The organism is Parafrankia soli, from assembly GCF_001854695.1.
GTDB classification, from domain to species: domain Bacteria; phylum Actinomycetota; class Actinomycetes; order Frankiales; family Frankiaceae; genus Parafrankia; species Parafrankia soli.
The window spans coordinates 1-52,595 of sequence record NZ_MAXA01000002.1 but is presented as its reverse complement, the minus strand read 5'-3'; the positions used below and the strand labels follow the sequence as shown (position 1 = coordinate 52,595).

Annotated in this window: 73 protein-coding genes and 2 pseudogenes (1 of these 75 running past the window's edge); 59 read left to right on the top strand and 16 right to left on the bottom strand. The window is 70.8% G+C overall.

The window, feature by feature from the left end; translation table 11 throughout:
* From BBK14_RS02015 to BBK14_RS37990, 27 genes are all read left to right on the top strand, one after another.
* Positions 1–21, top strand: partial view of a hypothetical protein gene (locus BBK14_RS02015; protein WP_131802141.1) — the 3' end only. 201 nt of this gene lie to the left of the window's left edge; 21 of the gene's 222 nt are visible here — the last part of the coding sequence; the start codon falls outside the window, past its left edge; it ends in the stop codon at positions 19–21.
* Positions 18–347, top strand: coding sequence for a hypothetical protein (locus BBK14_RS02010; RefSeq protein ID WP_071059527.1), 330 nt, complete (start codon positions 18–20; stop codon positions 345–347). The genes BBK14_RS02015 and BBK14_RS02010 overlap by 4 nt, the downstream gene beginning before the upstream one ends.
* A gap of 84 nt (positions 348–431) precedes the next feature.
* The gene (locus tag BBK14_RS02005) at positions 432–785 is read left to right on the top strand and encodes a hypothetical protein (RefSeq protein ID WP_241831044.1); all 354 of its coding nucleotides are present in this window, start codon (positions 432–434) and stop codon (positions 783–785) included.
* Between the two features lie 122 nt (positions 786–907).
* Complete coding sequence (locus BBK14_RS02000) at positions 908–1,216, top strand: hypothetical protein (protein ID WP_071059525.1); 309 nt, start codon at positions 908–910, stop codon at positions 1,214–1,216.
* 5 nt (positions 1,217–1,221) lie between these two features.
* Positions 1,222–1,431 (top strand): hypothetical protein, encoded by a 210-nt coding sequence (locus tag BBK14_RS01995; RefSeq protein WP_131802140.1) that lies wholly within the window; start codon positions 1,222–1,224, stop codon positions 1,429–1,431.
* Positions 1,428–1,850 (top strand): HNH endonuclease, encoded by a 423-nt coding sequence (locus BBK14_RS01990; protein ID WP_083390641.1) that lies wholly within the window; start codon positions 1,428–1,430, stop codon positions 1,848–1,850. The genes BBK14_RS01995 and BBK14_RS01990 overlap by 4 nt, the downstream gene beginning before the upstream one ends.
* Entirely contained in the window at positions 1,847–2,149 is a 303-nt protein-coding gene (locus BBK14_RS01985; protein ID WP_071059523.1) for a hypothetical protein, read from the top strand. Before BBK14_RS01990 ends, BBK14_RS01985 begins: the two co-directional genes overlap by 4 nt.
* Positions 2,149–3,240, top strand: a complete 1,092-nt coding sequence (locus BBK14_RS36485) for an HNH endonuclease (RefSeq protein ID WP_071059522.1) — start codon at positions 2,149–2,151, stop codon at positions 3,238–3,240. The genes BBK14_RS01985 and BBK14_RS36485 overlap by 1 nt, the downstream gene beginning before the upstream one ends.
* Positions 3,241–3,439: 199 nt before the next feature.
* Positions 3,440–3,976: a hypothetical protein gene (locus BBK14_RS01975; protein ID WP_071059521.1), complete on the top strand. Its 537-nt coding sequence runs from the start codon at positions 3,440–3,442 to the stop codon at positions 3,974–3,976.
* A 77-nt stretch (positions 3,977–4,053) separates the two neighbouring features.
* Complete coding sequence (locus BBK14_RS01970) at positions 4,054–4,962, top strand: DUF2637 domain-containing protein (protein ID WP_198541140.1); 909 nt, start codon at positions 4,054–4,056, stop codon at positions 4,960–4,962.
* A gap of 31 nt (positions 4,963–4,993) precedes the next feature.
* Entirely contained in the window at positions 4,994–5,152 is a 159-nt protein-coding gene (locus tag BBK14_RS38670) for a hypothetical protein (protein WP_198541139.1), read from the top strand.
* Entirely contained in the window at positions 5,149–5,355 is a 207-nt protein-coding gene (locus BBK14_RS01965) for a hypothetical protein (RefSeq protein WP_071059519.1), read from the top strand. Before BBK14_RS38670 ends, BBK14_RS01965 begins: the two co-directional genes overlap by 4 nt.
* Positions 5,348–5,668 carry a hypothetical protein gene (locus tag BBK14_RS01960; protein WP_071059518.1) on the top strand — a complete coding sequence of 107 codons (321 nt, stop codon included), beginning with the start codon at positions 5,348–5,350 and terminating at the stop codon, positions 5,666–5,668. The genes BBK14_RS01965 and BBK14_RS01960 overlap by 8 nt, the downstream gene beginning before the upstream one ends.
* Positions 5,669–5,673: 5 nt before the next feature.
* Complete coding sequence (locus tag BBK14_RS01955) at positions 5,674–5,925, top strand: hypothetical protein (RefSeq protein WP_241831043.1); 252 nt, start codon at positions 5,674–5,676, stop codon at positions 5,923–5,925.
* Positions 5,925–6,257 carry an acetyltransferase gene (locus BBK14_RS01950; protein ID WP_071059516.1) on the top strand — a complete coding sequence of 111 codons (333 nt, stop codon included), beginning with the start codon at positions 5,925–5,927 and terminating at the stop codon, positions 6,255–6,257. The genes BBK14_RS01955 and BBK14_RS01950 overlap by 1 nt, the downstream gene beginning before the upstream one ends.
* Complete coding sequence (locus BBK14_RS01945) at positions 6,257–6,589, top strand: hypothetical protein (RefSeq protein WP_071059515.1); 333 nt, start codon at positions 6,257–6,259, stop codon at positions 6,587–6,589. Before BBK14_RS01950 ends, BBK14_RS01945 begins: the two co-directional genes overlap by 1 nt.
* Positions 6,586–6,780, top strand: a complete 195-nt coding sequence (locus BBK14_RS01940; RefSeq protein WP_071059514.1) for a hypothetical protein — start codon at positions 6,586–6,588, stop codon at positions 6,778–6,780. The genes BBK14_RS01945 and BBK14_RS01940 overlap by 4 nt, the downstream gene beginning before the upstream one ends.
* Positions 6,773–7,600 (top strand): hypothetical protein, encoded by an 828-nt coding sequence (locus BBK14_RS01935; RefSeq protein WP_071059513.1) that lies wholly within the window; start codon positions 6,773–6,775, stop codon positions 7,598–7,600. The genes BBK14_RS01940 and BBK14_RS01935 overlap by 8 nt, the downstream gene beginning before the upstream one ends.
* Positions 7,597–7,923 (top strand): hypothetical protein, encoded by a 327-nt coding sequence (locus BBK14_RS01930; protein WP_071059512.1) that lies wholly within the window; start codon positions 7,597–7,599, stop codon positions 7,921–7,923. The genes BBK14_RS01935 and BBK14_RS01930 overlap by 4 nt, the downstream gene beginning before the upstream one ends.
* Positions 7,907–8,311, top strand: a complete 405-nt coding sequence (locus tag BBK14_RS01925; RefSeq protein ID WP_071059511.1) for a hypothetical protein — start codon at positions 7,907–7,909, stop codon at positions 8,309–8,311. The genes BBK14_RS01930 and BBK14_RS01925 overlap by 17 nt, the downstream gene beginning before the upstream one ends.
* Positions 8,308–8,628: a hypothetical protein gene (locus BBK14_RS01920; RefSeq protein WP_071059510.1), complete on the top strand. Its 321-nt coding sequence runs from the start codon at positions 8,308–8,310 to the stop codon at positions 8,626–8,628. Before BBK14_RS01925 ends, BBK14_RS01920 begins: the two co-directional genes overlap by 4 nt.
* A gap of 243 nt (positions 8,629–8,871) precedes the next feature.
* Positions 8,872–9,750 (top strand): hypothetical protein, encoded by an 879-nt coding sequence (locus BBK14_RS01915; RefSeq protein WP_071059509.1) that lies wholly within the window; start codon positions 8,872–8,874, stop codon positions 9,748–9,750.
* Complete coding sequence (locus BBK14_RS01910) at positions 9,747–10,172, top strand: hypothetical protein (RefSeq protein ID WP_071059508.1); 426 nt, start codon at positions 9,747–9,749, stop codon at positions 10,170–10,172. Before BBK14_RS01915 ends, BBK14_RS01910 begins: the two co-directional genes overlap by 4 nt.
* Before the next feature lie 80 nt (positions 10,173–10,252).
* Positions 10,253–10,600 (top strand): DUF6221 family protein, encoded by a 348-nt coding sequence (locus BBK14_RS01905; protein ID WP_071059507.1) that lies wholly within the window; start codon positions 10,253–10,255, stop codon positions 10,598–10,600.
* Positions 10,597–11,064: a DUF6221 family protein gene (locus BBK14_RS01900; protein ID WP_131802139.1), complete on the top strand. Its 468-nt coding sequence runs from the start codon at positions 10,597–10,599 to the stop codon at positions 11,062–11,064. Before BBK14_RS01905 ends, BBK14_RS01900 begins: the two co-directional genes overlap by 4 nt.
* Positions 11,061–11,435, top strand: coding sequence for a DUF6221 family protein (locus BBK14_RS01895; protein WP_131802138.1), 375 nt, complete (start codon positions 11,061–11,063; stop codon positions 11,433–11,435). The genes BBK14_RS01900 and BBK14_RS01895 overlap by 4 nt, the downstream gene beginning before the upstream one ends.
* Positions 11,432–11,599 carry a hypothetical protein gene (locus BBK14_RS37990; RefSeq protein ID WP_157904193.1) on the top strand — a complete coding sequence of 56 codons (168 nt, stop codon included), beginning with the start codon at positions 11,432–11,434 and terminating at the stop codon, positions 11,597–11,599. The genes BBK14_RS01895 and BBK14_RS37990 overlap by 4 nt, the downstream gene beginning before the upstream one ends.
* Before the next feature lie 131 nt (positions 11,600–11,730).
* Here BBK14_RS37990 and BBK14_RS01890 read toward each other — a convergent pair whose 3' ends face one another.
* The 3 genes from BBK14_RS01890 to BBK14_RS01880 form a co-directional block, all read right to left on the bottom strand.
* A complete protein-coding gene (locus BBK14_RS01890; protein ID WP_071059504.1) occupies positions 11,731–12,132 on the bottom strand; it encodes a hypothetical protein in 402 nt (133 codons plus the stop codon).
* Positions 12,125–12,352, bottom strand: coding sequence for a hypothetical protein (locus tag BBK14_RS01885; RefSeq protein WP_071059503.1), 228 nt, complete (start codon positions 12,350–12,352; stop codon positions 12,125–12,127). Before BBK14_RS01885 ends, BBK14_RS01890 begins: the two co-directional genes overlap by 8 nt.
* Positions 12,353–12,429: 77 nt before the next feature.
* Entirely contained in the window at positions 12,430–12,711 is a 282-nt protein-coding gene (locus BBK14_RS01880; protein WP_071059502.1) for a hypothetical protein, read from the bottom strand.
* Positions 12,712–12,955: 244 nt separating this feature from the next.
* On the opposite strand from BBK14_RS01880, the gene BBK14_RS01875 reads away from it, so the two are divergent.
* The 27 genes from BBK14_RS01875 (at position 12,956) to BBK14_RS01740 (ending at position 39,636) form a co-directional block, all read left to right on the top strand.
* Positions 12,956–13,237 carry a hypothetical protein gene (locus BBK14_RS01875; RefSeq protein ID WP_071059501.1) on the top strand — a complete coding sequence of 94 codons (282 nt, stop codon included), beginning with the start codon at positions 12,956–12,958 and terminating at the stop codon, positions 13,235–13,237.
* 978 nt (positions 13,238–14,215) lie between these two features.
* Complete coding sequence (locus BBK14_RS37985) at positions 14,216–14,728, top strand: hypothetical protein (protein ID WP_071059499.1); 513 nt, start codon at positions 14,216–14,218, stop codon at positions 14,726–14,728.
* 2 nt (positions 14,729–14,730) lie between these two features.
* Positions 14,731–15,099, top strand: a complete 369-nt coding sequence (locus BBK14_RS01860; RefSeq protein ID WP_083390639.1) for an HNH endonuclease — start codon at positions 14,731–14,733, stop codon at positions 15,097–15,099.
* A gap of 22 nt (positions 15,100–15,121) precedes the next feature.
* Positions 15,122–15,514, top strand: a complete 393-nt coding sequence (locus BBK14_RS01855; RefSeq protein WP_071059498.1) for a hypothetical protein — start codon at positions 15,122–15,124, stop codon at positions 15,512–15,514.
* Positions 15,514–17,187 carry a hypothetical protein gene (locus BBK14_RS01850; protein ID WP_071059497.1) on the top strand — a complete coding sequence of 558 codons (1,674 nt, stop codon included), beginning with the start codon at positions 15,514–15,516 and terminating at the stop codon, positions 17,185–17,187. Before BBK14_RS01855 ends, BBK14_RS01850 begins: the two co-directional genes overlap by 1 nt.
* Positions 17,188–17,197: 10 nt before the next feature.
* Positions 17,198–17,422: a hypothetical protein gene (locus BBK14_RS01845; protein WP_071059496.1), complete on the top strand. Its 225-nt coding sequence runs from the start codon at positions 17,198–17,200 to the stop codon at positions 17,420–17,422.
* Positions 17,419–17,649 carry a hypothetical protein gene (locus BBK14_RS01840; RefSeq protein ID WP_071059495.1) on the top strand — a complete coding sequence of 77 codons (231 nt, stop codon included), beginning with the start codon at positions 17,419–17,421 and terminating at the stop codon, positions 17,647–17,649. Before BBK14_RS01845 ends, BBK14_RS01840 begins: the two co-directional genes overlap by 4 nt.
* Positions 17,646–17,939, top strand: coding sequence for a hypothetical protein (locus BBK14_RS01835; RefSeq protein ID WP_071059494.1), 294 nt, complete (start codon positions 17,646–17,648; stop codon positions 17,937–17,939). Before BBK14_RS01840 ends, BBK14_RS01835 begins: the two co-directional genes overlap by 4 nt.
* On the top strand, positions 17,936–19,414 hold the full coding sequence (locus BBK14_RS01830) for a hypothetical protein (protein ID WP_198541138.1): 1,479 nt from the start codon (positions 17,936–17,938) through the stop codon (positions 19,412–19,414). The genes BBK14_RS01835 and BBK14_RS01830 overlap by 4 nt, the downstream gene beginning before the upstream one ends.
* Positions 19,411–19,653 (top strand): hypothetical protein, encoded by a 243-nt coding sequence (locus BBK14_RS01825; protein WP_071059492.1) that lies wholly within the window; start codon positions 19,411–19,413, stop codon positions 19,651–19,653. Before BBK14_RS01830 ends, BBK14_RS01825 begins: the two co-directional genes overlap by 4 nt.
* Positions 19,653–19,814 carry a hypothetical protein gene (locus BBK14_RS37980; protein ID WP_157904192.1) on the top strand — a complete coding sequence of 54 codons (162 nt, stop codon included), beginning with the start codon at positions 19,653–19,655 and terminating at the stop codon, positions 19,812–19,814. Before BBK14_RS01825 ends, BBK14_RS37980 begins: the two co-directional genes overlap by 1 nt.
* 2 nt (positions 19,815–19,816) lie before the next feature.
* On the top strand, positions 19,817–22,573 hold the full coding sequence (locus BBK14_RS01820) for a phage major capsid protein (RefSeq protein WP_131802137.1): 2,757 nt from the start codon (positions 19,817–19,819) through the stop codon (positions 22,571–22,573).
* A 39-nt stretch (positions 22,574–22,612) separates the two neighbouring features.
* Positions 22,613–23,014 (top strand): hypothetical protein, encoded by a 402-nt coding sequence (locus BBK14_RS01815; RefSeq protein WP_071059490.1) that lies wholly within the window; start codon positions 22,613–22,615, stop codon positions 23,012–23,014.
* A 1-nt stretch (position 23,015) separates the two neighbouring features.
* Positions 23,016–23,294, top strand: a complete 279-nt coding sequence (locus BBK14_RS01810; RefSeq protein WP_071059489.1) for a hypothetical protein — start codon at positions 23,016–23,018, stop codon at positions 23,292–23,294.
* On the top strand, positions 23,294–24,277 hold the full coding sequence (locus tag BBK14_RS01805; protein WP_071059488.1) for a hypothetical protein: 984 nt from the start codon (positions 23,294–23,296) through the stop codon (positions 24,275–24,277). Before BBK14_RS01810 ends, BBK14_RS01805 begins: the two co-directional genes overlap by 1 nt.
* Positions 24,277–24,735 carry a hypothetical protein gene (locus BBK14_RS01800; RefSeq protein WP_071059487.1) on the top strand — a complete coding sequence of 153 codons (459 nt, stop codon included), beginning with the start codon at positions 24,277–24,279 and terminating at the stop codon, positions 24,733–24,735. The genes BBK14_RS01805 and BBK14_RS01800 overlap by 1 nt, the downstream gene beginning before the upstream one ends.
* 66 nt (positions 24,736–24,801) lie before the next feature.
* Positions 24,802–25,821, top strand: a complete 1,020-nt coding sequence (locus tag BBK14_RS01795) for a phage tail tube protein (RefSeq protein ID WP_131802136.1) — start codon at positions 24,802–24,804, stop codon at positions 25,819–25,821.
* Positions 25,822–25,831: 10 nt separating this feature from the next.
* Complete coding sequence (locus BBK14_RS01790) at positions 25,832–26,212, top strand: hypothetical protein (protein WP_071059485.1); 381 nt, start codon at positions 25,832–25,834, stop codon at positions 26,210–26,212.
* Between the two features lie 217 nt (positions 26,213–26,429).
* Entirely contained in the window at positions 26,430–29,078 is a 2,649-nt protein-coding gene (locus BBK14_RS38665) for a phage tail family protein (RefSeq protein ID WP_071059484.1), read from the top strand.
* Positions 29,078–32,065, top strand: a complete 2,988-nt coding sequence (locus tag BBK14_RS01780; RefSeq protein ID WP_071059483.1) for an SGNH/GDSL hydrolase family protein — start codon at positions 29,078–29,080, stop codon at positions 32,063–32,065. The genes BBK14_RS38665 and BBK14_RS01780 overlap by 1 nt, the downstream gene beginning before the upstream one ends.
* Complete coding sequence (locus tag BBK14_RS01775) at positions 32,065–34,551, top strand: LamG domain-containing protein (protein WP_071059482.1); 2,487 nt, start codon at positions 32,065–32,067, stop codon at positions 34,549–34,551. The genes BBK14_RS01780 and BBK14_RS01775 overlap by 1 nt, the downstream gene beginning before the upstream one ends.
* Before the next feature lie 51 nt (positions 34,552–34,602).
* Positions 34,603–36,744: a malectin domain-containing carbohydrate-binding protein gene (locus BBK14_RS01770; protein WP_071059481.1), complete on the top strand. Its 2,142-nt coding sequence runs from the start codon at positions 34,603–34,605 to the stop codon at positions 36,742–36,744.
* A 333-nt stretch (positions 36,745–37,077) separates the two neighbouring features.
* Positions 37,078–37,431 (top strand): hypothetical protein, encoded by a 354-nt coding sequence (locus BBK14_RS01760; RefSeq protein WP_071059479.1) that lies wholly within the window; start codon positions 37,078–37,080, stop codon positions 37,429–37,431.
* A 2-nt stretch (positions 37,432–37,433) separates the two neighbouring features.
* A complete protein-coding gene (locus BBK14_RS01755) occupies positions 37,434–37,697 on the top strand; it encodes a hypothetical protein (RefSeq protein WP_071059478.1) in 264 nt (87 codons plus the stop codon).
* Positions 37,694–38,590, top strand: coding sequence for a peptidoglycan recognition protein family protein (locus tag BBK14_RS34355; protein ID WP_241831042.1), 897 nt, complete (start codon positions 37,694–37,696; stop codon positions 38,588–38,590). Before BBK14_RS01755 ends, BBK14_RS34355 begins: the two co-directional genes overlap by 4 nt.
* Positions 38,590–39,345, top strand: a complete 756-nt coding sequence (locus tag BBK14_RS01745) for a DNA-methyltransferase (protein WP_083390638.1) — start codon at positions 38,590–38,592, stop codon at positions 39,343–39,345. The genes BBK14_RS34355 and BBK14_RS01745 overlap by 1 nt, the downstream gene beginning before the upstream one ends.
* An 18-nt stretch (positions 39,346–39,363) precedes the next feature.
* Positions 39,364–39,636 (top strand): flagellar protein, encoded by a 273-nt coding sequence (locus BBK14_RS01740; RefSeq protein WP_071059477.1) that lies wholly within the window; start codon positions 39,364–39,366, stop codon positions 39,634–39,636.
* 171 nt (positions 39,637–39,807) lie between these two features.
* On the opposite strand, the gene BBK14_RS01735 is transcribed toward BBK14_RS01740, so the two are convergent.
* The 9 genes from BBK14_RS01735 to BBK14_RS36465 form a co-directional block, all read right to left on the bottom strand.
* The gene (locus BBK14_RS01735) at positions 39,808–40,755 is read right to left on the bottom strand and encodes a hypothetical protein (RefSeq protein WP_071059476.1); all 948 of its coding nucleotides are present in this window, start codon (positions 40,753–40,755) and stop codon (positions 39,808–39,810) included.
* A 189-nt stretch (positions 40,756–40,944) separates the two neighbouring features.
* The gene (locus tag BBK14_RS01730; protein ID WP_071059475.1) at positions 40,945–41,367 is read right to left on the bottom strand and encodes a hypothetical protein; all 423 of its coding nucleotides are present in this window, start codon (positions 41,365–41,367) and stop codon (positions 40,945–40,947) included.
* Positions 41,364–41,516 (bottom strand): hypothetical protein, encoded by a 153-nt coding sequence (locus tag BBK14_RS37975; protein ID WP_157904191.1) that lies wholly within the window; start codon positions 41,514–41,516, stop codon positions 41,364–41,366. The genes BBK14_RS01730 and BBK14_RS37975 overlap by 4 nt, the downstream gene beginning before the upstream one ends.
* 53 nt (positions 41,517–41,569) lie before the next feature.
* Positions 41,570–41,839: a hypothetical protein gene (locus BBK14_RS01720; RefSeq protein WP_071059473.1), complete on the bottom strand. Its 270-nt coding sequence runs from the start codon at positions 41,837–41,839 to the stop codon at positions 41,570–41,572.
* On the bottom strand, positions 41,836–42,882 hold the full coding sequence (locus tag BBK14_RS01715) for a hypothetical protein (protein ID WP_071059472.1): 1,047 nt from the start codon (positions 42,880–42,882) through the stop codon (positions 41,836–41,838). Before BBK14_RS01715 ends, BBK14_RS01720 begins: the two co-directional genes overlap by 4 nt.
* A gap of 309 nt (positions 42,883–43,191) precedes the next feature.
* Positions 43,192–43,842: a PIN domain-containing protein gene (locus tag BBK14_RS01710; RefSeq protein ID WP_071059471.1), complete on the bottom strand. Its 651-nt coding sequence runs from the start codon at positions 43,840–43,842 to the stop codon at positions 43,192–43,194.
* Entirely contained in the window at positions 43,839–44,687 is an 849-nt protein-coding gene (locus BBK14_RS01705; protein WP_071059470.1) for an ImmA/IrrE family metallo-endopeptidase, read from the bottom strand. The genes BBK14_RS01710 and BBK14_RS01705 overlap by 4 nt, the downstream gene beginning before the upstream one ends.
* A complete protein-coding gene (locus BBK14_RS01700; RefSeq protein ID WP_241831041.1) occupies positions 44,684–45,061 on the bottom strand; it encodes a helix-turn-helix domain-containing protein in 378 nt (125 codons plus the stop codon). The genes BBK14_RS01705 and BBK14_RS01700 overlap by 4 nt, the downstream gene beginning before the upstream one ends.
* A gap of 514 nt (positions 45,062–45,575) precedes the next feature.
* Positions 45,576–45,713: a hypothetical protein gene (locus BBK14_RS36465; RefSeq protein WP_198541137.1), complete on the bottom strand. Its 138-nt coding sequence runs from the start codon at positions 45,711–45,713 to the stop codon at positions 45,576–45,578.
* 352 nt (positions 45,714–46,065) lie between these two features.
* Here BBK14_RS36465 and BBK14_RS01695 point away from each other — a divergent pair.
* From BBK14_RS01695 to BBK14_RS01680, 4 genes and pseudogenes are all read left to right on the top strand, one after another.
* A pseudogene (locus BBK14_RS01695) lies at positions 46,066–46,374 on the top strand (transposase domain-containing protein); the annotation flags it as partial.
* 207 nt (positions 46,375–46,581) lie between these two features.
* The gene (locus tag BBK14_RS01690) at positions 46,582–48,600 is read left to right on the top strand and encodes an MMPL family transporter (RefSeq protein WP_241831040.1); all 2,019 of its coding nucleotides are present in this window, start codon (positions 46,582–46,584) and stop codon (positions 48,598–48,600) included.
* Between the two features lie 27 nt (positions 48,601–48,627).
* The gene (locus tag BBK14_RS01685; protein WP_241831039.1) at positions 48,628–49,797 is read left to right on the top strand and encodes a sensor histidine kinase; all 1,170 of its coding nucleotides are present in this window, start codon (positions 48,628–48,630) and stop codon (positions 49,795–49,797) included.
* Positions 49,797–50,441 (top strand): response regulator, encoded by a 645-nt coding sequence (locus BBK14_RS01680; protein ID WP_083390645.1) that lies wholly within the window; start codon positions 49,797–49,799, stop codon positions 50,439–50,441. Before BBK14_RS01685 ends, BBK14_RS01680 begins: the two co-directional genes overlap by 1 nt.
* 182 nt (positions 50,442–50,623) lie before the next feature.
* Here the strand turns inward: BBK14_RS01680 and BBK14_RS42615 are convergent, their stop codons facing one another.
* The 4 genes from BBK14_RS42615 to BBK14_RS34340 all read right to left on the bottom strand — a co-directional run bounded on the left by BBK14_RS42615 (position 50,624) and on the right by BBK14_RS34340 (position 52,274).
* A complete protein-coding gene (locus BBK14_RS42615) occupies positions 50,624–50,860 on the bottom strand; it encodes a type II toxin-antitoxin system death-on-curing family toxin (protein ID WP_083390636.1) in 237 nt (78 codons plus the stop codon).
* Positions 50,857–51,054: a ribbon-helix-helix protein, CopG family gene (locus BBK14_RS01670; protein WP_071059542.1), complete on the bottom strand. Its 198-nt coding sequence runs from the start codon at positions 51,052–51,054 to the stop codon at positions 50,857–50,859. Before BBK14_RS01670 ends, BBK14_RS42615 begins: the two co-directional genes overlap by 4 nt.
* Before the next feature lie 350 nt (positions 51,055–51,404).
* Entirely contained in the window at positions 51,405–51,773 is a 369-nt protein-coding gene (locus tag BBK14_RS01665; RefSeq protein WP_071059541.1) for a HEAT repeat domain-containing protein, read from the bottom strand.
* A 246-nt stretch (positions 51,774–52,019) separates the two neighbouring features.
* A complete protein-coding gene (locus tag BBK14_RS34340) occupies positions 52,020–52,274 on the bottom strand; it encodes a tyrosine-type recombinase/integrase (protein ID WP_275078430.1) in 255 nt (84 codons plus the stop codon).
* A 133-nt stretch (positions 52,275–52,407) separates the two neighbouring features.
* On the opposite strand from BBK14_RS34340, the pseudogene BBK14_RS01660 reads away from it, so the two are divergent.
* Positions 52,408–52,595 (top strand): annotated as a pseudogene (locus BBK14_RS01660) (hypothetical protein); the annotation flags it as partial.

The window sequence follows — 52,595 nt, the reverse complement described above, 5'->3', positions numbered from 1 at the left end:
ACCGCAGGGCGTGTCCGGTGACGGCGGCGGGGCGGGAGCTGGTCGCGGACACGATGGACTGGCTCGCGCTCGCCGGCGTCGAGGGTGCCGACATGGTCACTGTGGCGTCCGACGACGTGGTGATGGTCCACCTCGAGGAGCGGGCCGGCCTGCCGTCGCCGGCGGCCCGGCTGCGTCGGATCGCCGCGGCGGCCGGCGGCGCCCGGCCTGTCGAGCCTGGGCCGGTGTGCGCGCTCGGCCCGGGGGCGTGGGGGCGGCTGCTGCGGCTGTATATGCCGGTGCCCGGGGTGATCGCCATCGCGTGGGGGTTCGAGCGGGTCGCGGCCCCGGTGGGACTGGCGGCATGAGCAGCCCCGGGCCCGCCATGGACGGGCGGCTGGCCGCCGGGTGCGGCCGTGGCGGGCCTGGGGTCCCCGTGGGAGCGGCCGCCGATGCCTCCTGATGACGTGCTGCCGCTGCGCGAGCTCGTCCTGATGGATGAGGACGTCCGCCGGCGGCTACGCGACCTGCGCGCGTACCGCTGGCGGACCGGGATCGCCAGCCATCCCCCACGCTGCGACGCCGACGGCGTCGAGCTGCTGTGGGCGCTGACCGAGGACCCGAAGGACCCGAAGTGGATCCCGCTGATCGCCACGCCCCGCCCGGGTGGGGCGGTCGGGATCTACCGCGACGGCGGCGCCCGGATCGCGCGGGTCAACCCGCCGCGAGACCACCCGGGCGGCCGCTGGGAAACCCATTTCGCCGACTGCAGCGACCCCGAGCGATATCGGCGGCCGCGGCCCTAAAGACCTGCCGGCCACTGCGGTCGGCCCACCACACCCGAGAGGACGTACGTGATCGCAGTGGAGGGGGCCGGCCCGCCCGGCCGGATGGTGCTCGTGGGCCTGGCGGCGACCGGTGGCATCCGATGACGGCGCCGTTGCGTGTCTCGTCGAAGCTGCCGGAGGCCCACGACACCAACGGGCTTTTGGAGATCGCCCGCCGGTTCATGCGGGCGAACGAGCCGGTCCTGGCTGTCGTGCGTCTGGACACGGTGCGTCTGACGACCCGCGTCGAGGACGGCCTGGTCGTCGCGACGATCGAGATCCGGGAGGTTGAGCCGGAGGGCCGCGTGCTGCCCGCTGACATGCTGCGCGATCTGCTCGACCGGGCCCGCCACGACCGCAACCGCGTGACCACCCTGYCCTACCCCGACATCGCCGAGGCCGGCCGGTGAGTGCGGTGCCCTCGCAATGGTGGCCCCTCGCCGCCGCGGCCGCCGGCACGGCCGCGCTGCTGTGGTGCCTGGTCTGCCTACTGGCCCGCACCTGGCCAGCCGCGACCCGTACCGTCCGCGCGCCGCGGCCGGTGCCGACCCCGCCGACGCCCGACGGCGCCCCGCGGGTCGACCCCCCGACCGTGCCCCTGCGACCGCCCGCGGTCGAGCTGTGAGGGCCCGCCCGCGGCCGCCGTGGCTCCCCGTCACAGCCACGGCCGCGCCCAGCACCCGCCCGGCCGACGAGATCCCCTCCGACACTCGCCGCCTGGTCCTCACTCGAGCTGGTGGCCGGTGCGAGTCGTGCGCCGGCGACCTCGATATCTCCCGCTACTCGCTGCACCACCGCCGTCCCAAGGGCATGGGTGGCTCCCGCGCCGCTGATCTGCACTCGCCCGCGAACCTCCTCGTCCTGTGCGGCCGCGGGAACGCCGACGGTTGCCACGGTCATGTGCACGGCCACCCGATCGCGGCCCGCGATGCCGGGATGCTCGTTCGCCGCGCCGCCGACCCTGCCCGGGTGCCGGTCCTGATCCACGGCGCGCGCCTGGTCCTGCTCGCCATCGATGGCACCTACGCCGAGGAGGCGCGATGAGGCTGCTCCTGGTACCGGTCCGTCCGGACGCGATCCACGCGCACCGGGTGACGGCCGAGGTCCTCGGCCTACATACCCTCGCGTTCGCCGGCGCGGTCGCGCGATCCACGCGGGACTACCCCGGGCCGCGCGGCTTCGTGCCCGCCGGCACGGGGACGACGCCGCAGGAGGTAGCCGCCGAGGCGACCCTGTGCCGGGCTGGCCTGTGGCGCCCGGCGCACATTGAGGAGATCGGGCAGGGCTACTACCTGGACTCGTGGGACATCGCCGTCGCTGCGATGCGGCTGGTGCGCGCCTGATGCCCTGGTTTCGTATCTCCGACGACGCCACCGATCACCCGAAGGTCGAAGCGGCCGGTAACGAGGCGTTCGGCCTGTGGGTGCGGCTCGGCGCGTACGCCGCCCGCCAGCTGACCGACGGCGTCATCCCCGGGCCCGTGGCGGTGCGCTACGGCGACCAGGCCCTCATCGACCGGCTTGTCGCCGTCCGCCTGCTCGACGTCGTCGAGGGTGGTGGCTGGGCGATCCACGACTACCTCGACCACAACCCGTCCCGCGCCGAGATCCTCGCCGACAGAGCCGTCAAGAAGGCCGCGGCGATCGACCCGGAGCTGCGCGGCATCGTGAAGGCGCGCGACGGCAACCGGTGCCGCTACCAGGGCTGCGGCCGGCTGGTGAACTGGGCGGACCGGCGCACTGTCCGCGGCGGCGTCCTGGACCTCGTCGACCCCACCCGACCGGTGAACCTCAACAACCTGGTCGTCGCCTGCAGGGGCTGCCAGAAGCGACACGTCGGCCGCGCGGCCGAGCACGCCGGCATGGCACTCGGCCCGATCCCCCAGGCCCCGCCGCCCCCCGGCCCCGGCCGGCCGGGCCGCTCCAGATCCCACCTGGAATCGGTCCAGAACCAACCCGGATCCGATCCAGGTCCTATCCAGATCCCACCTGGATCGCGTCCAGATCCGATCCAGACCCCATACCCAGTCCCATCACCACCCCTTCGGGGTGGTGGTGATGGGACTGAGGGAACTCAGGACGCGCGGCACGCCGCGCCAGATCCGGGCCGCCCTGCGCTCGCCGCCGTACCCGAGGCTCCAGCGCCCACCCCCGACCCGGCGGCCCCTGCCGGCCGGCGCGGCTTCACGCCCGTCCAGGTAGAGCACGTCACCGACGCCCGGCAGACCCTCACCGCGAAAGTCAGGGCCGCCGGCCTGCGCCTGGTCTCTCGCTCCGGCAAACCGATCCACGTCCATCCCGAACCGGCCTACCGGCAGAGCCCGCTGCCGCTGTACCTCGAGCTCGCCCCGGACCTCCCTGCGGCCCCACCCCTCGAGGGCCGCCTGCCGACCCTCGACGAGCTCACCGCGGCCATCGCCGCCGCGACCGCCTGACCCCGTACGAGAGGCAAAAACTATGGATCATGTCGGATCGATAGGCGACACTTCCCGATGGGAGGTGATCAGCCGTGTACTCAGCCCCGTACGTCGCGTCCGAGGACCGCGAGGACGTGCCCGCCACACCCCCGGCACGGCCGCACCCCCCGTCCTGCCGGGGATGGGCGGGCCAGGACGAGGAGGGCCGGCCCCGTCCGTGCCTGACCTGCCGGCCGTGGCTGCGCCGCCGACTTCGGTGGGGAGCGCGGACCCCGGTCCGGAGCACGAGCTCCAGCTGACCCGGGGCCGGTACCGCTGGTCCTGGGCCTGCAGCACCTGCCGCTGGGCCGGCCTGGACCTCCCCACGGCCGCGGCCGCCGAAGCCGACCACGACGCGGCCGCCGCGCTCGCCGCGACGCTGGCCACCACCGGGCCGATCCCCGTCCCGATGCCGCCCCTGCCGTCCGTCCGGCCGCCGGCAGAGGGTCCGCTCCGGGCAGGGCAGCAGCTCCCGAACGAGTGGACGTTCTGCGTGCAGCGCGCCGGCGACATCTGGAGCGCCTGGGCCGTCGGCGCCGCACCCAGCATCTCGGCCGAGGGCTCCACGCCGCCGCAGGCGTTGATAGCCCTCGGGGGCGCGTTCATGGTCTGGCTCGACGGCGGCGGCCCCGAGACGGCCCCGCCCACCCACGCGGTGCTCCTCGGCGCCCAGATCGCCGGCGCGGTCCTCCCCGACGCCGTCCCGATCCTCTGAAACGACACCGGCCCCGGGGTGCGCCTACACCCCAGGGCCGGCCGAGCCACCACCCGCCCATGGAAGGCCGTGACCCGTTGCCCACCATCCTGCCCGACCTCGCCGGCCCGCTCGGCCTCGCGATCCTCGCGACCGCCGCCGCCGGCGCACTACTCGCCCGACTCCGCCTCCTCGTCGCAGGCCTGGCCGCCCGCGCCCGGACCCGCGCCGCCCAGCACGCCGACGAGCCGACGACCAACGCCGGCCGAGACCCGATCTTCGAAGCGCTCGGCGCCGCCGTCCTACTCGTCTGCTTCGCACTGAGCTGGGACGTCCTCGTCCAACTCGCCCGCGCCGCCGGCCTCGACCACACGCTCTCAGTGACCTACCCGCTCGCGATCGACCTCCTCGCCGCCGCGGCGTACCGCGCCGCACTCCGACTCCACGACGCCCCCTGGCACGTCCGCCGCGTACCGATGATCGTCACCATCGTGTTCGTCGCGCTCAGCGTCGTCGGGAACGCGCTGCACGCCTGGGCCCCACCCGGCGGCCAGCTCGAAGTCCCCCGCGGCGTCGCCGCCGCCGTCACCGCCGTCCCCCCACTGTCCGGCGCCGTGATCGTCCACCTCTACGCGCTCGTCCGACGCTGGGGACGCCCCGCCAGCAACACCACACCGGCACCGGCCGCGCACGACCAGAACGAAGAACGCATTGAGGAGGAAGCGGCCCCCGTCGAGCCGCAGTCGGCCGCCGGCGCCGAGCAGCTCGCCGAGACGCCGGCCATACCGCGGCCGCGCGAGACCACCGAGCAGACCGCCGAACGACTTCTCCCGCACGCCCTGGCGGCCGCCGAGCACATCGCCGCCACCGGCGCCCGGATCAACCGCACCGCCGTCGCCAGCGCCGTCCGCGCCCAGGGCCACACGGTCAACTCCGACGTCGCCCAGGCCCTCATCGTCCGCGTCCGCGCCCACCGCGACGCGAACCGCCAGCTCGTCAACGCCTGAGAGGACCCATGGCCACCGTCCCGAGTCACCGATGATCCGCCGCCTGGTCGCGGCCCTCACCCGCCGGCCCTGCCATCGCGCCGCCTGCGGTCATGCCCGCGCCGACCACCGCCACAACCACTACCGCAGCTACTGCGCCCGGTGCGAATGCGTCGGCTACCACCGCCGGATCGGCGGGCGGCGCCGATGAGGATCCGCATCGAGGGCACCCGCGACGAGATCACAGCCGCCCTCGCCGAGCTCCGCGCCGCCCTCTCTGTCCGCAACGTCTCCCAGCTGCGCCGGAACCGCGACGACTACCGATACCGGGTCTACCTCGACGCCCACCTGGCCACCCCGAACCGATCAGCAGACCAGTCACCTCCGACAGAAAGGACCACAGGCCGTGCCTGACACCCCCGACGACGACTACGACCAGTACGCCGAGGCGTTCGGCTACAGCCCCGACCCCGCCGACGACAAAGCCGACCTGATCGCGCACGAGATCCGAGACGACGAGGAGAGCGTCCGGGCCGCCGACACCGCGGCGGCCGCGGACCCCGACGAGTGCGTCGCCGAGGTCATCGACGGTGTGCTCGCCGTCGAGATGTGTGGCTGCGAGGACTGCCAGCAGGCGGAGGGAGACGAGATCGAACGTCAGGTCGAAAGCGGCACCATCACCGAGGACGAGGCCCTCGCGCAGCACGCCCGGGCAGGCACCCTGTGACCGGCATGACCGGACTGAGCATCGTCCCGGACCTCGACCGCGCCCCCTGGACCGACCTCACCAACCCCACGCCCGCGCAGCTGACCCGCATCGGCCTGCTCCGCAACGGCGCCACCACCGGCCGGGCCTCCGTCGGCCTCGTCCTCGAGCTCGAGGACGGCACCCAGGTCATCGCACAGACCACCTGGCGGCTACTCCACACCGCCGTCCGCGCCCTGGCCGCCGGCCCCGTCGGCTCCGAGGAGACCCAGGACTGATGACTGACCCGACCAGCACCAACGCCGAGGCCTTCGACGAGTGGGCGATCGTCGAACTCATGGGACATGTCCGCCGCGCGGGCCGTGTCCGTGAGCAGGACATCGCCGGCGTCGGATTCCTCCGCCTGGACATCCCCACCGGCCCCGACAGCACGATCACCCAGCTGATCAGCCCGAAAGCGATCTACGCGATCACCCCGACCACCGAGGACCTCGCGCGCAAGGCCGCGGGCCGGTGGATCCCCGAACCGGTCCAACGCTGGGAACTCCAGCCGCGCCCCGCCGCCCCGGCGCCGTCCCGGTCGGTCTTCGACGACGAGGGGCCGTTCTGATGGGCGGCGAAGGGGGCACCGGCGGGCCCGCGCGGCCCGCGCGGCCCGCGCTGATCCGACCCTCATGGGTACGACCCTCGGCCGTCCCCGACGACCACCCACTCGACAGCACCGACGACGTCGCCCTGGCGCTCGGCGGCTCACCGACGAGCTGGACCGCGGACGTGCTCCGGATCCTCGCGAAATCCGACCCCATACGCCTCGCCGCCCTGACCGTCGCCCTCCCCTGGTACGCCTATGCCTACCTGTGGTGGCGCCAGGCCCGGACCGTCACCCCCACCGCCGGCGAACTACTCGCCGAGATGCGTCGCGTCGAGGGTGCGGGGCCGTGAACCGGCCGGCGATCGGCCGGGCGACCTGCCCTGTCTGCGAACGCAAGCACTCCGTCCGGCTCAACGGGCAGCTGCACGCCCACTTCACCCTCGACAACTACGGCCGCGCCACCCGAACCGTCTGCGCAGGCACGGCCCACGAAGTGACGACCCGCGAACTCATCCGTACCGAGGACTCCCGCCATGACTGACCCGCTCCCGCGCGTCCCCGGGATGAAATGCCACTGCCTGTGCGGCATCCTCCATCCCGACGAGACCACCCTGTGTACCGACCAGTACGAGACTGTCCGGCCGCTCGTCGCCCGCGGCCCCGAGCGGCCCCTCCAGATGTGCCTGCCCTGCGCCCAGGCCCACGACATCCGCACGGCCGCGAAGGCGATCCGCAGCGCGGCCGAGACCTTCGCCGCGCAGGGCAAGCGGATCGCCTACCTCGAGGACGAGCTCGTCGACGCCTGGCACGCCGGCTACCGGGACGGCAGCAGCCTCCGCGCCGTCCTGGGCATGACCGCAGACGAGTACGCCACGTGGACCACGGGCAGGCCGGACCAGGCCGCCACTCGCAGCCCGCAGGCTTCAAGTAGCCAGCAAGTAGGCGACCTGCCCCCGGACCAGTGCCGCCCCGTCGTCGTCCAAGACCAGGACGGCCGGGACGTCACCGTCTCCGTCCTCGGCGCCCAGGAGATGACCGAGCAGGGCCGCCAGGCCCTCGGAGACCTCGTCCGAGCCGCCGAGCAGCAGTTCCGCGCGGACCACCCGAACATCGGGCCCGTACTGCGGACCGTGATCGAGGCTGTCGCGGACAAGGCGCAGGCAGCCGGACTCATCCTGCGGGAGGCATCTCAGGCCGCGCAGGTGACGCCGGCCGCGACCTCCCGCGTCCTGCAGGGCGCCGCCGCGACGACCCACCTCGACGACCTCGTCCGCCTGGCCAGCTGGGCCGGCCTGGACATCGTCGCCGTGCCCGCGTCCAGCTGGACAGCGCTGGACACCACCGGACAGGAGCGCGGATGAGCGTCACCGCCGAGGAGACCTACCACCGAATCCGACAGGTCCGCGTCACCGTCGATCGGATGACCATCAGCGCCCTCGCACTGTTCGTGAAGCGCGCCCAGGAGCTCGGCATCGACCCCCGAACCCAGGTGGAGGCCGACCGCTCCCAGGTCGGCCACTGGACCACCGTCAAGGCCGTCGAGCGCGCCCAGATCGACCCGCCAGACGCTGCCGACTCCGGACCGCCGGACCCGCCCTGCGAGGGGCCGTGCGCCGCGGACTGCCTCTGCATCGGCAAGACCCCCATGAACGAGGAGACACCCGACGATGACCAGCAGCTATAAGCCGACCGGCGGAGACGGCCGGTACGCCCGCCTCTACCTGAACGACCTGGAGCCGCCGCCCGAGGACGAGCCGGCTATGACGGAGTCGTTTGAGGCCCTGGCCCTAGCGCTCGACGAGGCGCTGACTGCCGGCCGCCGCCAGGACGCCGCCCGGCTGATCCAGCTCATCCGCATCCGGGCACGCCGCCTCGCCCCGTACTGGGCGCCAGCAGGGAGCGACAGTGCACCCCCTGCGTGCAAGAACCACCCGACGATGCCAGCAACGCACACCGCCCTCATGCCCGCGCAGGCGAAGCAGCCGGACGGCACCTACGACGAGAGCGTGCCCTTTTGCGCGACCTGCGCCGTCAGGATCGGCGCGATCGGCTTCCCGGTAACCGCCCGATGAGCACCCGCCGCAAGCTCCCCTCCGGCAACCCGGCCCGCCGCGTCCGTCTCGGTGTCCTGACGACCGACGGCACCCAGTTCCCGGGCTCCCGGGCCCGTCCGACCCTGCTCGACGACATCACCCCCGGCCGGCACCGGTGGGTCGCAACCGTCGCCCACGTCCTGTCCGACGACACCGCGGCCGCCGCGCACCGCGGCGAGCAGGTCCACCTGGACATGGAGAACATCGCGTTCGTGGGCACCGGGTGCTACGTCTGCGAGCAGCCCTACAGCCCGGACACGGCCRCTCGCCGGTGTCCGGGTGATCCAGGCGGATGACCCGGATCCACTTCGGGCAGGTCATCCACTGCGCGACCTGCCGCAGCCACCTGGAGTCCTTCGCCCGCCGGGCCCGCTGCGTCTTCGACTGTGGAGCGTGGTACTGCCGCCGCGGGATGGCGTGCCGGAACAAGCACGCCGAGACGTGCCCCGTGCTCGCCGAGCTACGAGCGCATGAGGAGCCTCACAGCCCCGCACTTGCTACCCGTCCATGCCCAGGCGAGCCGGGCGGATGATGTCCCCGTGACCGATGACCTGTCCGGCCTCGTCGCCGAGCTGGAGTCCCTCTATCGCGCTCTGGGCGCTGCTCTGGGTGCCGAGCCGGTGGACGGGCCGGACAGGTCCACGGTCACCCGCACCGCGGACATCTGGTGTGCCCACCACCACCGTGGACACCGCCCGGACCAGTGGAGCGAGACGTGCACAGGCGGACCCGATCCGCGCATCGCCGGCGGCGCCGGCTGGGCGCGGCCCACCCTGACCGCGACCGCGAAACCTGGCCAGGGCGGCCGGTCCGTGCCCGGGTCACGGCCACCGCTGGACCTGGGCATCCTGCGTGCCCAGGAAGACATCTGGACCGCGGCGACGGACCTCGTGTCCGACCTGCGCTACCGGCTCGGACACGCCCGGCGCGAACGAGGCATGTCCGCGCTGGGCCGCGTCCCGATGCTCGTGGACCAGCTGGTCCAGGACGGCCCGCGGCCGCGCTGGATGGACGTGGGCATCCAGCGCCTGGACGAAGCGCGCGTTGGTGCCCGGCGGGCCCTGGACATCGACCTACGCCCGATGACGCTGGACCCGTGCCCGTCGGACCGACAGCCGTACACGGCCGCGTGGGCCGGCCCGGACTGGGAGCCCCTCGCCGAGTTCGTGGACGGTGTCTGCCGCGAGTACGACTGGACCGCGTCCGCCGCCTGGACCACGACCCGCCGCCGAGCCAATCCGGACGCCGGCCCGGTCGATGCCTGGCGGCCGGCCCGGCTCTATGTCCGCGACCCGGCCGCCTTCGTCGAGTMCGCGGACGCGGCGATCCGCTGTCCGGGATGCCGGCGAGTCTGGACTGGCGCCGCGGGCCGCGCCGAGCTGTTCGACCTGATCCACTCCGAACGGAAGAGCGCATGACCGACGACATCATCGGCCTCATCGATGGCGCGATCGAAGACTGGACCACCTCGGCGGACGCGATGCGGTGGCGGCCGCCGGGCGCCGAGGAGCCGGCCCCGCCGACACCGCCCCGCGTGCTGTTTGTGATCAACGGCGTCAACGAGCCGCGGCCCGCCATCACCGCGGCCGACCTCGAGGCCATGGGCGAACGTCTGCGCGAGATCGGCCGCGCCTACACCGAGATGCTCACGCGCGCGTGGGAGGCGGCCGCGCCCGCTCTCGCCCGGATCGCCCAGGCCGCCGGCGAGCTCACAGAGAACCTCGAGCGCGCCCGCGGCCGCGGACCCGCGACCCGAAAGGCAGCATCCCCGCGCGTGCCCGCGTACCGCGACGAGCGGCCGCGCTGGCAGACGCCATACGGGCCGCGCGGCCGCCGATGATGACGGATACCGCGCCTGTACCACCCCTGGCCCGTGCTGCAGCCCTGGGCGGGCGCTGCCACGACGGCAAGGATCGCGCCATGGACATCGTGGACGTCGAGCTCCTCCAATTCGTCTCGCTGCGGCTGGCCGAGGAGGAGGTGGCCGCCCGGGGAGTACGCCAGTGGCCACCCCTCGGGTTCGACCTAGCGGTGCTTCTGGGCGGCGAGCTGGGCCGCCAGTTTGAAGATCTGTACCCGCTGACGCGGGACCAGGTGCTCTATGTCATCCGTGAGGACCCCGCGGCCACCCTCGCTCGCGTGGAGGCGCTGCAGGCGCTGATGAGCTGCGTCGGGGCGCTCACAAAGTTGCAGCGCCGGAAGATTGTCCGCCAGATCGCTGCGATCTGGCGGAAGCACCCCGACTGGCAGGAACGGTGGGCGCCGTGACCGCGGACATAGCCGCGTTCATCCTCGCGCGCCTGGCCGAGGAGGAGCGGGATGCGCGGGCGGCATGCCAGGAGCCCTGGTCCATGCCGTGGCCTGGTGAGCCGTTCCTGGCCATCGGCGAATTCGCCGGCGCGATCCTGACCCCGGAGGGCCTTGGGGTCGTCGATCCGCCCGAGGTCCAGCACATGGTCCGTCAGCAACCCGCAGCCACCCTCGCCCGGGTGGTGGCGCTGCGGGGGCTGATGGGGCTGCACCGCACGACATCCGGACCGGGGGTGCCCGAGTCCGGCTACAACGCGACCGTGTGCGACGCCTGCGGGCCGCACGAACCCGGCGACGACGGGTGGAAGCTTGAGGGCATCGACGTGTGGGACCCGGTGATGTACCCCTGCCCGACGATCCGTCACGTCGCCGCGATCTGGCGGGACCATGAGGACTACGACGAGGAGAGGTGGAAGCCGTGACCACGGACATCGCCGCGTTCATCCTCGAGCGCCTGGACGACGAGGAGCGGGACGCGCGGGCAGCCACTCCGGGGCCGTGGCGCGTCGGCAACTTCCCGCGCGAGCGGGTGGTCTACTCGGGGCCTGACGAGGCCGATGTCCTGATCTACGACGAGGGCGGTCACAGCGAAGCCGACGCGCATCACGTCGCCCGCCAGGATCCGGCGGCCACCGTTGCCCGGGTGGAGGCACTGCGGGCCCTGGTGGAGGTGATGGAGCTTTCCGCGAACGACGGCGACTGCAACGTCGACGCTGTTGGAGAGGAAGCTCTCCGCCACGTCGCCGCGATCTGGCGGCACCACGAGGGCTACGACGAGAGGTGGACACGATGAGTGACGAGACTGAGCAGCAGGACACCACCGAGGAGCCCGAGGAGACCACCGAGGCGCCGACCGCGGCCGAGGGGAAGCCGAAGCCCGCGATCAAGAAGTGGCACCCGGGGCCGCAGGCGAACCGTCCGGGTGGGGGGTTCATCAGCACGGGTGGATCGCGGTGATGCGGCCGCGGACATAGGAAAGGCCGGCGGGTTTGGTGGTTCAGCGTCCCGCCGGCCTGTGCACCTACACGAACCCGAGAGGTCGGGACGTGCTGCCGCTCATCATACGGTCCGCCGTCACGGCGGGCCGGTCATGCTCCTTGTCCCGGCCGGGCCTGGTCCCACTCGACGAGGTCCCCGAGCCGGTACAGCCAGTCGTCACCCGGGCGTGGGAACCATCCCGGCTGGCCGCGCTCTGGCCAGCCGGCCCGTTCCGCCTTCCGCGAGTACTGGTACAGCCCGCTCTGCGCCCGGCCCGTCTCCACCGCGTAGCGAGACAGACTCAGCCGCCGGTCCGGGCCGCCGTCAGGCACCGGCCGCGCCGGCGGCCCGGCCACGCCCGGATGCGCCTTCAGCCACGCGCGGATCGCCTTCTCCGTGCGCGCGCCCAGGGCGGGGAAATCGGCGTACCGCTGTGGCCAGCCGCGCGTGGTCCGCTCCGAGCGGCCCGCGATCGTGGCGATCTCCCCGAACGTCAGCGACCGGTCAGGCATCGCTGCTGTCGGCCAGGACTTCGGTCAGGATGAGCGCCGCGCCGAGGGTGCCGTCCACCCAGCGGCGGGCCTTGTCCCGGTCGATCGTGAACGACGCGACCACCTCGCCGGCGGCGTCGCGAGCGGCGATCAGAACCCGGTCGTCGGGCATCGGGTAGGCAGCGACGGTGTCCGCGGCCGCCGCGCCCGCGACCAGGTCGCGGATCTCTTCGTCATCCATGGGTGCTCCTCGGTTGGTAGGTGCTGTGCGAGAGGGGACGGTCAGGCCGCCCGCGTGGACGGCCTGACCTGGGATGGTTACTCCCGCCGGTCCAGAACCCGCAGGTTCTCGACTCGGTCCGCCGACTCCGTGAAGTCCCGGGCGAGCTTCCTCGCGCGGGTCTTGTTGGTGCGGCGCTGGCTGAACATCCCGATGAGCATCCGCGCAAGGTCGCGGGCCTCGTCGGGGTTCATCCAGGTGGTTCGGGTCGGCAGTCCTTCCTGATCGAAGAACATGACCCGGACCATCCACTTGCCGTCGTCGAGGGGGTCGGCCGATCGTGCCGGCTCGATCTCGACGCGGTTGTCGGGGTTGAACATCCCGTGTCCTCTCTTGATTTGTGTAGGTGCGGTGCCGGTGGGGCGCTACCCCCGGTCCGACATGACTTACTTTAGCATACGGCCGAGATGAGTGAACACGCGACTTCCACAACGGAGTCGAGTCGGAATGTTGTGGCCAGATCGGTCACGCGACCTGTAGCTATGCTAAAGTAAGTCATGTCGGGATGAAGGGCCTAGCGAACCCGCCCGGCACGCACCTACACAACAGCAGAGAGGAAACGGGATGGTACTCGTACAGTTCCCCGACCGGCTTCACATCTACCCGGATGAGTTCCTGGCCGAGGACAACTGGGCGGTCCGCGTCGACCACGTCGACCGCTCCGGCGAGCTGAAGTACAAGGCGTGGCTGACCCCCGCCGACGCTCGCGACCACGCCGCGTGGATCCGCCGCACTATGGAGGATCAGCCGGACAAGGTCCGACAGGACTGGATGCGGCAGGCAGACCAGCTCGACCACATCGCGACCGTGGTCGAGAAGATCCGCCGGGCACTCGGCATCGAGTAGCGCCCCGCCGCCGCCCCCACCCTCCGGGGGCGGCGGCCCTCTCCGCAGTAGGCACCGACCGTAGGCGGCATCCCAGCAACCCAGGGGTGCCGCCTACGCCTGCGCGCCCAGGCCGCAGCAGGAAGCCCTGGGCGACGGCACCTGTGGCCGTGCGACGATCCAGGCGTGTCGTCGGTGGGTACCGTGCGTCAGCTACACCACGTGACCGGTGTGCCGGAGCGAACGATCCAGCGCTGGGCGCAGGTGGGCCAGCTCGCGCGGGTGGGGTCGGCCTGGCCGCCCCGGTACGACGGGCGCGAGGTCATGCGCCTGGCGACACGCGGGCGCGTGCGTGCATCCTTGACAGGCGAGCCGATCATGGCGTAGTTACATGGTGTGATCCCACTCGTGTCGGTGGTGATCACCCACCCTCGTTGCCCCCGCGTACCCCCCGAACGCGGGGGCTTCGTCGTACCCGGACCCCACGCGGCAGGGACCTCGCTACCCACTGTGCGTGGGTGTGGTGGTGGGCGAGGTGTAGGGCATGGCCACCCCACCGGGCCCACCCCGTGCCCGCCACCTGCATGCCTCACTCAGTGTGATACTGACTCAGTGTGACGATCGTTGATCATGTTTGTGTCACAGTGCGTGAGTGACGATCATGACCGATCGTGGTCAGTGAGCACGCTCGGTTGACGCTGCGGAGCGTGACGGCCGCGCAGGCGCCCGCCCCCTCCCCGGGGGGCATGATCCGTTGGGCCCGGGCGGCCGGACCCATCCTTATGCTTCTTCCCCCCTGTACGGGACTGAGAGTAACGACCGTGACCCACCGTGACGACCGAGGTGATCACCCCGGCCGTCACCCACAGTGGTCGTCACTCCGAGTGACCCTGGGGCGGTCGCGCTCCGTGACACCGACCCAGGCCGGCCAGTCGTCACCGCGAGTGACACCCGCCCGGCCCCGGCGGCCGTCACGCACTGCGACGGAGGTGGCTGACCATGCCGAGAGGGTGGGCGAAGGCCGCGCCGCCCGCCGGGCCCGTCGGCCCGGTGAGCATCCGCGTCGACGACGGCGACCTGCAGCAGCTCCTGGTGGCCTCCAGGCGCTTCCCGCAGTACCTGCAGGACGAGCTGCGCGACCGCCTGGGCGAGGTCGCGGACGACATGGTCGCCGTGGCCCGTCGCAACGCGTTGGCGCTGCGTCTGCCCGGCAAGCCCCCGTCACGGCGCCCTGAGCGGCGCTCCACGGGGCTGCGCCGCGAGCTGGCGGCCGGTGTGCGGGCCATCTACCGGCCGGCTGGCGCCGGCGTGGAGTACCGGATCACGTCGAGTCACCACATGACGCACGCCACGGACGCCAGGTACTTCCGTCACCCCGTGTTCGGCAACCGTGAGGCGTGGGTCGGGCAGGCGTCCCAGCCCTGGTTCGCCGATCCGCTGGCCGCCCGGCTACCGAGGGCACGCACCGCCGCCGGGCAGGCGCTCGGGGACGCCCTCGACAAGGCGTTCTGAGCGTGCGCCTGCGGCCGTGCCTGGACTGCGACCGGATCGRCCCGTGGACCCGCTGCCCGGCGCACGAGGCGGCGCAGCAGCGCGCGAAGCGTGGCCGGCGGCCGTACACAGCGGGTGAACAGGCCCGGCGAGCACAGGCCGTGACCGATCACGTGGCGCGCAACGGCGAGTGGTGCCCCGGCTGGGGCCCCCGGCCCGCCCACGCAGCGCCACGGGCGACCCTGACCGCCGATCACGTGACCCCTGTCGCCGCCGGCGGCCTCGAGGCGGGCCCGCTGGCGGTGCTCTGCCGGTCCTGTAACAGCGCCAAGGGCGCCCGGATGGACGGAGGTGGCCATGGGCGGGATGGGGCCTCCTCCGAAGCCCGCTGACCAGCGTCGCCGGCGTAACGCGGTGCCCGGCACGACATACCTGCCCGCCGAGGGCCGCCAGGGTGACGCTCCGGAGTGGCCGCTGGCGAGCATGACGTCCGCCGAGGAGGTCGCCTGGCGCGATCTGTGGGCCACGCCGCAGGCCGAGGCCTGGGCTCAGCTCGGGATCGGCGCCGTGCGGGTCGTGGCGCGGTACTGCCGGCTGGTCTGCACGGCTGAGGCGTCGATGGCGGGCAAGCCGACGGTGGCCGGTGTGCAGGCCATCGGGGAGGCCCGGCAGCTGGAGGACCGGCTCGGCCTCACGCCGATGGCGATGCTCCGGCTGCGCTGGGAGGTCGTCGCCGACGAGCTCGCCGCGGCCCGATCTGACGCTCCGCAGCCGGTGACGCAGCGTCGTATCCGCGCTGTCGAGTAGTGCCGTGGCGCGGCCCGGACGAGCCGGGCGAGTTCCCTACGCTCGGTTACCTCGTCGGGGACTGGATCGAGGCGCACTGCGTCATCCCGGACGGCGTCGACCAGGGCATGCCGTTCGTGCTCACCGACGAGATGTGGTCGTACCTGCTGCGGTACTACCGGCTGCACCCGCACGCCGAGTACGACCGGCGCCGGCCGTCGGCGGCGTTCCGGTACACCGGCGGACAGCTGATGCGGCCGCAGAAGTGGGGCAAAGGCCCGTTCGCCTCGGGGATCTGCCTGTGTGAGGCGCTGGGCCCGGTGCGGTTCGACGGGTGGGACGCCTATGGCGAGCCGGTCGGGGCGCCGCACCCGACGCCGTGGGTACAGATCGTCGCCACCAGCGAAGAGCAGACCGACAACACCTGGCTCGCACTGCACGAGATGGCCACCCGCGGGCCGATCGCGGACATGGGGCTGGACCTGGGCATCCAGGACATCAACCTCCCCTCCGGCGGGAAGGTCGAGCCGCGGACGAGCAGCGGGAAGGCCCGCCTCGGCGCCCGGTTGACGTTCGCGCTGTTCGACGAGACCGGGCTCATGATCGAGTCCAACGGCGGAGTGCTRCTCGCGACCACCATGCGCCGCAACATCGCCGGCATGAGCGGCCGGTGGATGGAGACCACCAACGCCCCTGACCCCTCGGAGAACAGCGTCGCCCAGCGCACCCAGGAGGCGCGCGCGCCCGGCACGCTGATCGACTACCGGCGGCCGCGGCGCATCCCCGACCTGGACGACGACGAGGGCATGCTCGCCGAGCTGCGCTACGTATACGGAGATTCGTGGTGGGTGGACGTCGAACGGATCCTGTCCGACGCCCGCGACGAGTCAATCTGCCCCAGCCCTGGCGACGCCTACCGGTTTTTTTTGAACCACCCGACCGTGGGCACCAGCGACGCGGTCGACGCGACCCGTTGGGACGCCTGCGCCCGCGACGATGACCCGCTCAAGCGCCGCGACCGGGTCGGGCTCGGTTTCGACGGGTCCCGCTCGTCGGACTGCACGAGCCTGGTGGCCTCGAGGCTGCGCGACGGCAGATGGTTTCACCTGCGCACGTGGGACCCGGCGGACTATCCCGACGGCAAGGTGCCTCGCGACGAGGTCGACCAGGCCGTCAAGGACGCGTTCAAGGCCTACCGGGTGGCGTTTTTGTTCGGCGACCCCTACCTGTGGTTCGACAGTTTCGAGACCTGGGCGGCCCGCTGGCCCGACCGCATCGTCCAGGTGCCGACGAACACCCCGATCCGCATGGACAAGATCGTCTCACGGTTCCTGGCGCACTTCCGGCGCGATTTCACCCACGACGGGGACCCGATCCTGACCCGGCACGCCAAGGCCGCGGCGCTGGCCAAGGGGCAGAAGCGGGCCGCGCGGCCCGAGGAGAACGCCGCGGTGCCGCATTACTACCTGCGGATCACGAAGAAGAAGCAGGGCCAGCACATCGACAGCTTGATCGCCGGGATGCTCGCCGAAGCGGCCCGCGGACAGGCCATCGAGGACGGCGTCCTGGCCCGCCCAGGCCCCGCGACGGGCGGTCCAGACCCAGCCCACGCCGGCGCCGAACGGCCGCCGACCGGCAGCCCATGGCGCGCGGGCAGCTCCGCCTGGCGCTCGAGCGGCCGACTCAACCTGTGAGGAGCACCTCGTGGCCGGCACCCCCATGTACGTCGTCGTCGGCAATGGCGACGACGGCCCCGACCTCTCCGAGCAGGTGTACGGCCCGTACTCGCAGGAGCGAGCCGAGGCGGTCGCCGCCGAGCTGAAGGGCGGGAACTTCCAGGACAGGGACTGGACGGCACGGCCACTGATGCTCTCGCCGTGGGAGGTCGCCTACGGACGCGCGGGCCAGCTGGGTGGACTGCCGCTGTGAGGGGCCTCGCGGCGGCCGTGACACCCGGCCTGGTGTCCACGCTGGCCATGCTCCTCGGCCTGGTGCTCGTCGTGGTCGCCGTGGCCGGCTCGCCGGCGCCCTGGTGGGCCGCGGTGGGCGTCGCGGCCGCCGAGCTCCTCGGCGGCGGCTATGTCGTCGGTGTCGTCGCCCGGAACACCGCCGCGGCGGCACCACCCCAGCCGGTCGCGGCGAAGGCGGCGGCATGACGGACCCCTATCTCGCTGCGGGCCGGGCCTACTGCCTGGCCACGTACAACTACGACTACCCGTGCCCGGAAGGGACTCCAAGCCGCGAGGAACGCATCGCACGTGACGCGGCATGGGCGGCCAAGCGGCCATGGCTGCGGGCGGCCGTCGACGCCGCGCTGGAGGCCGCGCGGCCGCGGGAGGCCTCCGTCGTGACCGTGAATGTCGCCGGCGTGGTCGATCGCGCGGCCGTCGCGCGGGCCGTGCGCGACGCCGAGGCGTACCGGCGAAACGGGCGGCGGCTGTCGTGAGGGCCTGGTTGGTGCCGCCGCGGCGGACGGTGGAGGCCTCACCCGAGCAGCTCATCGCCACCGGCGCGATGCCCGGCGGCCGTGATCCGATCGACGGTGACAGCGGGTGGCGGCCGGCGGGTTCGGCGGGGCGGCCGGTGCCGCCCTGGACGTTGGAACAGTCGCGTGCCGGGTCGGTGGCCTCGTACCGGATGAACCCCATGGCCAAGGCGATCATCGACACGTACACGTCGTTCTGCGTCGGGGACTCCGGGGTGCGCCCCGAGGTCAGTAACGACAAGGTCGCGAAGGTCGTCGACCAGTGGTGGAAGGACCCCCGCAACCAGCTCGCGCAGCAGACGCTGTTCCTGCGCGACGCGATGCTCAACGGCGAGCAGATCGCCGAGATGCTCCCCGGGCCGAAGGGCGGCCGGACCCGGTGGCGCCCGATCGACCCGACCGTGCTCGACGAGGTCCTGCTGGAAGAGAACAACCCGCTGTGGCCGCGGACGCTGGTGTTCCGGGCGAACGAGGTCGGCGGTAAAGCGGTTGAGATGCCGGTCGTGCAGGTCAACGACGACACCGGGCTGCGCGAGGGGCAGGCGTTCCTGTTCGCGCCGTGGAAGGCGCTGGTCACCGACCGGCGGGGGATGCCGTTCCTGACCGGTGTCCTGGACTGGCTCGACGCCTATGACCAGGTGCTGTCGAACTTGATCGACCGGACGGCCTTGGCTCGCCACGTGGTCTTCGACGTGAAGGTCACCGGCGACAACGACGACGTGAAGGACTTCATCAAGGCGCGCGGCGGGAAGCACGTGCCGCCGTCCGGATCCGTTGAGGTGCACAACGAGGACGTCGAGTGGAACGTCATCAACGCCCAGACTGGAGCGTTTGAGGACACGGCCACGTCATCCTCCGTGCTGACTCTCGTCGCCGGCGGCGCCGGCCTGGCCAAAACCTGGCTCGCCGAGCCGGACGGGGCGAACCGGGCGACGTCGGAGACGATGGCCGAACCGATCCGGCGCCGGGTCGCCGGCGTGCAGGCGGACTGGCTGGCGTATCAGACCGAGCTGGCCCGGTACGCCGTCGACCGGGCGGTCGCGGCCGGGCGGCTGCCGCGGATGGTGCCCTCGACCGACTCACGGACCGGGCACGAGAACCGCGTCCCAGCGTCGGAGACGGCGCAGATCATCGGCCCGAAAGTCGCCGCGGCCGACGCCCAGATCACCGCCCAGACCCTGCTCAACCTCTCCACAGGGCTGCAGCAGCTCGTCGAGGTCGGGGCGATGTCCACCGAGGCCGCGCAGGTCGCCGCGCGGGTCGCGTGGGAGGCGTTCACCGGGATCACCTACACCCGCGACCTCGACGCCCCGGACGCCAACCCTGACGACCTGGCGACACACGTCGACGCCGAGCAGAGCAAGACGAAACGGGCACAGCGCGGCGCGCAACGGCTCGCCGCGGTGCCGGTCCGACCGAGCAAGGAGACAGGATGACGCCCGACGAGGCTGCCCAGCGCACAGGACTCGCGCCCCGCGACATCACCGGGGTAGCCGAACATCCCCTCGGCCACGTGGTCACCACCCGCGACAGCGGCCCGCTCCTCGTCACCGACACCGTCGTACGCAGGTACGTGCCCGAGGTCGACGACGAGCCGGTACGGGCGACCGAGCCGGACGACTCCGCGGCCGCGGCTGCGCCGGCGCCACGCGGCCGGCCCCGGAAGGCGGACTGATGGTCCAGCCCCCGACGCCCCAGGAGGCCGAGGCCGCGATGCTCGAGGGTTTCCGCGGCGAGGTGCTCGAGCGGCCGGACGACGCCGAACCGGGCGAGCAGTGGGCCACCTGCCCGCAGTGCTGGCACGCCTTCCCGGTGCCGCCGCCGCCCGCGGGGTAGCCGTGGATGTCACCTCGCTGCTCTACGACGACGAGCGCGAGGCACTGTTCGAGGCCCTCGACCGGGACGACCATGACCACGCGGGCGCCCTGCTCGACCTCGCCGAGGAKCGTGCGAGCCGCACGGTGGAAGCGGGTGGCGGCGGGAACGAGGGCGAGCTCCGCCGGTACTGGCTGACCGGGCCCGGTGGGCGCCGGATCCGCTGGCGGACGAACGGGGCCTGGCGCCGCTGTGTCGAGGAGGTCTCCGCGACGCAGGCCAAGACGGGGCTGACCGACATCAAGGCGTACTGCTCCGAGCTGTACCACGAAGCCCGCGGTGAGTGGCCCGGTAAAGCGGGGCGGACCGGAAAGAAGCCGGCGACAGACCCCCGGAAGATCGACTATGTGCGGCGTCAGTCCAAAGGGTCCGGCGGGAAGAAGGGCGGCACGGTGACCAAGGAGGCCCACATTGATGGGCGGCGCAGCTACGACGACACCCGGATGCTGGTCGGGAGCGCGCTCCGCGCACGGCTGGCCGAGCAGTCGGGCGAGTCGTACGCGTACGCGTCGGTGGCGGATCTGACGGACAGCCAGGTCGTCTACTCGGTGTACTCGCGGGCCGATCCCGACGCGCTGTGGCAGTGCTCCTACGCGGTCGACAGCGCGGGCACGGTGACCCTCGGCGAACCCACCCGGGTCGTGCGCACCTACGCCCAGTCGATGACAGAGTCCGCGGCCGCCGCCGAGGCACACACCGAGCTCGGCCGGGTGCTCGAGGCGCGGGGCGAGGGCGACGACGGCGGCCGCCGGTACGCCGTACAGGTCATCCGCGCCGGCGACTCGAAGAACCGCCGCCGCTACCCGGCGGCCGTGCTCGAGGCCGCCGCGCCGCTGTACGAGGGGGCGCAGGTCTACGACGGGCACCGCTCGGACGACCAGATGCGCTCCTCGGCGATCGGTGGCCTGGTCGGTTACCTCACCGGCGTCGTCGCGACGAGCAGCGGCCTCGAGGCCGAGCTGTCGCTCCTGCCCTCAGCGGGCCGCGTCGCCGAGGCCTTCGACGCAGCCCTCGAGCTCGACGGCCAGCGCACCGACCCGTTCGTGGGCTTGTCCCATGACGTGATGGCCCGGTTCCGGGGTCTGACCGAAGGCGGGCAGACCGTCCACGAAGCCACCGAGATCACGGCCGTGAACTCGGTCGACGTCGTCGCCGTGCCGGCCGCGGGCGGCAGGGCCACCCGCGTGCTCGCCGGCGGCGACCCGATCACCACCACCATCGACCCCGCCCACGGCGGGGAAAGCACCCAGGAGGACAACGTGCCCGTCACCAAGGCTGACGTGCTCGGCGTGCTGAAGGAGGCGACCGACGACGAGCTGTCGGCCGTGGGCCTCGCGCGGGCGGGCACCAAGACCACCGAGACTCCCGCCCCCGAGCCGACGGCCGCGGCGGCCACGACCGCGCGGGAGTCGTTCGTGACCCGCCTCATCGTGGAGGCGAAGGTCAAGGCGGCCGACCTGCCCGAGAAGATGACCGAGAGTGTGATCGGCCGGCTGCCGGCGCAGGTCACCGAGGCCGACGTCGACCGTGAGGTCCAGGCGCTCGCCGACCTGCGCGCCGATCTCGAGCCGATGCCGACCGGGACCGTGCTCACCGGCGCGGTGACCAAGGAGGCGCTCGACAAGAAGGTCGCCGCGCTCGACGCCATGCTCGCCGGGGACTTCCGGGAGGGCTACACCTCACTGCGTCAGGCGTGGGCCGATTTCACCGGCGCCCGGGTGCTGGCGTGGGGCGAGGACGTGAACCGGCGGATCCTGCGGGAGTCGGCCGGGACCGGGTTCGACTCGGCGACCCGTGCGCGGGAGGCGCTGGACTCGACCTCGTGGAACACGGTGCTCGGCGACAGCATCACCCGGCGGATGGTCGCGGAGTACTCGCTGCCGCAGCTGGACAACTGGCGCCGCGTCGTCTCCTCGATCGTGCCCCTGAGCGACTTCCGGACCAACCGTCGTGAGCGGGTCGGCGGGTACGGCCTGCTGCCCACGGTCAACGAGGGTGCGCCGTACCAGGCCCTCACCTCACCCGGCGACGAGGAAGTCACGTACACGATCGCGAAGAAGGGAGGCACCGAGAACCTCACGATCGAGATGATCGCGAACGACGACCTCGGTGCCTTCCGGCGGATTCCGTCGAAGTTGGGCCGCGCGGCGGCGCACACGATCCACCGGTTCGTCTGGGACCTGATCATCACGAACCCGACGCTGTGGGACTCGGTGGCGCTGTTCGACGCCGGTCACGGCAACACCGGCACCACCGCGCTGTCGCAGTCGGCGCTGTCCGCCGCGCGGCAGGCGATGCGGTCGCAGGCGGCCTACGGCTCGTCGCTGGACATCCTCTCGATCGTGCCCCGCCTGCTCGTGGTCCCCAACGAGCTGGAAGAGATCGCGTTCCAGCTCTCCCGCTCGCCGGTCGCGATGCCCGCCGGTGCCCCGGCAGGTGCGGCCAGCGACATCCCGAACATCCACCAGGGGCTCGACTACCTGGTGCTCGACCACCTCACCGACGCCACGAACTGGTACCTGGTCGCCGACCCGGCGCTGTGCCCGACGATCGAGGTCGGGTTCCTCAATGGCCGGGACACCCCGGAACTGTTCACCCAGATGGACCCCTCGGTGGGGTCGATGTTCAACAACGACTCGATCACCTACAAGATCCGCTATGTGTTCGGTGGCGCGCCCATCGAGTACCGCGGCCTGTACGGCGCGATCGTCGCCGGCTGACATCTCCTCGCACACACCTACGCACAGAAAGGCGGGATCATGGATCTGCGGGAGATGTCGGGCGTGCATGTCCGAACCTTCTTCGTCCCGGGTCAGGCAACTGCGGGGACCGAAGATGACTGGACGCTGTGGGTGCCCGAATTCGACATTCAGGTCACCGCGGTGAAGTGGGTGCCGAATGCGGCGGTGACCGCCGACGGGACCAACTACTTCATCCTTCAGCTGCTGAACGCCGCGGCCGTCGTCGCGTCGCGGTCGTACGTGGCGACGAACTCGGTCGCGTTGACGCCAGAGACGATGACGCTGTCGGGTACCGCCGCCAACCTGCTCGTCGACGCAGGCGACGTCCTGGCCGCGCACAAGGAGACGACGGGTCTGGGCACCGGCCTGGCGATGCCCGACGGTCTCGTTCAGGTGCACTACGTCCCGACCGGGGTCTGATGTGGGGCCGTACGCCCGCTCGGTGGCGCTGACCGGCTCGGATCAGGCGGTGCTCGCCGCCGTCGGGGTGTACCGGGGCATCTGCCTTCGGGAGACCGCCGGGGCGGCGGCGGCCGTCCGGGTGTACGACAACCCCTCGGCCGCCTCGGGCACGGTCATCGGCGCGTTCACGCTCGCGGCCAACGCGAGCGTGGACGTGGTCCATGACGGCATCTGGGTCACTGGCGTCTACGTCGACGTGATCTCCGGTGCGGTCGAGGGCTCCGTGCGGGTCGGCTGATGCGGATCGTGCGCGGAGCCCCCGCGCAGCTGACGCACACCTTCGTCGTGGGCGAGACACCGACAGACTCGACGGAGGACGTCACGGTCGCGGCCACCGACGCGCGCGGCGACTCCGCCGGCTCCGGTATCGCCACGTCCGCCGGCGCGGACACCGGCCAGTATCTGTTCACCCTGCCCGCGGCCGCGGCTGTCGCCCGGCTCGCGGTCGCGTGGACGGGCACCATCGCCGGCGCCGAAGTCGTCGAGACCGACTACGTCGACGTCGTCGGCGCCCGGATGTTCTCCTTGCCCGAGGCCCGGGACAGCGACAGCTCCCTGGACCTGGTCAAGGTCCCCACGGGCAAGCTCGCAGCGGCGCGCGACGCCGTCGAGGAGGCCGTGGAGCGCATCACCGACCGGGCGTGGACCCGCTCGTACGCCCGGGTGGTGCTCGACGGCTCGGGCACGAGCGAGCTCATCCTGACGCACCCGCTGCCGGACCGGTCCGCCCGCGACGTCCGGGTGATCCGCTCGGCCACCATCGCCCCCCGGGTCGACGGGACGCCGGTCGCGCTCACCGGGGCCCAGCTCGGCGCCCTGGCCGTGGCCGACGACGGGACCGTGCGGCGCACCGACGGTGCGGCCTGGACCGAAGGCCGCAGCAACATCACGGTCGAGTACGAGTACGGCCTCGACGCCGCGCCGGCCGAGCTCGTTGCCGCGGCGCTGATCCACCTACGGGCGCTGATCCACCGGCCGAAAAGTGCGATCCCGGACCGGGCCGAGAGCTACACGGCGTCCGACGGCAGCACCTATCGGCTCACCTTGCCCGGCCCGTACGCGACCGGCATCCCGTCCGTGGACGCCGTGTACCACGGGTACTCCGAGCGGCCGCAGGCCGCGCCCCCGGGGGCGGCCGAGTCGGCGCGCATCGGGCGGCCGGCGTCCGCGACGCTGGACTACACCCCGCAGCGCTACAGCCTGTTCCACGGGTTCCGGTAGTGGCAGGCACCTCCGCGGTCGCGGTCAAGATCCGCGTGTTCGAGCTGCTCGCCGCCGCGGCCGCGGACGAGTCCTCGTCCGCGTACGGCGTCCAGGTGCTCTACGCCGACGACCTGCGCGACCTCGAGCGCCTGGCCATCATCGGCGGGCCGGTCCGGTTCACCGACGTCACCCGGGTGACGACCGGCGCGACGACGCGGCCGCGGGATGAGGAGATCCGTTTCGCGATCTCTATCCGTGCGTACGAGCCCGGCGGGTCGGTGGAGAAGCAGGACGAGCTGGTGGTTGCCATCGGCGCTGTCCTGGAGACCATCTGCGCGGACCGGAGCAACCTGGGCCTCGACCGGGTGACCCTCGTCCGCCTGACCGGCGGGAACCTCAGCTACTGGCGCGAGGACGTCGGCGTCTGCAGCGTGGGCGACTACGAGGTCATCGTGAACGCCCCCTACAAGCGGTAACTACCCCCTGTAACCAAGCCCCGAGGCGTCGCCTACGGGGCTCTTTCTCATGCCCTGGAGGGGCCGATGCCACCCGGATCCGGTCTGTCTGGCCAGCTCATGATGGGCAACGAGACGACCCACGGCACCTACGCGACACCCACCCGCGGGTACGAGATCCGGGCAGGATCCGGTGAGTTCGGCCTGCAGAAGGGGATCACGGAGTCCGCCGGCCTGCGGGCGACCGGGCTGGTGCAGCGGGGGAACCGTCGCCGGGTGGCCACTCGGCGGGCGGAGGGCAGCTTCACCGTCGATGTCATGCCGAGGGGCCTGGGGATCCTGCTGCGGCAGATCTTCGGGGGGACCGTCACCCCCGTGCAGGTCGGCAGCACCGACGCCTACACGCAGACGTACACGCTGCAGGACATGGGCCCGAACCTCGGGGCCACGATCCAGCTCGGCGTGCCGGACGCGGGCGGCACCGTGCACGACTACTCCTACCTCGGCTCTCGCTGCGTCTCGGCCACGTTCACGCAGGAGGGTGGCGAGACCCCGCCGCCGCTGGCGCTGGAGACGTCCTGGCACATCAGGAACGTGACCGAGGCGCAGACGCTGGTCACATTCGTTGACCCGGCCGAGGCCGAGGTGCCGTTCGCGTTCGCGGACTGGGAGTGCCTGATCGGTGAGTTCGGTTCCGAGGCCGCGATTGACGGCATCGCCGGCTGGAACCTCGCCATAGGCCGCGGGCAGAAGACGGACAGGTACTACGCCAACGACGCGGGTCTACGCCGGGCGCCGATCCTCAACGCGCTGACCGAACTCGGCGGGTCGCTGACGAGCGACCTCCTGAACAAGGCGGACCTGTTCGACCTCGTCGAGTCCGACGGCCAGTTCTCGATGATCAACCGTTGGACCGGCCGCGAGATCGACACCGGCGAGAACTGCCTGGTGGAGATCAGCACACCGATGTGCTTCCTCAACACCGGCACCCCGTCGCTCGCCGGCGGGTTCGAGGTCGTCAGCGGCGAGCTCCCTTACGTCGTCCGCGACGACGACACCAACGCCCCGATCACCGTCACCTACACCTCCCTCGACACGACCCTGTAGAGGAGTCCCGTTGCCCACAGTCCCGCTCGCCGGCGGCCATAGCGCCCAGATGCGCGACGCCGAGACGATGACCCGCCGCGAGGAGATGGCTCACCGCAAGTGGATGGCGGGCGAGACCGGAAATCTCGAGGACGACGACCGTGAGGGCGGCGTCGAGGTCGAGGACCGGGTGAGGAACCGGATCGTCCACTCGCTGCTGGAGTCCTGGACCCTCACCAAACCTGACGGGTCACCCCTCGTCGTCTCGATCGCGGCCGTTCAGGACCTGTCGTCGCTCGACTTCCACCGGCTGCTGGCGGTGGCCAAGCCCGCGGTCGACGTCCTGTTCGGCCGCGGCGCGCCGGACCCAAAATCCGCGACCAGCTCCGACTCGCCGGCTACGCCGGACTGACCCGGCGCTCCCTCGAGGGAATCCCCTCCGACTGGCTCGACGTCGTCGCCTACGTCCAGTGGGCCGAGGCCTACGGCTGGACGCCTGAGCAGGTAGACGCGCAACCCGCCGCGCTCCTCGAGCGCATGGCCATCGCCTCGGGCGCCATCAACGCCGGCCGCGATCAGCGCGCCAAGCAGGACACCGACAACTCCACATAGACCCGGCGGGGGGTGCGATGGCCGACGCCAGCGCGACGATCGTCCTGACCGGCCGGGATGTCTCCGCCTCCCGCGTCCTGGCCGCGCTGGGCCGCCAGGCCCTCGAGACCGCGGCGCAGGTGCGCGAGGTCGGCGAGGGTCTGGACCGGGTTGCCCGCAACGTCACGGCCCGCATCAAGGTCGATGTCACCCCCCGCACCGCGTTGACCGAGCTGCGCCAGGCCATCGACCGCCTGAACAGGACGACCACCGTCCGGGTGCGGGTCGCGCTCGGCAGCGCGATGCGCGACCTCGACCGGCTCGGCTACGCCCTCAACGAGCTGCAGTACCGCGAGCAGACCGAGGTCAACATCACGGTCGACATCGACTCGACCGCCGAGGTCCGCGAGCTCAACACGTTGCTGGACCGGATCGAGCGCGACATCCGGGTGCGGATCCGGGTGGACGAGGACGGCGGCGGCGGAGCGGGAGGCGAGGGGGGCGGCGCCGGCCGGCTCGGCCGGCTTTCGGAATCGCTGCAGGCGGTCACCCGCTCCGCCCTCACTACCACCGCCGGCCTGGCCGCGCTCGGTGCGAAGGGCGGCGCCGGCCTGGCCGGCCTCGCCGGCGGCCTGCAGGCAGTCGCCACCCTCGGCCAGGTCCTCTCCCAGGCGGGCGCGGCTGCGGGGATCGCTGCGCCCGCAATCCTGACCATGGTCCAGGCGCAGGGCACGCTCAAGCTCGTCACCGAGGCGGCCACCCGGGAGCTCGAGCGGTACAAGCCGCAGTTTGACGGCATCAAGAAAGCCGCCGAAGAAGCGTTCTCGCCGAAGTTTCGCGAGGCCCTTAAGATTGTTTCTGGCTCTTTCCCGGTCATTTCTGAGGGCGTCGAGAAGACGGCCCAGGTCTTCGGCCAGCTCTCAGTCGAGGCGGCGCGCGTATTCAGTGGGAAGGCGTTCAACCGGGATCTCGAAGCCATCATGGACACCAACGCCGAGGCAACCCTCAACCTCGGCCGCGCCGGTATATCGATGGCCGGCGCGTTCTGGGATGTGGCTATCGCGGCGAAGGACGTGTGGCTCAACTTCACCCACCTGATCGAGGTTGGCGCCCGCCAGGTCGCCCTGTGGGTGGAGGCCAAGCGGGAATCCGGCGAGCTGACCGAGAGCATCCGTCGGGGAGCCGAGACTGTCGGCAACCTGGTCACCGGACTGTTCGATTTCGGCGCCGGCATCAAGGCGCTTTTCTCTGCCATCAACGGCGACACCAAGACCACCGCTCAGGGTTTCGCGGACATGGCCGCGTCCTTCCGAGGATGGGCCGAATCGGTCGGCACGCAGACCGCCATCACGACCTTCTTTCAGAACCTGCGCACGGTCGCCGGCCTGGCGAAGCAGGAGGTTGTCGCCCTCGCGGACCAGTTCGCCCAGGGGCTGAACACCGGCCAGGTCAACGAGGACGCGTCCGGCCTGAGCCTGGTTTTCCAGACGCTCGGCGTGCGTGCGGGAGATGTGGCACGGCTTTTCCGCGACGAACTGTGGCCCACCCTCCAGACGGTAGGCGCGTTCATCCGGGACGATGTGCTACCGATCGTTTCGGAATTGTCGCTGATTTTCTCTGACACTTTGAATGCGGCGATCGCGACCGTAGCCAGGATCATCCGCGACGATTTGGTGCCGGTTTTCGAGTCGATGGCTCCGATCGTGCGCGATGTGATCGTCCCGGCGATACGCGATCTCGCCACGTGGTGCCAGGACAATTTGTTTCCAGCGGTCGAGCAGGTGGCCGCGTCAATACGAGACGATTTGAAGCCTGCCTTCGACTCGATATACACGACGATCATGGACAACAAGGCGGAACTGAAGCTACTCTGGCAGGCTTTGCAGGATATCGCGACCATCATTCTCACCGTGGTCGCTTTCGCGATCGAGAACAACCTGGGAAGCGCGGTCAAGGCGGCGACCTTGGCGATCCAGGCCTGCATTGAGGCGGCGGCGCAGTTCGTCGTTGCGGTACTGAATCTGGCTTCCGCCGTCCTCGGAGCGGCGATCGAGATCATCCAAGGGTTCAAGAATATCGTCGATGCCGCGATCGGCATGGTCTCCGGCGTGATCAGTGTGATGGCCAAACTGCCGGGACCCCTCGGTGCCCCCTGGAAGGAAGCAGAGAAGGCCATCAACGCCTTCCGCACCACCGTCAACACTGACCTCACCACCGCCGAGGGTCGCGTACGCGACGCGCAGACCCGCATCAACGGATTCCTCGACGGGATCCGCGACAAAACCGTGACGATCACACTCCAGGAACGGCGTTTCATCTCGGAGCAGGTAACTCGTAACTCGGCCAACGGACTTATCGCTGCCGGTGCTGGTACGCCTGCCCGTGCGGCCGGCGGCCCGGTCGAGGCAGGGCAGCCGTACATGACGGGTGAAGCCGGCCGGGAATTGTTCGTCCCCTATTCCGACGGCTACATCTTCGATGCCGCCACGACGGCACGGATGGCGCGTCAAGGGCCACGGGCAATGGCGATGGCGGGCGGCGGAACGACCTACGTCACGAACAACTACTACACCATCGAGGGCTCCGTCGTCACCGAGCGGCGCCTGGCCGAGGTACTGGCCGTTCCTGTGCGCGACGCCATGAATTCGCGCATCTCCAAATCGAATGGACGGAGGACCGGCCTCTAATGCCCGCCGCGACGAGCTGGTCAAACCCGATGCCGGGGGACGAGTCCAAGCGCGGCCTGTGGGCCGAGCAGGAAATCAACCCGATCCTCACCCTGATCATGACCGCGTTGCAGCGTTTGGAGATCGCTGGCGGCGTCGTCGCCACCGACGACACCACGGCGCGTGACGGCCGATTCGAGAACATCACCGGCCTGCGTCGGGTGGTGATTCTGCCCGACGAGAACGAGGGCGGGATCCTTCTCCAGGACGGTGGCGGCGACGAGATCGTCAACATGTTCCTGGCCGTCGACTCGTTCGGCGCACCGATCGCGTGGATTCAGAACGCGGGYGGCCTGGGCGTGAACGACAGGATCGGCACCTTCCGCGGCCTGTTCTMGCCGCCCGGACACCAAGCGGATATCTACGGCTACCTGCGGCGCAACGGGCACACCGAATTCTCCTGGCCCGGCCCGGCCGGGAACATGCTCACCCACGAGGACGCCGCACAGGAGCAATTCGAGGGCACCCGGTCCGGCACCCTCGGGAGCTGGCAGGTCCCATTCGGCGAGGGCGCGATCGCCCGCGTCGACGAAGACCCGATGTCGGTCCCGCCGTCCGGCTCGTTCTCCTCGATCCGCCTGACGGCCAACACGACCTCCCTGCATGCGGTCACCGCGACCGAGGTGGACGCCTACCCGGTCACCGCCGGCGAGACGTACTCCGTCGTCCTGAACGTGCTGGCCGAGGACACCGCGCGCGGCGCGGCGGGGGGCCTGCAGTGGTTCGAGGCCGACGGGACCTTCATCAGCCAGCACTACGGCACGCCGGTCACGACCGTGCTCGACGAGTGGGTCGAGATCGCCAGTGGGGGCCTGGTCGCGCCGGTCGATGCGGCGTTCGCCGCGCCGGCGCTCGAGGTCGCGACGACCGCGGCCGCCGAGCACTTCCGGCTGTCGGCCATCGCCCTCTACCCGGGGGTGCGGACGCGGTACGGCCCGCCGTTCGTCGGGTCCGGCGTCTACGGAGTGTGGGGTGAGGCGGCCGAGCGCGACCGCTGGCACGACAGCAGCACCGACACCGACTATGTGTGCACCGCCGGCGGCGTCCCGTCCGTGCAGCTGTGGGAGGAACGCGAGAGCGCGGGCCCCGAGATCAGCACGGATGACCCGCTGCCGCTCGGCACCGCCGACCCGGGCTCCTCCGGCGACCTGGCCGACGCCGCGCACGTGCACCCGGTCGGCGAGCTCATCGACGAGGACGCTCTCGCCGCGGCCCTGACCACGGTCGCCGCGCCCGCGCTGCGGTCCTGGCGCGCGGCCCTGGCCGGCCGCCCGTACGGCCGGGCGAGCCTCGTGGTCATCGGCTCGTCGACGACAGCCGGTGTCGGGGCGACGACCCGCACCCGCCGGTATGTCGACGTGCTCGCCGGCGACCTGCAGCGCTGGTACACCCCATCCCACGCCGCAGGCGGCGTGCACATCCTCGGCACCGATACCGGCTGGACGCCCACGGGGACCGTCGGGACGGACGCGCACGGGCTCGGCCTGGCGTCCAAGACGTTGGCCACCTCGGCGACGCTGACCCGCGCCGACACCTGCACCGGGTGGGAGATCCATTTCGCCCAGGGGCCGGGCGCCGGCGCGTTCACGTACGCGGTCGACGGCGGGTCGGCGGTCACGGTCACGCCGGACACGACGGGCACGGCCAACAGGCATGACGGTGTGGTCTCGACGCCGACCATCGCGGCTGGCTCGCACACCCTCGTGCTCGCCGCGACCGCGGCCACCGTCATCTCCGGCGTCTACGCGCGGAACGGCGACGAGTCGGCCGGGATCCGGACCTACGCCTCGGGTCTGTCCGGCGCGACGTCGGCGACGTTCGCGACGGCGGCCGACTCGTTCCACCAGCGGCTCGCCGCGCTGGGCGTCCGCCTCGTCGTGATCATGCTCGGCAGCAATGACTACGCCACCGGCATCACCCCATCGGCCATGGTCACGAACCTGCAGGACTTCATCGACAAGATCCGCTCAGCGGTCAGCCCGACGCCGAGCTTCCTGCTCGTCGGGACCTATCTGCGCCTGGACGTGACGTCCCCGGCCGCCCCGTGGGGCGACTATCTCGAGGCCCTGGCGGGCCTGGCCGCCGCCAACCCGGGCCTCGTCGACTACATCGACATCAGCGCCCCGTACCCGGCCACGGTCATCGAGAACCAGGGCGACCACCTGATCGGCTCCGACCTGATCCACCAGGGCGACCCGGGCCACCGGCTCATGGCCGATGCGATCCTCGGCACGCTCACCGCTCCCATGCCCACGGCGATGCCCGCGCTGCCGTTCGACCCGCGGCAGATCGGCGGCCTGCTCGCGTGGATCGACGCGGACACGCTGGGCCTGGCGGACACCACCGCGGTGGCGACGTGGGGTGTCCGCGGCCTGGAGCACGCCGCGCTCACGCAGGGCACGAGCGGGAACCGGCCGATCTACCGGACGGCCCGCGTCAACGGGCGGCCGGCGGTGGTCTTCACTGCGGCGTCCAACCACTACCTGTCGAGCGCCACCTGGGCGGCGAAGCGCAGCACGCCGCTGACCGTGTTCTCCGTGGCGAAGCTGACCACGGGCAACACCGGCAACATCTACACCGGCCAGAGCGGCGTCTACGCCTACGCCGGCAACAGCGTCTCCGGCACCCTCGCGGTCGGCTCGGGCGCGACCACCGAGATCACCCAGTCCATCTCCATGGACACCTGGCATGTCATCGCCACCGTTTACAACGGCGCGAGCTCGTCAGTCTGGGTGGACAGCGACAGCGCCACCGCGACCGGCACCACCACGACCGGCGCAAACAGCGCGTTGCCCGGCCTGCGGCTCGGCACGAACAGCGGCGCGTCGAGCAACTGGCTCGACGGCGAAATCGCAGAGCTGATGATCTACCACCGGGCGCTGACCACCGAGGAGATCGCGGCGATCATGATCTGGCTCGGCGCCCGGTACGGGATCACGATCACCTGATGGTCGCCGAGGAGGGGACCTACGGCGGCGGGACCTACGGCGAAGGGCTCTACGGCGGCGGCCTGCCCGACATGCCCGCCCGGCTCACCCGCGTGGCGTTCGACCGGGACGCCTACGCCCTCGGCGGGATCATCACCGGTACCACCTCGACGTGCGAGTCGCTCGAGGGCTGGTCGGCGTACCAGCACTGCGAGATCGACCTCAACATCAACTCTGCGTGGTGCTACGCGGGCACCGGATCCATCAAGATCACAGCCGATGGTGAGGGGGACGCCGAGGTCGCCGCGTTCGGCCTCGGGACCGACGGCTCGATCACCTCCGGGCGCACGTACCTGCTGTGGGTACACGTCCGCCCGACCACCCGGCAACGCGACATCCGCGTCGAGCTGCTCTGGAAGTCAGCGACGGACGTGTTCCTGACCGCGGCCTACTCAGTCCGGACCGAGCTCGCCGTCGGCTGGACCAAAATCGGCGTACTGGCCACCGCCCCGCCCGCCGCCCGCCGCCTCGACATCGGCGTCGACGTCCTCGGACCCGAGGCCGGCGAGGTCCACTACCTCGACGCCGTCACCGTCGAGGACGCGGGCCAGGACATCAGCGAGCACGTCGCCTCCTGGCGGTACACGCTGTCCGGCCGGAACGCCCGGTTCGGGCAGACCGAGGCCGGCTCGGCGACGGTCCTGCTGGGCAACGAACACGGCTGGTTCACCCCCGGCCGCGCGGCCACCGTCGAGGCGCCGTTCGGCGGCAACATCGTGCCCCGGCGCAGGGTGTGGCTGCTCGCCCGCTACGCCGGCATCCTCTACCCGGTCTGGTCGGGCTACACGCAGCGGTGGACGCAGACCATCCCGGGCTCCCAAGCGCGCGCATCCGAGGTCGAGCTCGAGTGCGTCGATGCGTTCCGCTGGCTCACCGCGGCGCTCGTGCCGCCGCCGTATCGGGCTGAGATCATCGCGTCGGGGCCGCTGTCCTACTTCCCGCTCGACGAGCCGGGCGAGAGCGCCTACGCCGGTGACCTGATCGCCGGCTACCCGGCCGCGCTCGTCACCGCCGCCGGCGGCGACGGCGGCTCGGCGTTCGGCGCCCCGTCCGCGCTGCCCGTCCTGCTCTCCGGCGCGACGTCGGACAGCGGCTCCACGAGCCTCGGCCTGCACCAGGACGACGACGTCCTGACCACCAACCAGGGCGCGGTGCTCGACTTGAGGTTCGCCGGCGGGATGCCCCCGCAGCTCGACCTGGCGCCCTGGTCACTCGAACTGTGGATCGTGCCCCCACTCGGCCCACCGACCGGCACCGCGCAGGTCATCTACCACCAGATCGTCCCGTCCGGCGGCGTCGACTACCTGTCCGGGTTCATGCTGACCATCGAACTGAGCGGCCAGCTGCAGCTGCGCACGGGCGGCGCCGAGGTCGTGGCCACCACACCCGGCTCCGTCTGCGACGGCCGCGGGCACCTGGTCACCGTCACCTACCGGCCCGGCGGCGCCCACGGCATCGCCGAACTCTGGCACAACAGCGTGCTCGCCGGCGAGCTCGAGCTCACCACCACACCCATGCCCGTCGGCATACCGCAGGTCGCCCAGCTCGGCGGCGCCCTACACACCCTCACCGGCGCGATCACCTACCGGTTCACCGGCAGAGCGGGACACGTCGCGCACTACTACCGCCAGCTCCTGGCCGACGAGATCGCCGCCCACTACCGCGCCGGCGCCGACGGGCACCACCTCGAGACCGAAACCGACCGGCTTCACGCCATCGCCCGCTACGCCGGCTGGCCCCTCGAGGACACGAGGTTCGACCGCGGCCTCACAACGTTGCTGCCACGTGACTGGTCGACGTCGAACCCACTCACCCTCGGCCAGGACGCCGCCCGCACCGCCGGCAGCGTCACCGTCATCGACGCGGCCGGCTGGTGGCGCTACCCACACCGATACCGCTGGGTCAACACCGTGCCGGTCCGCGCAGATTTCCGCGCCAGCTACGGCACCGAGCCCGAGAGCGTCGATTTCCAGCCGTGGCTGGACGATGACGAGGTCATCAACGTCTACACCGTCACGCGGATCGCGGGCGCCTCCATCAGCGTCCGCGACCAGGCCAGCATCGACCGATACGGCCTGTCCGAAGGCGAGACAGTCGCGCTCGGCGCCGCGTCCGATGACGAGTCGCTGATCCAGGCGCAGTGGAAGCTGGCGCGCACCGCCGAGCCGCGGACCCGCGTCGACACCGTCCGCCTGGACCCGGCCAGCGCGGCGCCGCTCATGTGGCCGACCGTGCTCCCGCTCGAGTTCGGCGACCGGATCATGATCGGCGATCTACCGGAAACCGCACCGGCTCCGGAGATCGATGCCCTGATCGGCCAGATCGAGGGCGAGTGGACCGCGGAGACCTGGTCCCTGCTGTTCCGCCTGGAGCACGCCCAGCTCGACACCATGCTCGTCGCCGGAGACCCGATCTACGGATACCTCGGTTTCCCCGCCGGTTACTGACCCGGCCGCACCGCTCCTTTTCAATTCCATACCGCCGCCCTGGAGGGTCGCATGGCGTATCCGATTCCCGTGCTGCCCACCATCCGGTACGGCAACGAGGTGCCCGCGCAGTACCTGCTGGGCCTGGAGAGGGCACTGCAATGGCAGATGCGCGGCGGCTCGGACGGCGCGCCGATCGTGCGCCTGGGCGCCGACGAGGCCYAGGAAATCCCCAACGACGAAGACACCGTCATCCTGTGGAACGTCGCGATCTCCAACGCCAACGGAATGTGGGACGCCGACGAACCCGGAACGATCACATTCCCGGTCGCCGGCCACTACTGGTACCGCTGCTCATTCCAATACAGCGCCAACACCAACGGCGTGCGCAAGTTGTGGCCGCTCATCAACGGCGTCGACCTTGAGGGCAGCGACGACCGCAGCGAACCCGGCGCAGGCCTGGAAACCCTCACCGTCACCGGCTTCTTCACCGTGGCCGAGGCGACCACCGTCCAGTTCCTGACCAAACAGACCAGCGGCGGAGCGATGTTCGCCGGTACCGGGAACTTCAACCCCCGGCTCGACATCGCATGGTGGGGCCGCCTCTCCGGCCAGATGCCCGCCTACGACGCCGGCGACGCCTCCGAACTCCCCGAAGGCTTCGCAGCCGCGCTCGCCGCCATCAACGACCGCATGGCCCTGCACGAGGCCCGACTCAACGCGCTGGAATCGACGCAGCCGACCCCACCACCGGACCCTGAGGTGGTCACCCAAACCATCCGGATCAACGCGGGAGGCGGCGGCTTCACCGACGCCCGTGGGGTTGTCTGGGAGGCCGACCGCGGCGCCACCAACGGCACGGTGTCACTGCAGGGCTCAGGGCACGTCTACGGCACGCAATACGACGACCTGTATTTCAGCGAGCGCTGGGGTGCAAGCGTCACCTACACCATTCCCGATCTTCCGATCGGCACCGCAACGGTGCGGCTCCATTTCTCGGAAAACCACACGGCGACCGACGCCAATGGTGAACGGATCTTTGACGTCACCGTGAATGGCGTCCTCGCCCGCGACAACTACGACATCTTCGACACGGCCAATGCGCAGTACACGCCGGTCATCGAGGAGATCGCGACCACGATCCCCGGCACCGGCGTATGCACAATCCAGCTCACCTCGAGCGTGAACGCCGCGACAATCATGGGAATCGAGATCCTGTGCGAGGGCGACACCGCACCCCCCGACCCTGATCCCGGCGGCGACCCACCAGCCCCGATCGCGCGCTGGCGCTCCGGCGTCACCCGGCCCGAAGGACAGCAGCAGTACACCCAGATCTCCGTCGACCAATGGGGGGCATGGCGACAGCGCCCCTGCGACATCACCCTCACCTACACCAACCGGGGCGGCGGGTGGCCGGACCTGGTCGCACCCGGATACACGGTCAACAACTGGACCCAGAAGAATCTCACGGTCGTCATCGGTCAGCCGTTCACGCCGAATTCCCTGGGTAACGGGGCGAACGGAAACCAGGCCCGAGCTATCCTCAACGGCGCCGGGAACGCCTACTGGCCGCAGTGGGGAACCACCCTGAAGAACAAAGAAGCGGCGGGCTTCGTTCCCTACGTGACCGAGTTCGGGTGGGAGTTCAACGGCTCGTGGATGTTCCACAGCGCCACGAACCCGACGGAGTTCGTGGGCGCCTACCGGCGGTGCGTCGACCTCGTCCGGTCCACTCACCCGGGCGCGATCTTCTCCTGGACAGTGAACGCCGGATACAGCCAGAACCCGCCATCCCACGACGCCCGCAACTGTTACCCGGGCGATGACTACGTCGACATTATCGGCGTAGACCTGTACGACCATTTCCCGCAGGCCATCGGCTACGCCGCGGTCGACAACCGGGAACAGAACAACGTCGGCCGGGCCGAATACTGGCGCGAATTCGCCTACGACCGCAACAAGCCCATGATGTTCCCGGAATGGGGGCTCAACAACTCGACCGACGACCAGGCGAACGGCGGCCGAGACAACCCCGACTACATCGAATGGATGTTCGACTTCTTCACCCAGCTAGACGAAGACGACATGCTGTTCGGGGAGATCTACTACAACGACCGCAACACCAAGAACGTGTGGAGCGACCTCATGGAAGGCTCGCGAAACCCGCTGTCGTCCGTGCGGTACCGCCAACTCTGGCTACCCGCCCAGCCCTAACGCCCGCGGCGGGAAACCGCCCCCACCCGCACAACATCAGATGAGGGGACATGCGCCGATGGGGTACTGGGCGGCTGAGCAGCCTGCGCGACTGGATCCTGCTACTCGGGGGGATGGCTGGGGCCGGCCACGAGACAGTGTTCCGCAGCGTCGACCGACCTTGGTTGTTGTTCCTGTTCGCGGCGATGATGGGCTTGCCGTACGCCCTGGGCGCCGACCGGCAGGCCGCCGTGCCGCCCGAGCCGCCCGGGCCGCCGTCCGTGTCTGGCGACGCTGGCCCACCACCATCCCCTACCTCCTCGGGTGCGCCGGGCTGATCGTGGTGGTGGCGCTGTGGCGCTGAGGCGCGATCTGAGTCCGCGGCGCCTGGCTGTGCTGGCGGTCGCGTTGCTGCTGGTCGGCTTGGCGGCCTGGTATGTGCGGGACACCCAGCAGGCCCTCGGCGCGAACCAGCGTGCGCTCGCCGGGACCGAGCGCGCCCTCGTCRAGCTCGGCCGGGAGGTGCGTGCCGACTGCGCGTTCAAAAGGGATGTGGCGGAGATCGCGGGCGCGACGGACCGTCCGGGGCCGGTGGCGTTGACGTTGGCGTGGGACGCCTACGACGCCTATGTGATCAAGGGCTGCGCGGCCGAGCTGGGCGCTATCCCGAAGCCGTCGCGGCCCCGACCGCCGATCGATCGCGAGTAGTCATGGGCTACTGGGACGAGGTCCGCGACGGCGATCCATGCATCCAGGTGCCGCCGCACGACATCCCCGAACCCCGGCCCGACTGGGCAGAGTGGAGTGAGCGCCTCGCGGCCGCCGGCGACCCCCCGCCCCCGTGGATGCGTCCCGTCGGCCGACGCCCTGCGTGGCGGGTCGCGGCCCGCCTCCGCCTGGCCGTCGGCCTCGCCGTGGTGTTCGGCGCGCCGGCGACGCTGTGCGTCTGGTCCCTGGGAGGCCTGCTGCGATGACCTACCCCACCACCTACCCAGGCGCCCGCCAGCGCCTGGTGCCGATCAACCACTCCGAAGGCGGGATGGTCGTGCCGACCCGCGGCCTGATCCCGCACGTCCAGATGGGCACGGCGCCGCTGTTCGGCTGGTTCTCCAACCCGACCGCCGGCGTCAGCTCCCACCTGTGGCTGTCGAAGGCCGGCGAGTTCGAGCAGTACGTCGAGTTCGGCGACAAGGCCTGGGCACAGGGCGCTGGTAACAGCCAGTGGATCAGCTGCGAGTGCGCCGGCACCGACGCCGACGACTACACACCCATCCAGATCCAGCGCCTCGGCGAGCTGTTCGCGTGGGGGATGCGCGCGTTCGGCTGGCGGCCCGAGATCACCGACTCGCCATCCGGCTACGGCCTCGGCGCGCACCGGATGGGCGGCGCCGCCTGGGGCGGCCACAGCTGCCCCGGCAACATCCGCGCGAACCGCCGCGGCGACATCCTCGCCGCCGCCCTCGACCGACCGGCGACACCCCCACCCCCGGAGGACGACATGCCCCTTACCGAGGTCGAGATCGACAGGATCGCCGACCGGGCCGCCACAAAGATGCTCGCCGCCCTCTGGGGCCAGATGGACGACGTCGGCCCGAAGATCCGCCAGGGCGACGTCGGTGACGTGATCGGCCAGACCTACAACAAGGCCGGTGATCTCCAGAGCACGATCGCCAGGATCGAGGCCTACCTGTCCGGCCCGTTCAGCGCCTGGACCGCATCCCAGGAGACCGCGCTCCGGGAGATCCGGACCCTGTTCGCCGGCGGCGCCGTCGCCGATCCCGCCGTCGCCGGCGCGCTGCTCGAGCGGCTCGATCAGGCAATCGCCGCGTTCGCCGCGCCCCGCTCGTACACCGTCACCCCGACCTGATGGGGCTACCCACCCCCTACTACCAAAACGATCAGATCACCCTGTACCACGGCAACAGCGTGGAACTCCTCGTCGAGGGCGCCGACGAGCTGCGGGCCGAGGCGATCGTCACCGACCCTCCCTACGGCGAGACCAGCCTCGCGTGGGATGTGTGGCCTGCCGGCTGGCCCGGGCTGGCCGCGGGCGCCGCGGCATCGATGTGGTGCTTCGGCTCGATGCGGATGTTCCTGAGCCGCTTCGACGACTTCCACGGTTGGAAGCTGTCGCAGGACATCGTCTGGCAGAAGGCCAGCGGGTCCGGGCCTGCCGCTGACCGGTTCCGTCGGGTGCATGAGTACGCGCTGCACTGGTATCGCGGAAAGTGGGGGGCGATCTACAAGGACCCGCAGCGGGAGCCGAATCCCGTCTCCGGGCACAAGGCCGGCACGGCCACTCACCGGCGCTCTGGGGGCGCCCCGCACCTCGGCGGCCTGGGGCCGTCCACCTACCTCTATGACGGCACCCGCCTGGTCCACAGCGTGATCCCCGCAAAGAACCTGCGCGGACGGGCGCTACACCCGACGGAGAAGCCGCGGGAGATCCTCGCCCCGCTGATCCGCTACTCCTGCCCTCCTGGTCGCGTTGTCCTCGACCCATTCGCCGGCTCCGGCAGCACCCTCCTGGTCGCCGCCGAACTCGGCCGACGCGCGATCGGCATCGAACGCGACGAGCGCTACGCAGAGATCGCCGCACGTCGCCTATCCACCTTGTCCTGATAGCCCTGGAGGAACCCCGTGCGTAACGTCCTCACCCGCCTCGCCGCGGCCGCCCGTGACCTCGGCGAGCGCGCCGCCCGCGCGGCCGTCACCTCGTTCGGCTCGAGCCTGGCCGCCATCACCGCGGCAGCCGTTACCGGCGACATCTCCACCGCCCGACTCCTGCTCTCCGCCGCGGCCGGCGCGGCCGTCGGCGCCGCCGGTGAGGTCATCCTCGGCACCATCGGCGCGAACCGCGGCATCACCGGATCGGCGTCGCTGGACCCGACCAACCAGGGACCGGTCCGGTAGCTCAAGCACCCACCAAGCCGACAGCACACGGCCCGGCCGCCCCACATCGGGGCGGCCGGGCCGGTTTCGTCGTGTCCGGGGTCAGCCTCGGAATGACGATCGCCCGCCCCAGGACTGGGGCGGGCGATACGGTCGGGCGCGGGCCCGCCCACTACGACTGGGCGGGACCGCCTACACCCGGGCGGCCGGCCAGTCCGCTCCGGCCTGACGGGCGATCGCCGCGATGCCACCCGACAGCCATGCCGAGTCGGCGCGCTCACCGGCGCGGGCCGTAGCGAGCTGGGTGTAGGCGTAGGCCTCATCCCACGCCCGGCCCGCGGCGGCGGAGTGTGCCTGCTGTAGGTGGACGTAGGCGAGCGCGCCCGGCTGGTCGCCGAGTGCTCCGGCGGCGTCGTGCAGCCACAAACCAGCCTGGTCCAGGACCCCGGCGCGGACGAGGGCGGCCCCGCCGAACGCGTGCTGGTGCCCGATCGACCAGACCCCGAACCCGGGCTCGGCGTCGAGCTCGCCGGCGACGTCTTCGGCGTCGACGAGGTGCTGCGCGACGACGTTCGGGTCCTCGTTCCGTTCGGCCAGGGCCTGGGCGAGCAGCGTGGAGGCGATGACCGCCGTGGGTCCGCGGCCGGCCTTCCGGCGGGCGGCCGCCATCCGCTGCACCGGGACCTCCCCGGTTACTGGGGTGCCGGTGCGACGGGCGACGTCGCGGGCGGAGTGGGCGAGCATCTCGGCGTCGAGGACGGCGGCGAGCGCGGCGGTCTGCCGGTCGCCGACCCGTTCGGCGACGCGGCCGGCGCGCAGGACGGTACGTGCGGCCTGGTCGACCTGCCCGCCGTCGATCAGGGCCTGGGTCTGCATGATGAGCGCGACGCCATGGAGTTGCTGCCAGGTGCTGTCGGCGCGGGGCCCGGCGAGGTCGAGCACGTGCTCGATCGGGTCGATGCGCGCGAGGGCCTGATCGGCGGAGAGGCGCTCCCAGTCTCGGCCGATGTCGGTGAGGTGCTGGCCGAGGGTGTCGCGATGGTCGGCGCCGTAGTCGGTCACGAGGACACCGCCTGTGGCGATGCCGAGCGCGCCGAGGACGCCGAATGCGAGGATGCCTCGCCGGTCTGCGTGCTGCATGTGTGCCTCCCGGGGGCGCACCCCCCTGGTCGGACGACAGTTTTATGCCGAGGGTGCGCGCGGCCGCGCCCTGTGTCCATGACCCCTCCTGGGGATTGGCAGTGATGTGTGTCGCGCACGGTATCGGCGCGATTCACTTTCCGTGAGCAAAATTGGCGCATGACCCCTGCTCTGGGGTCGCGGCGAGGGTCAGGCGGGGGTCGCCAGGTCGACGAGCCGCTGCAGCCCGGCGAGGTCCTCCGGCGCTCCCTCGACCCGTCCGCGGCCTACCGCCCGGCGGAGCCCCTCGAGGTCGACATGGACCTGCAGGTCGCACATGCCCTCGTGATCGGTCGCTAGGAACCAACGGCGGAGCCGGCCGGTAGCGGCCTCCCGCAGCCACACACCGCGGCACTCTGTCGCCAGCGCGGCGACGAACCGCGCTCGGTCGGGCTGCCCGTCCGCCCACTCCCGCAGCGCGGCGTGCAGAGCCGCGACCGCGGCCGCATCCCGGGCGGCCCGCCGCGCGGCCCGCAGTACCCGCCGCCGCTCGAGGAGCCGGCCCAGGATCCCGGCCTGTTCCGGTGAGGGTTCCGGCGCGCCGAGGATCCGGTTGCCCATCGCGTCGATCACACCGACACCTCCCCGGCGGCCGCCTGCTCGGCGAGGGGGGCGCCGTTCGCGCGGCACTTCGCGCATCCGGGTGGGCAGCTGACGCTCAGCTTGCGGGCGGCGCGGCGCTGCTCGCGAGTGCCGTGCGGGTCGGCAGCGATATCGCGCACACGCTGACCGGCGTAGTGGCCGCCAGCGCCACGCTCGTGCCCGCTGGCGCGGCTCATGCGGAGCCGCGCAGTTCGGCGAGGCGGGCACGTGCCACACGGGCGCCGGCGGCCATCTCGCGTACCAGGCGGGCGATCAGCTCGATGGCGTCACCGTCGAGCTCGTCGGCGAGCATCTCGGCCCGGACGGAGATGTACGTGCCGGCCGCGTGCTGGACGGCAGCGGGGGTGTCGTGCCGGGCGCAGATCCGCTGCGCCTGCGCCAGGTCGTTGTCGCTCGGCTGCAGCGTCGCCAGCGGGAGAGTGAGGGCCTGCTCGGGGCTCATGCCGAGGCCTCGACGTTCCGCGCCCGCATCGCGTCGAGTTCGGCCCGGCCGGCCGCCAGCGTCTCCGCGGCCTTCGTGTCGCCGGGCTTCGCCGCGGCGGCCAACGTGATCACCTTGCGCTCCGCGTGCACCCGCGTAGCCACCGGCCCCGGCTCCCGCAGGCCGTACATCGTCCGGGACGAGACGCCGAGGACCGTCGAGATCAGCCAGCTCGTGTGGTCGTTGCCCGTCGCGTCCACGGTGTGCGCGGATACCGGGGTGTCCCCACCGCCGTCGTAGTCCCTGGGCTGCCGCCGGGCGAGGACCCAGGCGTCGAGCCGGCGGGCGGTCTGCCGGGGGTGCAGCGCCGCGTGCGGCAGCTGCGCGTGTATCCGGCCGCCGTACAAGTGGTAGGGCCGGTCGATCCCCCGGTGCCACTCGGCGAGCGCCTGGGCGTACCGGGCCTCGGTCGGCCGCCGCGCGCACTCGTCGTAGCCCTCCTGCCCGCCGATGACGGTGTCGATCTCGCTCCACGGCGTCGCTCGAGTTTGGGCCGCGATGACCACCGCGGTGAGCAGAGCCTGCGCCTGGTGGACGATGGTCCACGCCGATTCGACGAGGACGTCCCCGCGCCGCGACTGGGTCGGCACCAGCTGGTGCGCCGCGTCGGACAGTTCGGCAGCCAGGTCCGACACGACCAGCCGCGCGAGCTCCCCCTCCGTCGCTCCGAAATGCCCCTCGTCGGTCAGGGCCTGCCACGTCGTCGCCGGCAGGTCCTCCGACTCCACCAGCGGCGGTGCCAGCACACCGGCCTCCAGCAGCTCGGCCGCCAACGCGTCCCGCGCGGCCTGCGTCGCGGCGATCGCCGCGTCGAGCGCGTCGAGCGCGTCCAGACCGGCGTCGGAACGCTCCTCGGCGGGAAGGTCGGACCAGGGGGCACGGCCGTGCCAGCGGTCGATCAGGTAGCCCGGCTTGTGGCCGACGGCATCCTTCGCGGCGAGCCATGCCCGCTGTGTGCGGTCGGATAGCTCCCGCGCGCGGCGGGTAGGTGCAAGGGTGGGCATGGCCCCTCCGAGGGGTCTGGCGCCGTCTGAGGCGCTCGGAGGGCCACCGCTAGCGAGACAGTAATTCGACGTGTTTCGTTACGCGGTGACCTGCGGATATGCAGGTCAGCTCTGCGCAGTGGCCACAATCACTTCTAAGCACTGGGTCGCAGGTTCGATCCCTGCCGGGCGCACCCAACACCATGATCGGGTCTGTGAGCTGCGGAAACAGGTTCGCACAGGGATAGGAGAGGCCGAGAGCGGCTACGCCACCCGCTGATCTTTCGGTGCCTGCGGCCGCGCGCAGGAGTGCTGGACCATCACAGTCGTTCAGGTACCAGGCTCGCCGGCTTCCGGTTCGGTGGGATGCTCCCAGATACCCGGGCCGAGCAGTCTGGTGTTCTCGATCGGCGGTAGGCCGTCGTCACCGGCGCGGAGTCGAGCGTAGAGGGAGCGCATCGCGGCGCGGTCGGGAAGATGCTCTCTGCCTGCCGCGCGTTCCAGAACGGTCAGCGTGCTCACCAGTCTCAGTCCGCCTACAGGCCTCCCCTGCGTCCGTAGTCGTTCCAGCCGCCTTCGTTCGGTGGTGGCGATCGCGGCGCCCGCCCCGTCGTCGATGAGCACGGTGACCATCGCCCCGGTTTCGGCCGCGACGACGGCGTGAGCGACGACCATGGTCTCGCCAAGATCCCTGCTCTCCTTCATGCGCTCGTGCATGGGAAGCCGGCTGATCCGGGAGACGACAACCGCGAGCTCCGGGGTGACGTCGTCGGGGAGTATCTCAATCCAGGTCGGCGTCAGCTTGTTCCAGACCGCCTCGGCTGCGCGGAACCGAGGGTCGGAGCGGGCCTTGCGGACCACTTCGGCAGCGACGGTCTCCGGAGTGCTGAGCGGGCCGAGAACGCTGATGAGGAGCCGTTCCTTGTTGACGGCGAGGAAGCTGAGAGCGGGCCCGGCGTCGATGACCGGCCGTACGGTCACCGTGTGGGGGCCGGGGAAGACTCGCCAGCCGCATCGTCGAGACCGCTCAGATCGATGTCGACGTCCGGCAGGTCGGCGCTGTCAGCCCACGCTCTGGGCGGCTCTCCTGCTTCGATGCCTGCCTCGCGTAGCTCCGTCTCCACAGTCGCGACGTCGACGCCGCGGAGCGTGGCCAGAGCCTGCGCGGAGACAACGTGTTCCAGATAGCCGTTGATCGCACGGGCGAGGAGCCGCTGCGGAGCCCGCCGCTGATCGGACTCGGCCTGCAGGGCACGGTACTGGTCGATCCAGCCGAACCGGGCCGCCAGCCACGGCGTGGCGACAGCTCGCCACTCCACTTTCACGGCTTCCGTGATGTATCCAGCCTGCTCCAGGGCGATCGCGGCGATCGGCGGGGATACTAGGAACCGTTGCGTCACCTGCGAAAGCAGCGCGAGGTCCATACCCTCAGGACCGCGGTCGCCAAGGAACCCGCGCAGCCCCTCCGCCGGTATGAGCAGGTGCCGGGCGAAGGCATCCGCCCGTACCTCCGCCGGTCGACGCTCGCTCCACGTTTCTTCCGGCGCCTCCGACCAGTCCTCGAACAGGACATGCGCCAGTTCGTGGGCGAGGGAGCTGCGCTGTCGCATGGGCCGGTCGGTCCGCGCCACGCCGATGAACACCGAGTTCCGGACTGGATCGCGCACTGTGAGCCCGTGCTCGTCCGGGCCTGCGTCGAGCACGGCCACGTCGATCCCGGTGGTCTGCTCGACGAGTGACACAAGATCGCCCAGGGCCTGTGCCCCCAGGCGATGGTCGCGGCGGAACTGCGCTGCCGCGTCCCTCCCGTCCGACTCGGCGCTCATGCCACCACCGGAAGCGGCGGGATGCCCTGGTCATCCAGATAGGCGTCCAGATCCAGGTAGTGCAACAGCTCCCGGCGCATCGCGGCCATCTCCGCATCGTTCGTGGCGCGGGCCGCGTACTGGGCACGGTCGGCCACCGATCCGACACCAGTAAGCTCCGCCACGGAGTGACCGGTTGCGCCCGCGATCGCGATGATCTCCGTCATCTTGGCTACCCGATCACCAGCGACGATCCGGGACAGCGTCGGCTGCGAGATACCCGTGACCTGAGCCAAGGCCCGTTGGGTCAGCTGGGCAGCACTCATGGCGTGCCTGATCCGTTCACCCACACCGATCGAGTCCATACCACCACCCTCTTGAATCAGATCAAGCATACCCGATTCACGTCTGGTTCCAGCCCGTTCAACCGCACGCCTTGCAGGTCACCGAATCCGCTTCGGCTTCACCGCCTCGGCGGGCATCGAAGATGCATCGCCGGGGCTGGACCTTCAACGGCCCTGATCACGCGACCAAACGCACCACCGCGGACCGCGGACGCCGAACCTTCGGGCCAGCCGCGAGATCGCCGGCCGGGCTCAGGCGTGGCACGGACGACCACACGGCGGGACCCGCACGGCGAGTCACTCCACCGCCCCGGCACCCTGGCACGCCCACCCTGGGCCACGTGCAGGCTGAACCGCTCCGGCGTCCGCACACACGCCCCCGACCTACCTGGTTCTTGTGGCATTCGTGTTGCCGCTGTAGCCGGCCCGGCGGATCTTCGCGTGGGCGGGTTCGATGGACACGGTCGGGCCGTTGACCTGCAGGTTCAGGTTCGCATTAGTGCTGGTTGGGTGCACCATGTGATGTCTCGGGACATCGGCATAGCCCTGAACCTACGATCTTGGTTCAGGGCTTCGTGCTTTTCGGGGCTGGTCCGTGGGGTCGGCCGGTGGGCTGGTAGTCGCGGGTGGGGTCGATGGTGAGCTCGCGCAGCAGCTCGCCGGTGGCGGCGTCCACGACGCGGACGTGCAGGTCGTGCCGCATAACCGTTCAAAGCCCTACCTGTGAACGAAACCGGGGCAGCTTCATCTGGGGCAACGCTTGGGACCGCTTGATCCTCTACCTGCAGCGTCGATCCCCGCGTCCCCGGACGGCTGGTCGTCCTCTCTGGCCGACCTGGCCTTCCTACGGGCGGTCGACGATCTGACACGGTTCGTAGAGCAGGTGGGGTCGGCGTTCTTCGTGAGCGACGCCTCAGGTTTGCGGATCGCGTCGACCAGGCTGGCCGATGGTGTGGCGGCCACGACTCACGACCTCTGGTGCGCGTTGACGCGGGTGGTGCCGCGGGAGCTGGTCGACGACGTCCTGGCGCGGACGGGTCAGCGCCAAGACGCGGAGCCGGTTGTTGCCGGCGCGGCTGGTCGTGTACTTCACGCTAGCGATGTGCCTGTTCTTCGACGACGACTACGAAGAAGTGCTGCGCCGGCTGGTGTCGTCGACGCTGTGGCGGGGGAACCGGGACGCGGGGTGGCAGGTCGCGACGTCGGGGGCGGCCTCGCAGGCGCGGCGACCGCTGGGTCCCGAGCCATTGGCGGAGCTGTTCCGGTCGGTGGCGCGTCCGCTGGCTGTGGCGGCGACGCGGGGGGCGTGGCTGGAGGGACGGCGACTGACGGCGGTGGACGGGTTCTCACCATCAGCAGGGTGAAGTACGCGCCGACCTGCCACAGCAGGTCGGCGCCGGTCGCCAGCTCCAGCCGCCCGCCATACTCCGCGCGGAGTACGGCGAAGTGTCTGCCGTGGCCGGACGCGTCAGCCCCGCCGGCTTGGCAGCATGATCGCCATGACTTCTGAAGTACGGGCGCCCGACCACTCCGGTGCCGATACCAGACCGAAGAGATCACGGACCAAGACCGTGCTGCCGTGGCTCATGCTGGCTGTGTGGATCGGGCTGGTGGTGGGCGGCTACTCACTCGCCGGCAAGCTCGACTCGGTGACCCGCGATGGCCAGGCCGACTACCTGCCGGCCAGCGCCCAGTCGACCAAGGTGCTCCAGGCCGAGGCCGAGCTGCCCGGCGGTGAAAACGGCCTGCTCGTGGTCGTGTACGAACGACCCGACGGCCTCCAGCCGGGCGATCGGGAGGCGGTCGTACGCGGCCAGACCGAGCTGGCGGAGCTATTCGGCAACGACACCGACGCACCGCCCCAGATCGTCGACTCCGAGGACGGCACGGCCCTGATGTACACGCTGCCGCTCGACCGCGAGGCGATCGACGAGAAGGCTGGCGCGACCGCGGAGGCGCGCGACCTTCTCGCCGACCGGCCGGACGGTCTGAACGCATATGTCACCGGTCCGACCGCGCTAGGGGCCGACATGGACGAGATCTTCGATGCCGTCGACTCGACTTTGTTGCTCGCTACTGCCGTAGTGGTGGCGGTCCTGCTGATCCTGACGTATCGCAGTCCGCTGCTGTGGCTGGTCCCGCTCACGGCGGTCGGGGTCGCGGCGATCATGGCGATGGGTGTCGTTTACGCACTCACCCAGATCTTCGACTTCACCGTGACGAGCATGAGCTCGGCGCTGCTGATCGTCCTGGTCTTCGGCGCGGGCACCGACTACGCCTTGCTTCTCGTGTCTCGCTACCGCGAGGAGCTGCATCACTACGAGCGGCCGATCGACGCGATGCTGGCGGCGCTGCGTGGGGCCGGCCCGGCAGTCCTCGCTTCGGCGGCGACGGTGGTAGCCGGCCTGTTGTGCCTGTTGGCCGCGGATCTCAACAGCACCAGCGGTCTCGGCCCGGTGGGTGCGGCGGGCATCGGGTCCGCGCTGCTGGTCATGCTGACGCTCTTCCCGGCCCTGCTGGTGGTGCTCGGGCGCCGGGTCTTTTGGCCGTTCGTGCCGCGACTCGGGGGTGAGGCACACACATCTCGATCTGGGTGGGCTCGGCTCGGCGAGCTGGTCGCGCGCCGCCGCGTCGTCAGCTGGGCGGTGCCGCTGGTGGTCCTGGGCGGTCTCGCGCTGGGCACAGTGGGTGCCAGCGGCTCGCTTCCGCAGCTGGACCAGTTCGCCCGTTCGACACCGGACTCGGTGACCGGGGCGAAGCTGATCGAGGCCCGGTACCCCGACCAGAGCGGTCAGCCGCTCACCGTGGTGAGTCGGCCGGACCAGAGCCGCGAGGTCCTGGCCGCCGTCGAAAGTACGCCGGGGGTTGCCAAAGCCGAGATCGGCCGGGCCAGCGACGACTGGGTGGAGATCTCCGTGATCCCGGTCGACTCGCCAGAAAGCGCGGGTGAGACGGCAACGATCAAGCGGCTGCGGGAGCACGTGCACCAGGTCGCCGGTGAGGCCGTGCTGGTCGGCGGGCCGAGTGCCGAAAGGCTTGACGAGGCCGAGACCAACAAAGGCGACCGCAATCTGGTGATGCCGCTGATCCTGCTGGTGGTGCTCGCCATCCTCGGGCTGCTGCTGCGGGCGATCGTGGCTCCGCTGGTATTGGTCGCCACCGTCGTGGTGTCGTTCTTCGGCGCCCTCGGACTGTGCAACCTGCTGTTCGACCAGGCGTTCGGTTTCGCCGGGTTGGAGCCGTCGGTGCCCCTGATCGGTTTCCTTTTCCTGGTCGCACTCGGTATCGACTACAACATCTTCTTGATGACCCGGGTACGTGAGGAAGCCGCCCGGCACGGCACTGTCGATGGCACGAAGCGTGGCCTCGCGGTGACCGGCGGCGTTATCACCTCGGCCGGCGTCGTGCTGGCGGCGACGTTCGCGGTGCTCGCCACGCTGCCGCTCGTCATGCTTGTCGAGATTGGGATACTGGTCGCCGTCGGCGTGCTCATCGACACCTTGCTGGTGCGGTCCATCGTGGTTCCTGCACTGACAATGTCGCTGGGTTCGCGGATCTGGTGGCCCAGCAAGCTCTGGCGCGCGACATAGGACTGTGTCGATGACCCTGTGTGAACGATGATGGCGCTCCGTCCGCCAGTGGCCGATCGGCTGCTGGCGGCGGCCTCGTTCGTGCTCGGCGTCGTCGTCGCGATCACGCTCGAGGCGGTCGATTTCGACGGCGAGCGAAGCGTAGATCTGTGGGCGATCGCGCTCCTGGGCGCGATGTCGGCGGCGTTACTGGCCCGCCGGCGCTGGCCGATCCTCGTCGTCCTCGCGGTCCTCGCAGTGTCGACGCCGTACCACGTCCTCGACTATCCCCATGAGGCCACGATGCCGGCCTCGCTTGTGGCGGCGTTCACGGCGGCGCGCTGCAGCGAGCCACCGCGGCGGGCCCTCGCCGCCTTGGTGGCGGTGGCCGCGGTGACCGTGCCGGTCCTCGCCGACGAGGCGTCGGGGGCACCTGACGATGCTCTCCTCGGCGTCGGCTGGCTGTTCATGGCCTTCTTTGCCGGGCTGGCGGTCCGCTTCCATCAAAACTGGAAGGCCGCCGTCACCGCGCGGCTTGAGCAGGAGCGTGCCGACGAGGTCGAGCGGCGGGTCGCCGAGGAGCGGGTCCTGATCGCTGCCGAGCTGCACGACGTCCTAGCGCACGGCCTCGCGGTCGCGAACGTCCAGGCTTCTGTCGCTGCGCACCTGATCGACCAGCTGCCGAGGCGCGGGGATGCGTCGCTGCAGGAGCTGTCCAGAACGCTGCATAACCTGTCGGACACGAGCCGGGCCACACTCCATGAGCTGCGTGCCGTTCTGGACGTGCTGCATGGTGGCGAGGCCGAGCCAACCGAGCCAGCGCCCCACCTCGGCGAGCTGCAGCGTCTGGTGGAGATGGCCGAGGCGGCTGATATCCGAGTCGACGTGGAGGCTGACGGGCTCCCGGACGAGTTACCGTCGACGGTGTCCGTCGTGGCCTATCGGATCATCCAGGAGTCGCTCACCAATGTCATTCGACACTCGACGGCCAAGCACGCGACCGTCCGGCTCGACCAGAACGGCCACCGGCTGCGGATCGCGGTCGTCGATCACGGGCCCGCGCGACCGAGCTCAACCGTGACACCCGGCTTCGGGATCGCCGGGATGACAGGGCGAGCACAGGCCGTCGGTGGCGAATTGTCCGCCGGCCCGGGCGAGTCCGGAGGATTCGAGGTATGGGCCAGYCTGCCGCTGCCGGAGATCTGGCGGGTGCCGTAGTGATCCGGGTCCTGCTCGCCGACGACCAGACACTGGTGCGCGGCGCGTTCGCGCTGCTGGTTAACTCCGCTGACGACATGGAGGTCGTCGGGGAGGCCGGCACCGGCGACGAGGCGCTGAAGCTGACCCGGGACCTGCGCCCCGACGTCGTCTTGATGGACATCAGGATGCCGAGCACCGACGGCATCGAGGCTACTCGGCAGATCGTCGCTGACGATGGAGCGAGCGGCAGCAGGGTGCTGATCCTGACCACGTTTGAGACAGACACCAACGTAATGCGCGGCCTTCGCGCGGGGGCGTGCGGATTCCTGCCCAAGGACACCCGTCCGGACGCGCTGCTGGACGCCATCCGCACCATCGCGGCGGGGGAGGCGCTGCTGTCGCCCGGCGCGACCAGGGCGGTCATCAACCGTGCGCTTAGTCACCCGGACGCGCCTGCGCCCGAGCGGCTGGCCAGCCTGACGGCGCGCGAACGCGAGGTGCTTCGGCTCATCGCCGCGGGCCGGAGCAACCAAGAGATCGCGGACGAGCTGGTCGTCAGCCCGCTGACCGCCAAGACTCACGTGGGCCGCATCCTCGCGAAGATGGGCGCTCGCGACCGGGTCCATCTCGTGATCGCCGCATACGAAGCCGGGCTTCCCTAGCATCGACTATTCACGCGGATTTTTGACGTGCCCGGTCTTCACCGACGGGCCCAGGTCGCCCTTTCAAGGATCTTGGTGATGACCTCGACGGAGTCGCAGATACCGCACGCAATGCTCATGACGAGGTCGTAGGCTATCGCCGGTCAGTGTCAGATGGCGGCCGTTGAGGCCGTAGAAGGCGATCAGGCGCCCGCGAGGGCGAGCCGCTTGTTCCCGTTGACGAGGGCGTGGTTGCGGGCAAGCGAATGCAGGAGCGCGGCGGCCTTGCCATCGAGAGTGGGGTAGGCATCACGCCCGAACACCGTCGCCCGCGGCCGGGCGAGAACGGATTCGARCAGGCCGTGGTCCCGGACCACAGGTTCGAAGCCGATGGCCCGCTCGGCGATGTGCAGAAGTTCACGAAGCCTCAGATAGATCATTCGCCGAGCCGTCGGAGTGCCTCGGCGTACCGAGGAAGTTCCTCGTCCAACACCTGATCCAGCAGCTCTGACCGACTGTGTGCCTCGATGTACTCCCGGATCGCCTCCCGGGCGATCTCTTGCATCGACCGCTGTTCAAGCTCCGAACGCAGACGCAGAGCTTCCGCCTCGTCGTCCGTCAAGCGCAGTGTCATCGCCACACCCGTACGGTGTCACCATTGATACCAAATGGTGTCCGTGTCGCGGTCACCCCGACCGGCTCCTATCCGATCTTCCTGGCGTTGACGTTGCCTCCATAGCCGGCCCGACGGATCTTCGCGTGGGCGGGTTCGACAGACACGGCCAGGCCGTTGACCTGCAGGTTTAGGTTCGCATTAATGCTGGTTGGGTGCACAAACCCCTGTGCCGCAGCGCTTCTCGCCTCGGCGGACCGTCGCGATGAGCACCACGACAGCGCAGACAGCTGGTAATTGTCCGCATCCGGCGGCGTCCGCACCTCTCCGCCTGCACCTGGCAGCACCGAGCCCGGAACACGACAGTCGATCTAGGAATGCGCGTCACCGCCGATGTGGCGGACCTGGTCGATCTGCCCGTTGGTCCGGGCCTGGTAGATGGCTCGGCGACCGTCGGGGCTATCAAGGCGGCGGAGTCCGGTCGCGGCCCAGGCGCGAAGCGAGTCGTCCTGGCTGGCCAGTTGCTCGATGAGCAGCGGCAGCGCTCGCAGGGAGCGGGCGTGGCCGATCAGCTCAAGGAGCCAGCAACGTAGGCCGTGATCGCTCTCACGTTGGAACTCGACGATCAACTGATCAAGGTGTTGGCTGGCGCGGGCCTGTAGCCAGGCGAAGCCGTCCTCCTGGCTCTGCGGATCCCGCCTTCGCATGAGGTGCATCGCGCGTTCGAAGTCTGTGCCCATCTCGTGGTCAGTATCCGTCGGCATAGCCCGAGACCGATGGCCTGAGCCCAGGTCGGCCGTCAAGCATCAGCTGGGACCGGAACGTCAAGCATCACCCGGGATCGGACACCCCGCCCACGGCTGTCGCCGATGACCTGAGACACCTGTCGCCTATGTCTTGAGCCAGGACACTGCCGGGCGCGCCCCCTGACCAGACCAGGACAGCCGCCGGGGTTCCGGCGGCTGTCCTGGTCTCGTTGTACCTCCCTACCGCGCCGGGACCAGCGCTCCGGCCGCCCCGTCTCCTGAGCACCTCGGCGGCACGTGCTGGTAGCGGGTGGTCATGCTCGCCTGCGACCAACACATCACGTCCATGACGGCGCGGGTGGGCACCATCAAGCACGAGGAGCAGGTCGCGGCAGAGTGGCGTGCGTCGTGGAGCCGCGCGGGGCGGACCTCAGCGTCGGTGAGCAGGTCGCGCCAATCCTGGTAGTCGGCCCGCGGGTCGAGCGGGCGTCCCAGACCTCGCGGCCCTATCTGTCAGGATGAGTTGAGACGGGGGTTATCCATCAACTAGTGACCCAGGGCGGGTTGGGAGCGGGAGATCGTGACTGCGGCGGTGACAGCCGGGCGTGGCCTGGCGGATGATGTTCGGGTGGACGGGCRTGAGAACGGTGGCCGGCGGCCGGACCCGGAGGTCGAGYCGAAGGCGCGGCGGCGGTCGTTCACGGCGGCGTACAAGCTGCGGATCCTGACCGAGTACGAGGCGGCGACGTCGCCGGGTGCGAAAGGCGCGATCCTGCGCCGGGAGAACCTGTACTCGGCGCATATCGTGGAGTGGCG

Excerpts from the sequence above, each read along its gene's own strand:
- BBK14_RS02005 (WP_241831044.1), top strand. The coding sequence starts at position 432 with ATGCCTCCTGATGACGTGCTGCCGCTGCGCGAGCTCGTCCTGATGGAT.
- BBK14_RS01985 (WP_071059523.1), top strand. The coding sequence starts at position 1,847 with ATGAGGCTGCTCCTGGTACCGGTCCGTCCGGACGCGATCCACGCGCAC.
- BBK14_RS36485 (WP_071059522.1), top strand. The coding sequence starts at position 2,149 with ATGCCCTGGTTTCGTATCTCCGACGACGCCACCGATCACCCGAAGGTC.
- BBK14_RS38670 (WP_198541139.1), top strand. The coding sequence starts at position 4,994 with ATGATCCGCCGCCTGGTCGCGGCCCTCACCCGCCGGCCCTGCCATCGC.
- BBK14_RS01965 (WP_071059519.1), top strand. The coding sequence starts at position 5,149 with ATGAGGATCCGCATCGAGGGCACCCGCGACGAGATCACAGCCGCCCTC.
- BBK14_RS01955 (WP_241831043.1), top strand. The coding sequence starts at position 5,674 with ATGACCGGACTGAGCATCGTCCCGGACCTCGACCGCGCCCCCTGGACC.
- BBK14_RS01950 (WP_071059516.1), top strand. The coding sequence starts at position 5,925 with ATGACTGACCCGACCAGCACCAACGCCGAGGCCTTCGACGAGTGGGCG.
- BBK14_RS01945 (WP_071059515.1), top strand. The coding sequence starts at position 6,257 with ATGGGCGGCGAAGGGGGCACCGGCGGGCCCGCGCGGCCCGCGCGGCCC.
- BBK14_RS01935 (WP_071059513.1), top strand. The coding sequence starts at position 6,773 with ATGACTGACCCGCTCCCGCGCGTCCCCGGGATGAAATGCCACTGCCTG.
- BBK14_RS01930 (WP_071059512.1), top strand. The coding sequence starts at position 7,597 with ATGAGCGTCACCGCCGAGGAGACCTACCACCGAATCCGACAGGTCCGC.
- BBK14_RS01925 (WP_071059511.1), top strand. The coding sequence starts at position 7,907 with ATGACCAGCAGCTATAAGCCGACCGGCGGAGACGGCCGGTACGCCCGC.
- BBK14_RS01910 (WP_071059508.1), top strand. The coding sequence starts at position 9,747 with ATGACCGACGACATCATCGGCCTCATCGATGGCGCGATCGAAGACTGG.
- BBK14_RS01905 (WP_071059507.1), top strand. The coding sequence starts at position 10,253 with ATGGACATCGTGGACGTCGAGCTCCTCCAATTCGTCTCGCTGCGGCTG.
- BBK14_RS37990 (WP_157904193.1), top strand. The coding sequence starts at position 11,432 with ATGAGTGACGAGACTGAGCAGCAGGACACCACCGAGGAGCCCGAGGAG.
- BBK14_RS01890 (WP_071059504.1), bottom strand. The coding sequence starts at position 12,132 with ATGCCTGACCGGTCGCTGACGTTCGGGGAGATCGCCACGATCGCGGGC.
- BBK14_RS01885 (WP_071059503.1), bottom strand. The coding sequence starts at position 12,352 with ATGGATGACGAAGAGATCCGCGACCTGGTCGCGGGCGCGGCGGCCGCG.
- BBK14_RS01880 (WP_071059502.1), bottom strand. The coding sequence starts at position 12,711 with ATGTTCAACCCCGACAACCGCGTCGAGATCGAGCCGGCACGATCGGCC.
- BBK14_RS01875 (WP_071059501.1), top strand. The coding sequence starts at position 12,956 with ATGGTACTCGTACAGTTCCCCGACCGGCTTCACATCTACCCGGATGAG.
- BBK14_RS37985 (WP_071059499.1), top strand. The coding sequence starts at position 14,216 with ATGCCGAGAGGGTGGGCGAAGGCCGCGCCGCCCGCCGGGCCCGTCGGC.
- BBK14_RS01835 (WP_071059494.1), top strand. The coding sequence starts at position 17,646 with ATGACGGACCCCTATCTCGCTGCGGGCCGGGCCTACTGCCTGGCCACG.
- BBK14_RS01825 (WP_071059492.1), top strand. The coding sequence starts at position 19,411 with ATGACGCCCGACGAGGCTGCCCAGCGCACAGGACTCGCGCCCCGCGAC.
- BBK14_RS37980 (WP_157904192.1), top strand. The coding sequence starts at position 19,653 with ATGGTCCAGCCCCCGACGCCCCAGGAGGCCGAGGCCGCGATGCTCGAG.
- BBK14_RS01815 (WP_071059490.1), top strand. The coding sequence starts at position 22,613 with ATGGATCTGCGGGAGATGTCGGGCGTGCATGTCCGAACCTTCTTCGTC.
- BBK14_RS01805 (WP_071059488.1), top strand. The coding sequence starts at position 23,294 with ATGCGGATCGTGCGCGGAGCCCCCGCGCAGCTGACGCACACCTTCGTC.
- BBK14_RS01795 (WP_131802136.1), top strand. The coding sequence starts at position 24,802 with ATGCCACCCGGATCCGGTCTGTCTGGCCAGCTCATGATGGGCAACGAG.
- BBK14_RS38665 (WP_071059484.1), top strand. The coding sequence starts at position 26,430 with ATGGCCGACGCCAGCGCGACGATCGTCCTGACCGGCCGGGATGTCTCC.
- BBK14_RS01775 (WP_071059482.1), top strand. The coding sequence starts at position 32,065 with ATGGTCGCCGAGGAGGGGACCTACGGCGGCGGGACCTACGGCGAAGGG.
- BBK14_RS01755 (WP_071059478.1), top strand. The coding sequence starts at position 37,434 with ATGGGCTACTGGGACGAGGTCCGCGACGGCGATCCATGCATCCAGGTG.
- BBK14_RS34355 (WP_241831042.1), top strand. The coding sequence starts at position 37,694 with ATGACCTACCCCACCACCTACCCAGGCGCCCGCCAGCGCCTGGTGCCG.
- BBK14_RS01745 (WP_083390638.1), top strand. The coding sequence starts at position 38,590 with ATGGGGCTACCCACCCCCTACTACCAAAACGATCAGATCACCCTGTAC.
- BBK14_RS01735 (WP_071059476.1), bottom strand. The coding sequence starts at position 40,755 with ATGCAGCACGCAGACCGGCGAGGCATCCTCGCATTCGGCGTCCTCGGC.
- BBK14_RS01720 (WP_071059473.1), bottom strand. The coding sequence starts at position 41,839 with ATGAGCCCCGAGCAGGCCCTCACTCTCCCGCTGGCGACGCTGCAGCCG.
- BBK14_RS01715 (WP_071059472.1), bottom strand. The coding sequence starts at position 42,882 with ATGCCCACCCTTGCACCTACCCGCCGCGCGCGGGAGCTATCCGACCGC.
- BBK14_RS01705 (WP_071059470.1), bottom strand. The coding sequence starts at position 44,687 with ATGAGCGCCGAGTCGGACGGGAGGGACGCGGCAGCGCAGTTCCGCCGC.
- BBK14_RS01700 (WP_241831041.1), bottom strand. The coding sequence starts at position 45,061 with ATGCTTGATCTGATTCAAGAGGGTGGTGGTATGGACTCGATCGGTGTG.
- BBK14_RS36465 (WP_198541137.1), bottom strand. The coding sequence starts at position 45,713 with ATGCGGCACGACCTGCACGTCCGCGTCGTGGACGCCGCCACCGGCGAG.
- BBK14_RS01670 (WP_071059542.1), bottom strand. The coding sequence starts at position 51,054 with ATGACACTGCGCTTGACGGACGACGAGGCGGAAGCTCTGCGTCTGCGT.
- BBK14_RS01665 (WP_071059541.1), bottom strand. The coding sequence starts at position 51,773 with ATGGGCACAGACTTCGAACGCGCGATGCACCTCATGCGAAGGCGGGAT.